A 57,671-nucleotide genomic window follows, 5' to 3' on the forward strand; every position below is an offset into this window, starting at 1 on the left:
GAGGATCTCTGTTAAATTTTGATATGGAGAGTTTGATTCTGGCTCAGAATGAACGCTGGCGGCGTGCTTAACACATGCAAGTCGAACGCGAAAGTCCTTCGGGATGAGTAAAGTGGCGAACGGGTGCATAACGCGTAGGAATCTACCCTTGGGTGAAGGATACCCTAGAGAAATTTAGGCTAATACTGCATAAGCCGGGAAACCGGGAAAGGTGGCCTCTTGCTACCGCACAAGGATGAGCCTGCGTACTATTAGTTAGTTGGTGAGGTAAAGGCTCACCAAGACGAAGATGGTTAGCTGGCCTGAGAGGGTGTACAGCCACAATGGGACTGAGATACGGCCCATACTCCTACGGGAGGCAGCAGTGGGGAATATTGCACAATGGGCGAAAGCCTGATGCAGCGACGCCGCGTGGAGGATGAAGGTTTTCGGATTGTAAACTCCTGTTAAGTGGGAAGAAAGAACACGGGTTAATACCCCGTGGAGATGACGGTACCACTAGAGAAAGCACCGGCTAACTTCGTGCCAGCAGCCGCGGTAATACGAGGGGTGCAAGCGTTATTCGGAATAACTGGGCGTAAAGAGCGCGTAGGCGGCTTGTTAAGTCTGTTGTTAAATTACCTAGCTTAACTGGGAAGAGGCAATAGAAACTGGCGAGCTAGAGGACAAGAGAGAGAAGTGGAATTCTCGGAGTAGCGGTAAAATGCGTAGATCTCGAGAGGAACACCGATGGCGAAGGCAGCTTCTTGGCTTGTATCTGACGCTCAAGTGCGAAAGCGTGGGGAGCAAACAGGATTAGATACCCTGGTAGTCCACGCTGTAAACGATGATCACTGGATATGGGATTTGCAAAGCAGATTCTGTGTCGAAGCTAACGCGTTAAGTGATCCGCCTGGGGAGTACGGTCGCAAGATTAAAACTCAAAGAAATTGACGGGGGTCCGCACAAGCGGTGGAACATGTGGTTTAATTCGACACTACGCGAGGAACCTTACCTGGGCTTGACATGTAATTGTTACTGATGGAAACATCGGGTTTCACGGGAAACCGTGAACTGTTACACAGGTGCTGCATGGCTGTCGTCAGCTCGTGTCGTGAGATGTTGGGTTAAGTCCTTTAACGAGCGCAACCCTTGCCGTTAGTTGCTATTGCGAAAGCAAGCACTCTAGCGGGACTGCCTGGGAAACCAGGAGGAAGGTGGGGATGACGTCAAGTCCGCATGGCCCTTATGTCCAGGGCTACACACGTGTTACAATGGTGAGTACAAACGGAAGCAAGACCGCGAGGTGGAGCAAACCTGATAAAACTCATCTAAGTTCGGATTGAAGTCTGCAACTCGACTTCATGAAGTTGAAATCGCTAGTAATCGCGCATCAGAACGGCGCGGTGAATACGTTCTCGGACCTTGTACACACCGCCCGTCACACCATGGGAGCTGTCTACACCCGAAATTATTTTAGCTAACCTTTACCGGAGGCGGGTAATGAAGGTGAGGAGAGTGACTGGGGTGAAGTCGTAACAAGGTAGCTGTAGGAGAACCTGCGGCTGGATCACCTCCTTTCGAGGGAGATTAATGCCTAACTAGTTTAGGCGCCTATACAGGTGTAATAAAAATTTAGAGATTCTCATCAATTCAGGGATTCATACGAGTGTTAGCTTAGAGGACCCGCTCGTCCTGAGTGTTTTGCGTAAGCAAAACGTATCGAAGGATTTGAGTGAGTCTTGTAATAAGCGTAACATTTTGGACTGGGCCCATAGCTCAGTTGGTTAGAGCACCCCGCTGATAACGGGGAGGTCAGTCGTTCGAGTCGACTTGGGCCCACCATATTACAATGTTTAATATTTCAAACAAATAAATTATCTGTAATGTATTAAAAATTACTTCATGTAACAATAACTGTTATAGTAAAATATTTCTTGACAATTAAGCAGTTGTAGTAAAAAATATATCGTATATCTGCATAAAATAAGATTCCCAAATTCTGGGGGTGTAGCTCAGTTGGTAGAGCGTCTGATTTGCACTCAGAAGGTCAGCGGTTCGACTCCGCTCACCTCCACCAGATTTAAGCCCTGCAAGGTAAAACTTGTGGGGCTTTTTTATTTCCCTTCAGGTTATGTTATAATTCATATAGATAATTATTCAATCTGTTTTTTCTAAAAATGCTTAAGGTTTTTAATGATTTTAAAAAAATATGCAATCAAAGTCATTGCTGTTGTCGTGCTTGCGTTTGGAGCATTTGCATGTTCAACACGTTTTGTATCTGCAAGTAAAGCACAAAAATTTTTTAGGAATCACTGCGTTCAAGGACAAAATATTTTTGAAGACAAAAATGATGCACAGCGAGCCTATGATACGCTTTTGAAATTTTCTGGTGACCAAGAAAAGTTAGATCAAGTGAGTGATATCAAAAAACTTGCTGGTGGCTTCTCGGGTGCAATAATTTTTTCTTTTATACTCGAAGAGCATTCATATGTTGGAAGGCTTTTTGCTTCTGATCATAGTCAGCAAGAAATGCTCGAAGAAGTAACTGCACAATCTGCAGGAGCAGAGCTTGGCTATGCACCAAAAATTTATGTGTACGATTTGCAAAAACGTTCTGTAATTATGGACCTTGTGCAAGGCAAAAGCCTTAACGACCCTAGTCTTACGCATAATGATTCTCTGCTTAAAGAATGCGCGTGCGCTCTGCGTGCAATGCACGGTGTTACTCGCTCGGCAAATCCAGATTTGCAAATACATGAGTATACAAAAAATCGAATTGGCCTTGATGCTCAGGCACTAATAAAAAGCTGTATTCAAATGTTTCCTGAAAGTGTTGTGATACCAGAGCTTCGAAATTATGCGCAACAATTAAGTGATGTTGCAAGTAGCATGCCGCACGCGGTTGCTCTTACGCATAATGACATTCATTGTGGGAATATTTTGGTTGATGATGTTGGTTCTGTAAAAATAATCGATTGGACGGACTCAGGGTATGACAATCCTTTAAATGATTGTGCGATATTTTTGAATCAGTATGTTAATGAGCATGCCCCTGTTCTTGAAAACCGAGAGAAATTTCTTAAATATTATTTTGGGCGGGATCCATCGGCTCAAGAACTTGCTTGGTTGCGTATTCTTCTGAACCTTTATCGTATTGAAGTAATAGGCCACATTATTACCACTCCAAGCGTTATTGCACATCCAAGTAGCTCGTTTCAGGAAGCTCTTAAAAAAAGCATTGAGCTGTATGTACGAGATGGAATTTATGATGAAACCCTGGCCAAAAATTCAGGCTATATTGTTTATGCTATTAGAGCATGGATTGAGGAAATGAAGTTATATATTTCTCAAGAGTTCGATGAAGATAAAAGGCTTTTGCAGAGTTAACTCTGTTCATTTTTCGTCCCAATTAAGCTTTAACATTGAAGATTTTTGCAGGTACGGAAACTCTTTGTGAATTAAGCCCAGTACATTTTCTAAATCACTTTTACTTTTAATGATAATCAGAACGGTGTCATCACCAGCAATCGTTCCTATGATCCCAGTGCTTATGTTATTTTTTGAAGAATAGTTTCCATATTTTTGATCCCAAAAATAAGCTAAGCCGCTTGCCTGACCAGGGTTGGTATGCAATACAATCAGCCCAAAATCTGAAACTTGCATATTCAAGACCAGAGGTAAGTGTGGCTGATTAAACTCTATCACCTGATAAACTCCAGCAACTTTGGCAATTTTAAGTTTTTTAAGCCGTCGTGATAGTGTTGCCTGTGGAATATCAAACCCTCGACTTTGTAATAAATCTTGTAATTCACTCTGTTCAGAAATTTCATTGTTTTGGATGATATTCAAAATGTGACCATCTAAAACCGTCTCTTGAAGCATATTTACCCTTATTTTTGAATTTATACTCACTGTTATTGATATTATATTCACTTGCGCTTGACAATGCAATGCTTGGTTGTTATATTCAGATTATGAATAAAATATGAATACATATTCACCATGGGCGGATAAAGAATAGGGAGTCGAAGATGAAAAATTATATGAATGTGGTATTGGGTGTTGCATTGTTATTCGCAGTAAGTGGATGCGGTAATCACCATAAATTAGGTAATGTTATAAGTTTTGGGATTTCGGCAGAATATCCACCTTTTGAATATATTCAAAAGGGTGTCTTGAAAGGTTTTGATATTGATCTTGCGCGCTTAGTTGCAAAGCAGCTCAATAAAAAGGCTGTTTTTGAGAATATGCAGTTCAGCACTATTCTTCCCGCAACGCAAAGTGGACATGTTGATGCTGCTATTTCAACGATCACCATTACCCCAGAGCGAGAGAAAAATTTTGATTTTTCAGACAGCTATTACATTGAAAGTTTAGCTATGGTGTATCCAAATGGTGCGCCAATTATTCATGAGTCTCAATTGTCTGGCAAAAAAATTGCGTGCCAATTGGGGACAACCATGGAAGTTTGGCTCAAAGAGCATGCGCCAGATACGCAAATCATTACCTTTGATGGTAATCCACAAGCTATAGAAGCGTTAAAGGCTGGTCATGTTGACGGTGTGTTTATTGATGGCATACAAGCGACGGTTTTTAGCAAAAATAATTTGGGTTTGGCTTATGCGGTGCTTGCTCAGTCCGATACCGGTTATGGTGTTGCGGTTAAAAAAGGTTCGCCTTTAAAAGATGAAATAAATGCAGCACTCAAGGCTTTGGAAAATAGTGGTGAGTTGGCAGCACTGAAGAAGAAGTGTTTTGTGGAGGGGCAATGGACAAGTTAATATCATATATTTTTTTTATTGGCTCGGGAGTTGCTTTTACTCTCGGGCTCCTGATTGGGGGATTGTTGTTAGGGCTTACCCTGGGAATAACCTTGTCGGTATTGAGATACAACAAAGTTTGTGCTGGTCTTATCAATCTCGTTATATCAATTGTGCGAGGAACCCCTTTAATTTTACAGTTGAGCTTAGTTTATTTTTCAGCTCCAAGTCTTATCGGGATCAGGCTCGATATTTTAAGCGCGGGTATTCTTACCTTTGGCTTTAACAGTTCAGCTTATATCGCAGAAATTGTAAGAGCCGGCATTCAGAGCTTGCCTCAAGGGCAGTTTGAAGCGGCAAAAACATTAGAGATTCCAAGCTTTTATATGTGGAAAGATATTATTTTGCCGCAAGTCATCAAGAATATTTTGCCGGCAATGGTAGGTGAAGTTATTGCGTTACTCAAAGAAACTGCACTGATTGCAACCATTGGTGGCATGGACATTATGAGAACGGCTCAGATGCTTGCAGCAGAGCAATTTACCTACTTTATGCCTTTGTGTATTGCGGGTTTCTATTACTATGCATTGGTATTACTCATTGAGTTCATTGGGAAAAAAATTGAAAAGGGGGGCGCACATGCTCACAATTAAAAAAGCGAATAAGGTTTTTAATGGTGTCCCTGTGCTGGACGATATAAACTTGAGTATAAAAAAAACGACTATTGTTGGGCTTGCTGGTCCTTCGGGGAGTGGCAAATCAACCTTGCTCCGATGCATCCAAAAGTTAGAAAAACTTGATTCGGGTATTATCGACAGTAAGGGAAAATGTGGATTTATGTTCCAAGATTTTCAGCTTTTCCCGCATATGACCGTTATGCAGAATCTTGTCTATGCCCCAAAGCTTAAAAATAAGGGCCAAGATTATGATCAGCAAGCAGAAGCAATACTTCAAAATTTGGGAATTGCGCATAAAGCTTATGAGTATCCAGGAAAATTATCGGGTGGGCAGAAACAGCGTGTTGCACTCGCAAGAAGTTTAATGATGCAGCCTGATATTTTGTTGTGCGATGAACCAACTTCAGGATTGGATGTGGCAACAACAATGGATGTTGTTACGTTATTAAAGTCGGTCAAAGACATTGGTACAACCATGGTTATTGCTTCACATGACTTAGATTTTTTAACAAAAATATCCGACAGGATTGTTCTGCTCAAAGCGGGAAAAATTCTTGTGGATGTGGAACTGCAAAATATCGGTGACCCCGTTAATTATTTAAAAAAATATTATTAAACGAGATAAATGTTATGAATAAAACTATTAAAAAAATTGTACTTGCTTACTCTGGTGGGCTTGATACGTCGGTCATGATTCCGTGGCTTAAGGAGCATTATCCTGTTGCTGACATCATTGCTGTTACGGTTAATGTTGGGCAAAACGAAGATTTAAGCGCAATAAAAAGTAAAGCATTAAAAAGTGGAGCTGCTTCTGCTCATGTTATTAATATGCAAGAAGAATTCATTCATGATTATGTGTGGCCGCTTGTTAAATCTGGCGCGTTGTACGAAGAACAGTACATTCTGGGAACCATCTCTCGTCCGTTGATCGCGCAAAAATTAGTTGAAATTGCATTGCAAGAAAATGCCGATGCAATTGCGCATGGAGCAACGGGCAAGGGCAACGATCAGGTGCGATTTGAATATACGATTAAGGCGTTGGCTCCTCATATCAACATTATTGCACCATGGCGATCATGGGAGATTAAATCTCGACAAGATGCGCTGCGTTATGCTCAAAAGCATGGTATTGAAATTTTGAGCACACACAATGGTTTGCACGAAAGTAAACCAAAAAGCCCTTACTCACGAGACCATAATATCTGGTACATTTCTCACGAAGGTGGAAATATTGAAGACCTTACGTCTGGACAGCCTGAAGACGTTCTTCTTATGACATCTTCGCTTGAGCAAGCGTGCAATGATTCTGAAATAATTACTGTTGATTTTGAACAGGGTGTGCCTGTGGCGCTGAACGGTGTGAAGAAGAATTCAGCTATTCTTCTGGCAGAACTCAACGCGATAGGTGGTAAGCACGGTATTGGTGTTGCAGATATTATTGAAAATCGTTTAGTTGGTATGAAGATCAGAGGTATCTACGAAGCACCCGGTGCGGCAATTATTTATAAAGCACATCACATACTTGAAGCATTGTGTTTAGACAAAGATATGTTGCATCTCAAACAATCGCTTAAAGCAAGTTATGCAAATATCGTGTATGAAGGACGTTGGTTTTCTCAGAGTAAAGAGGCTCTGGATGCTTTTTTTGAAGTGGCTCAAAAGCATGTAACAGGATGCGTTACGTTAAAGCTTTATAAAGGCAATATTGTTTTTGCAGGCATCACCTCACCATACAGTCTTCATAGCCCAGCGCTTGCAACATTTGAAGAAGATGAAATATACAACCAGGCCGATGCGCAGGGTTTTATAAATTTATTTGCGCTTTCAGCGCAGGTCTATGGAATGGTTCATAGGGGAAAAAGGGAAGGTAACAATGAGCAATAAAACCTGGGGCGGTCGATTTAAAAAACCTTTAGACCCAAGAGTTTGTGCGTTTAATGCATCGCTCGCTTTTGATCATGTGTTGTATGAATACGACATTATGGGAAGCAAAACGCATGCAAAAATGCTTGGTAAGCAGGGCTTAATTTCTGATCAAGAAGCACAAGATATTTGTGATGCACTCACTCAAATCTGTGCCGAAATTAAAAATGGTTTGCACCCCTTAGATGAAAACAGTGAAGATGTTCATATGTTTATTGAGCAAGTTTTGATCAATAAAATTGGTGATACCGGTAAAAAATTGCATACGGGAAGAAGCAGAAATGATCAGGTCGCGCTTGACCTGAGGCTCTATGCTCGTGATGCTGGTGTAACCATAAAAAAACAAATTACTTGTTTGGTTAATGCGTTAGAACATCTTATGAATAAACACAAAAATGATACTATGCCGGGCTATACGCACCTTCAACAGGCTCAGCCTATTACATTGGGGAACTATTTTGGTGCATATTGCGCAATGTTTAAACGTGACCTGAGTCGTCTGGATGACTGGTGTGTGCGAATGAATTTTTCTCCCTTGGGAGCAGGTGCGCTTGCCGGGAGCAGCTTGCCCTTAGATAGGAAAAGCGTTGCGGATGAATTGATGTTTGATGGCATTATAGAAAACACACTCGATGCGGTGAGTGACCGAGATTATGTTGTAGAGTTTTGCAGTTTTGCATCAATAGTGATGATGCACTTATCACGCATGTGCGAAGATTTGATTCTGTGGGCAACGCAGGAATTTAATTTTTTAACCTTGGATGATTCTTTTTCAACCGGCTCTTCGTTGATGCCCAACAAAAAGAACCCCGATGTTTTAGAGCTTATTCGAGGGAAAAGCGGCCGTGTTTTTGGACATCTTATGGCAATTTTAACGATCATGAAGGGTTTGCCATTAGCTTACAATAAAGATATGCAAGAGGATAAAGAGGGTTTTTTTGATACCGTGAATACCCTTTCTCAATGCCTAGAAATTATTACCCCATTTTTAGAGGCAACGCATTTTAATATCGATGTCATGAGCAAACGCGCAAAGTCTGGGTATTTAGATGCAACTCAAATACTCGAATCCTTAGTTTTACAGGGTGTGCCATTTCGAGATGCGCATCATCAAGTTGGGCTGTGGGTTACTCAGGCTATTCAAAAAAAATGTTCTCTGAAAGAGATACAAGAAGCTGAAAAAATTTAATTTTGTAGATCATAGTAATCATAGTTCCCCTTTGGCGATAATAAAGTTGAAGGGGAATTTATGTGGAAGCAATTACGTTGGTTCATATTTCTTGTATGGGCATGTTGTATTTCTTCTATGCTTCAGGTACTACCGTGCCAACCGCACGAAATTTCATGGCAGAGTAAACTTTCAGATAAAACGTTGCAAGATAGTTGGACTATTTGGGACAGAGATTTTCGGCCACACATAAAGCCAGCAAGTGAACAATGCGAATTTATTGCAGCATGTGAGCAGATGGAATATTGCATCATGACGGTGGACGATTTCCTTAAGCTGCAGGTTGAAAACCACCGCCTTGTGCGTTACGCTCATGCAAAAAGTCCTGAAGAATTTTATCCTACAAACGATAAGCCGCGTCAAAAAAATGAAGATGTTGATAGTGTTTATTATCATATGACAACACAAGATTTGGTAAGCCCTATTTGTGTCATCTGTGTCCATGATCAGAGTGGACGTGCGCGAAAAATTAAGCTTGATGGGAGCCATCGCTTGGTGGCGGCAAAATTATGCGGGTCACGCATTTGTGTTTGTTTTATTAGTTTATAAATTTTGTCGAGTATTTTTCAATACAAGAAATACCAACATAGGCAGCTGAATGCTGCATACCACGTGTATGACTGTAGATCAAATTTATGAACCAGGGTTATACCCCATGTTCTATAGGCATGAGTTGCAATGAACCCAAAATGTAATGTGCGCATTACAATCAATATTACTAAAAATTCAGGTGCAGAGAACAAAAAGTATCTAAAAATAATAAAAAATGCTGTGAGCTCAATTAATTTAATAATGCATAAGTGGTGCGCAGCTTCTTCAAGAATGTACCATTGCTCGTAGAGCATGAAGAAAAATTCAAAAAAAGTGATAATCAAAAAAAGTAGACAGAGCAGAGATATGTGGATTGCAGTGCTTTGTAGGTATCCACTATGTAGCCCTCCAATGCAGAGTGGGAAAAAAAGCATACCAGCAGGGATAACGATGGAAAAAAGCTTTGAGGCTAGCTGTGTAAATACAGCGCATTTAGTTTCAAGATCCTGATTTTTCACCCGTGCAAGCAGGCCATTTCCTGAATAACCAATAGAAAGTTTAACAACTGCAGAGACAATTTTTGCTAACTTACTGGCAAAGAAAAAGAGACCCGCTGTTTTTAAACCGAACTGAAAAGCAAAGAGCGGTGTTAAGAAATGGACAGCAAAAATATTTCTGCTGAGACGAAGGAGATAGTTCGATGCTCGGTTACGTGCCAAGCGCCAGCCAAAGTTTGTGGGAATGTCCAGATCGCTGTCAGGAAGTTGTTGATAGCTTTGCCTGAGAAGCAGATAAAAAATAGTTAGACAAATAAGTGCGCTTGCCAGGTGTGACCACATGATGAGTGAAATAGTGATCTGGTATTGAGTCAAAAAGTGCAATCCCCATATTGATTTAATACGCAGAATGAGCAACCCAAGTTCTGTGGTAATAATGGCTTTTGTTTTAAAAAGAGCATAGAGCAATTGTCGCATGAATGACTGAATCGTTTCAAGAACAATCAACATTAAAATTATGATGAGCAGGATAGGATTGATATTTTGACCAAGTGAACTGTGGAAACAAAAGATCAAAGCGCCGACGCTTGTCAGTACCACAAAGGGTAAGTGGGGCAATAAAGTTCTTTGTATGAGCAAAAAACGCCAATTCTGCTTATTCTGGACAATTATTTGAAGAAACGGGGTGATTGAGTTGGTCATGCCCAGGTCGGCAATGTGAGTGACTATATGGATAATGCCCAGCAGGCTGCCCAGCAGTCCATACGTTTCTAGCCCAAAGATACTCAAAATTGCACTTGAGTGTGCTAAGACGAGAAGCTCGTAAGCCAGGCTTCCCACAACAGTGGTATTGAATTGTGATCTAAATGCTTGATTCATTACGCTTCCTATAATTTCTTTCCTTGAACCGCTCATCCTGAGTGCCCGTTGAAGTTCGAAGGACGTAGGCGGGTGTATCGAAGGGCGCTGGCATTATCCAGATCAGGTTTAAGGGTTAAGCATGCGCTTTCTCAGCCGTTAGGCACCCCTGGTAAGAGTTAAAAAAGTATTAATGTTATGAAGAGTGTATCATTCTCAAGTTATTTTTGAATAATAATTTGAGCTTTTTTATTTTCTATTTGAGTTACGCGGTTGATGGGTTATTTCTTGACAGGGTTTTTTTTCTAAGTAGAATAGGTCGGCCTGTGTTATTTAACACGCTATAAAATTGAAAAACAGCGTTCTGGTTGTAAACGAGATGTTATGCAAAAAAAACTTTTCATAAATATAAAGCTATTTGTACTTGTGCTTTGGTACGCATTTTTTATGAATACCGCACATGGAATGGATAATCAATCAAACATTAATCTGTCAGCTGCTGATAGAGCTGAATTTGATGCGATAGCTCAAGAATGCCAAGACTTCATACAAAATCAGGCAATTGGTGATGATGAAATGGGGCGTCTTAGGCAAGAGATGGAGCGACTGGTTAATGATTTAGCTGCGCAAGACCCTCGACCATTTGCCGATTTTCAAAATAAGGTTCTTCTTGAAGTAGGATTGCCTGAGGTTAATTTAGATGATTTAGACAGGCGTCTTGGAGCTCTTTTGGATGATAGACGTCCTTATCGAGGTTATGAGCATCGCATTGATGATAAAATCATCAATGAAACGTTTCAGATTACTGGCCATAATCTTTTTCAAGTTATGTTTATGACTGCTCGTTGCGGTCTAGATTATGCATTTTTGAAACAGCTTAAGAAATATTATTTTCAAAGCGTCCTTGCTGATTTTGATCATAAAGTTCAACAGATCATTGATACGCTTGTTTGTGTGGAGCAGGATGAAGATGGTGAGCTGCTTTGGAGTAATAACGCACAACAGCTCGTTCAAGAAGCTTTCATAGAAGCTTTCAGCCCAAATGAAGAGACCACTTTCAAAGTCATAATCCTTTTTGGGTTATATTTTCTTGTCTCTGAATGCTATCGAAGTATAAAAAAACAAACTCTGAATAAACCGTGGACGGGTTTTTTTGAGCTTTTCACTGAAAACACACAAGAGCATGCTCAGACTAGTAATCCCCTTTTGACGGGAACTTTGTCTTTAGTTGATGGCTGGGTACTCGGTGGTGAATCTTCAATTATTACAGAAAATTTACCAACGGTGCGCAAATATGCACTCTTATTTACTGGTTATAATTATGCATTTTTAAATAGTTCTTATTTTGAATTACTTAAAAATTCACTGGTTCTTGCTCGTTTTTCTAGGCAGACAAAGTCCTATTTTCAAGGTCAAACGAAAGCATTTATTAATAAAAATAAAGATACACTATGTGCAGTGATAAACTGCTTTGCACGTACAAAAATCGGTAAAAATCAAGAGCAGCAAAAATTGGCAGCAGAACGACTTAAGCAGTTAATTATAGAAAGCTACGATTATCCCTTTATGCAATGGGTTCGGTTCAAAGGAAATTGTTTATTTTGGAGCACAATTTGGATTGAAATGTTGTTGATGTTGCCTGCAGCTATAACGAGTGGAATAGCAGTATATCAGGGTATCCAAGCAATTTATGCAGTTGAATAATAGTGAACAATAGTTGAAAAAGAGTTGCAGAAATATAAGAAAGTTTTTCTATGTTAAGACGAGTGTTGAGATCAAAGTATATTCGTATAATGGTTATAGTAGTTGGCATGCTTTACGTTGCTCAAACGGTGAATGCCATGCGTTATACTGGTGAAAGGGTTGCAGACTGGATTAATGCTCGGGCTGAAGCTGGACGGCGAGATGTAGAACGTAATTTTGTCTCAAACCAAGTTCGGCATCATCAACTTATGCGTGAAATTGATGAGTTAGCAGCAATTAACGTAAATCATCCTGGTATTGCAGTTCGTCAAGCTGAAATAGCAAGAATGCAGGGACAGGAGAATGTACTTAATAACTTTGCCAATACTGTTGGTAATACTTTTGGTCAAGCGGCAACGCTTCTTATCAATGAGCAGGGCGCTGAACATCGACGCGCGGAGATACGCGATCGGGAGATGGTGAGAGGCATTGTTGCTAATAAGCGAAAGCTTGCAGAGCTTGAAGCATGGTTAAAAACACTCAAAGATCCTAAAGTGTTAGCAACATGGGCAGCTGCGCTTGCAGGAACCACCCTTGGTGTTGTTGGGGCTTACTACACCGCAAAAATTGGTTACCAGTATGTTGATGCGCGCATGGGCAAACCGGCGCTCGTTCGTGAATCTTCACGAGTCAGTGTATGGCTTGAGCTTCAGCGTGTTTTTGGATTCAACTTGCCACCTGAAGCAAAATTGACCGACATCGTGCTTGAGCCGGCAATTGAAAAACAAGTTTATGCCCTTGCAGATGATACCAAGCTTGTTCGTGAATATGGCCTCACCTATCAAAATATGCTCTATTACGGTCCCCCAGGAACCGGTAAAACCGAGTTTGCAAAAACGGTTGCGCATTATGCAGACATGGATTATGCAATTATGTCTGGTGCAGACTTTAGCCAGTTTAAAGGTGGCGAAGGCATTACTGAAATGCATAAGCTTTTTGATTGGGCCGAGGCAAGTGAGCGTGGATTGATTATTTTCATCGACGAAGCTGACGCTTGTTTTCGTGACCGCTCAACGCTTGATAAAGATGGTGTGAATTTGGTGAACGCATTCTTGTCCAGAACCGGTGCATCATCAGATAAATTTATGATCATTTTGGCAACAAACTATGAAGACGAACTTGATGGTGCCGTCAGAAGCCGTATTCATAAAAAAATTCCATTTATGCTTCCTGCACTTGAACAGCGTTTCAAGATTATGCAAAAGAAGATTGATAAATACATCATCGATGATATTCGTGAAGTGGTCAGAGAAGATGGTACCCAAGTTACCTACCAGCTTACCTTTGCAGACGATGTTAATGAAAGCTACTTGCGTAATGTTGCGCAACGTATTGATGGATTCTCGGGTCGTGATATAGATCAGTTTATCGCAGAAGTTCGCTTAGCGACCTATCGCTCCGGCAACCTTTTTATAACACGCGAAGTCTTTGACTACGTGATTAATGAAAAGATTAAGCAAATCGAAAAAGATAAGCAGACAACTGAGTATCAACGTGCTCGAGCGCGCAAACAGGGTAATGCTGTTGCTCTGCCAGCCGGCGCTCCTGTCGCTGCAGTTGCGGCATAAGTAATTTGTGATTGATATGAACCTACGAAGAGCCGGATTAAACCCCGGCTCTTTTTGCTGAATATGCAACCTTTTGTGCGCAAAAGTCCTTTGTGCTAGAATAGCGGAGTGCCTGCCATGCCGCAGGATGATTGTCTGACCCAATTACCTAAGGAGTCCTTGATGATGAATCCCGATTATTCACAAAACCGAAGTGTCTCTTCATTCATGTATAAAGTCTATGCCTGGATGACGAGCGGTCTTTTTGTAACTGCTACAACCGCGTATAGTGTGTATGCATATCCACCACTTTTTGCAGCAATCATGAGCAGTAAGCTTATTATTATTGGCTTGTTTGTTGCGCAAATACTTTTGGTTATTGCACTCTCTGCTTTTATTAATAAAATGAGTTTTGCAACGGCTGCAATCACCTTTATTGTCTATTCAGCGCTTCTTGGCCTAACGCTTTCGTCTATTTTCTTTGTTTATCAAATGGGCTCAATTTACATGGTCTTTGGTATTACCGTTGGCATGTTTGGCACCATGGCGCTCTATGGCTATGCAACCGGGGCCGACTTGAGCAGCTTTGGTAATATCATGTTTATGGGTTTAATTGGCTTGCTTATAGGATCGCTGGTTAACATCTTTTTACGAAGCAACATGTTTGGGTATATACTTTCATTTTTAGGCGTTGCCGTTTTTACCGGCCTTGTTGCGTATGATGTACAACGCATAAAATATATGGGGCTTCAGATGCTTGGGCAGGGTGAGTTAGAAAAAAAAGTTGCTTTGCTCGGTGCTTTGACGCTTTACCTTGATTTTATAAATCTTTTCTTGTTCCTCCTTCAATTGCTCGGCAAACGAAGAGATTGATTCAGTTCCGTGTACAAAATGTGTTAGATTAAGGGCCTCTGGATTTTCCAGGGGCTTTTTTTATAGGTCATAAGTCATGAAGGAGAATAATAATGAAGAAAGTTTTATGTGCGATTGTTTCTTTACTGTCTATTGGATCATGTATTCCAGCATCTAATCATGCTGTGCCAAAGCGTAAACTTCCTGTCCAGTGTAAAAAACCAAATCTTTCAGATGATCAAATTATTGGCTATAGTATGGGCATTCGGCCTTGTCGAATATCTGGTGTTAGGTTAGAAACGGAGCATGTAAAAGACAAAATAATTATTCATAACTACGGGCATGGTGGATCTGGGATTACCTTATCCTGGGGTTGCGCAGAGCACGTTCTTGAGCTTCTGGAACAAGAGCGTGTAGAAACACGTTCTATAGCTGATCAGCCTATCGCAGTTGTTGGTGCCGGAATTATCGGCTTAAGCGTTGCTCATGTGCTTCTTGATAAAGGATATAGGGTTAATATCTATGCCAAAGATTTTCCACCTCATATAACAGCAAGTGTGGGCTCAGGAGCCATTCGTCCATTTGGTTTGGGAGAAGGTCAAGATCAAGTATTACTTAAAAAAATGCATGATATTTCACGTGTACGCTTTGAAAAATATGCACATGAAAAAAAGCCAGAGTTTGGTGGGGTTAAATATATTGCTGATTTTAAAATTCGTCCTGGAATCAAAGCTGTAGAAGATAAAACATTGGTTGTACAAACAACTCAGTATCTTGATGATTTATTTGAAAAAGCAAAGCAAAAGGGTGCACAATTTATTTACAAAATTTTTCAGACAAAAGATGAAGTTACTCAGCTTTCAGAATCAATAATCATTAATTGTACCGGATATGGCGCGCGGGATCTTTTTTCAGATCAAGACTTGCTTCCAATTCGTGGTCACACGGTGTTGCTTGCTCCACAAGAAGGGATCAATTACATTGCAGGTGATTTGGATAAAAAAGATGGGATTTTCACCTCTCTAACTCCTCATGATGATAAAATTGTAATAGCGGGAAGCTATGAAGAGAATGTTGATTCCAAAGAGCTTGATGAAGCAATTTGTAAGAAAATTTTGGAACAAGCTCGAGCATTTTTTAATGAGATTGAATTTGAATAAGAGGATAAGTAGTTTATAAGTACAAAATTAAGAACTGGGCCCCGCTTAAATTGAGGGCTCAGTTTTCACTAAGATATTTTGATTGCATGAAAAAAAAATTTTTAAAACAAAAAAGTATATCCCTTATCTTGTTAATAGTTTTCCTTCCTCAATTATTACAGGCTCAATTTTCAGTGCTGACGCATAACCAAGAAGCAGTGATTGCTCCTGAAGTAATTCAGCGCATGCAACAAGAGTATTCGTATCTCAATCAAGAACCAACAGCTCGTTGTTTTTCATCTGATTTTTTACGCAACAAAGAACAACTCTGTGCTGCGTGGGATCAAGAGCCCAACTCGCATGCTGGCCGAGTAACAACGGATGATGGTACATCAATTCCCTATACCTACTTTGATCGATCAAGCGATAAGCTTATTGTGGTTGGTCCGGGATTGCCGGTTCCGCAACAAAAGATGATTTCCTATCTCAAACTTTTTCCAGATTACGATATCATCACCTTTGATTATCGTGGGCAGGGCTTTCATGTGTCGCATCCCTATCCAGTTCAACCAAGTAAATGGTTTGGGACTCTTTTGTATCAACTTTTTATGTTTGATTTGCAAATAACCAAATTAGGGCTTGCGGAAGCACAAGAAGTGTGCGCCGTAGTTGACCAAGCGCGGATTTTTAAAGACTATAAAAAAGTGTTCGGCGTAGCTCAATGCTATTCCGCTCCAATTTTTGTTCAGGCCGCTTATCAACAACCCGGGCTTTTTGACAAACTGATTCTTGATGGCTGTTGGCCTTCACTTACAAGTGTGGTCAGAAAAATTGCGCAGTATCCTTCTCTCACCTGCACAACACACAATCCTCGCTCATGGGTTCCATGGCTTACCCAGCAAGAATGGTTTCAAGACTTTGTGCAAAAATTGACAGGATTTGTTGCTGGTGTTGAGCTTGATAAAGCTCTATCGCTTGAGGAAATGTTGCAAAAGTTAGATACTCCTATTCTTTTCTTTCAAGGGCGTGAAGATGTCTATTGCTCGCTCGAGACCTTTTATGCTATTTTTCAGAAATCTTCTCAATCGAGCATTGCGATTCTGACAGACCTTCCTCACGGGAGAAACTATTTGTGGGGCAAAGAAGTTTTTGCTGCTGTGAGCAACGCATTTTTTGAGTATACTGTCCAAGGGGTTCTTGAGATGGTCAAAGACAAAAATCATTGAAAAGACGTTAATGCAATTTTGTCTCATAGAAAAATAGGTTTATGAAAAAGTTTTTTTTTAAACGAAAACACATTCTTTGTCTCATAGCTCTTACACTGAGTATCTTGTGTGTGAAGTTGTGTATAAATATTCGGTTTGATCAAGCAGTTGAGCAACGTCGAGCATGTTCTTCAGTTGCTGAATTTGTTCAAACGTACCAAGCAAATAAAAAATTTACACTCGATTTTGAGCATGTACTTGATGAAGTCAGGCTGTTTGTTGATACAAAAGCCAAGAGCATGGGTAATACAGATCTTTGGCTTGATAGAACAATGCCAGACCAGTACTGGTTTAACGTTGATACTTTTGTGCTTTCAGATGACTACAAATCTTCAAACCAATTTTTCCCCTACGTTGAAAAGTTTGTTTTTCCAAGCGATGCACATATTGCAGTGTGGGGGGACTTGCATGGAAGTGTCAGTACGGTTGTTGAATCGCTTGTGCAGTTACAACGAGATGGCTATCTTGATGAGCAGTTTACTATTACTCGAAAAGATTTTTACTGTGTTTTCTTGGGTGACTTTGTTGATAAAGAACAGCATGGCACAGAGCTGCTTTATTTACTCATGAAGTTGCACAATCAAAACCCAGGGCATGTTTTTTTACTGCGTGGAAATCATGAAGATGCAGCGGTAAATAAAACGTTTCGAAAAGAGCTTTCCAAAAAATATCCAGATATTGATCCGGTAACCTCCAAAAAAATATTTTGTTTGTATGATCACCTGCCAGTGGCCCTTTTTGGAGGGATACGAAGCACAGATGGTTTGGTGAACGGCATTCAATTTTGTCACGCAGGTTTTGAGCATGGTTATAACGCGAGTACTTTTTTGGATAGCAGTGCGCACTTTGAATTGATCACAAAACTCAAGCGCTCCAGCATACTTGAGCAGTTGCCTGATAGCCAGTCAAAAGAGCAATTGATAAAACTAAAAGATCTTGTGCTGCGAGCATCAAGTGGGCAAGAAAAAAACTTAGAAAACAGTCTTTTGCAAGAAGCAAAAATGGAACAACATGTTATTAATGGCCATAACTGGTTTACCATCCAAATGCTTACGTGGCTTTATAAGCGAGAAATTATCAATGCACTTCCAACATTGTTTCAAGATCTTGATTTGAAATCAACTATGAACCTTGGGGATATTCGTTTAGGTTTCTCATGGAACTCTTTTACCGATCAAGAAAATAATAAACGTCTTGGCGGTCGAGACGACCTGCATGTGCTTTGGAGCTATGCACATTTTAATTGTGGTCCAGAAGCAACAAACTACTTTTTACGTCTCAATAGTACTGATACATGGACGTTGCAAACCGTTATTCGTGGGCATCAGCACCAAGGTAAAATGCTTGAAGATTTGCATCAGAGTGAAGGTCTTGCGCGATGGTTTGATGGCAAACTTGTGACAACGGTTGCCAGCCCGTTGCTCACCGGCTACGCATCATTTTTTATTTTTCATGGTGCACCTGATACAGCAGATTGGTCTATTGATCGTTATGCTGCCGTTTCAAGGTTTCCCTTTAAAAAAGAATCGAGCTCTTTATTTTCATAGTGGTCAGTCGTTAAGCTGAGAACACAAGAAAATTTTTGTATTGAGCAAAAAGGGGGGATTGGAATGGTTGCCACAAGGTATAATCGATTGTTTATGTCGTTGCTTGTATTTTGTGCACTGAGCATAAGTACAGTCTGTTTATCAAAAGAGCCAGCACGACCTTATAATTTTGATAACGGAGATGCATTTGGTTATGGAAACGCATGTTGGTTGACATCATATTTACAGTGTGCTTATCGACTTGAACCATTACGTAATCTTCTGGCAAAATTACCACAACAAAAAGGCAACGACTCTGAAGCTCTTAAGTTTTCTCGTCTTATCAAGAAGACATTTGATGAGATGTCTGTTAAAAAAAACACAAAAAATTTTCCAAAAGAGCTTTATAACACCATTTATGACAAAACAGGCGATCTTTTTCTTTCGCATAAAAAATCGTATTACGGAGTCAGTATTCAAGAAAAACCTGAATTAGATCCTCGCTCCGTAGTTACGTGGGATATTTTCGGTGAATCTGCAAAAGCAGGTGATGCTTCTCATGCAGAGCTTGATCCAATTAAAAAAGCAGAATTAGAGGCACGAAGAGATCGATTATATGTTTATGGAGAGATTTTGCTGGACTACTATCCATCGCAAAAAAGTACAATGAGTGATCATGAACGAGTTAATCAGCTTTTTTTGTATATCATCAAAAAAACTTTTAATCTTAAAAGAGCTCAACTTGCACGATATTTTCAAATTACTGATAAGCCCATTTCCCTGGGCGGGTACGAACTTGTGGCGCACATGGTGTCTCCTTCTCATGATCATGTTGCCGCGCTTGTTCGTTACGGCAACGATTGGTATTTTTATGATTCGCTTTGGAATGTGAATGTAGAGCCGAATAAAGCTGAAAAAGTACTTGATCATGGAACTGAATATTTTCAAGATTCGGTTCTAAAAGATTCTTTTTACAAGGATTATCAAAAGCCCTTTCCTGTTAATCTTTATTTTTACCAAAATTCTGAGCTAGGAATAAAACTTTTTGAACTTAAGGAACAGCTTATCATGCTCAAGGAAAAGCTTGTTGTCTTAAAAAATCAATTAGGTGTTTTGAAAAACAAATTAGCTACACCCATAAAAAAATAATGGTTCACAAAATAGAGTTTGCATATTTCGATGATGAATATCTCATCCAATTTCCCCTATAGCACGAACTATTAATGAAGAAAAGAGACTTTTGTAGCATTGGATAGTGCTTTTTTCAAGTATAAGCTCCAGGAGGTCCTTGAGATGATGAAAAGCAAATTGTAGACAATTGGTAATGTTGAAGTTATCCCGTTATTTTCGCCTCTTTCCGGACAAAAAATTCTTTTGTGCATTCTTGCAACTGCTTATTTATTTCTGGTTTACTCTGATCAGTATTATTTGTTTGTCCCATAACAGAGTAAGGGGAAGTTATGATGGATTCAAAAATGATGTTACTGCTTGGGGTGGTTCTATTGAGTGGATGGGGTTCTGTTTGTGTTGCGGGATTTGGTGATGATCAGGTTCCACTTTTGCATGATTATCATGATGGAAATAGTCTGCAGTTTAATCAGGAGCAGGCGCCATTAGCCTATCAATCGTGCCCAGCATTTGGCGTTTTTCAGCCAGGAGAGCAGCTGTCTCCTGCGGCTTATTTTTCACAGGTGCCAGATTATTTAGAGGGTAATGGACTTTCTGGAAACGAGGCTCCAGGATATGTGCTCGCATCTGATTTTAAAATGAAGCAGCAGGATAGTGTACTTACCCCATTGCAGCAATATTTCATTGGGCAGCCTGCAATTGAGACTGAAAAACTTGTTCTGTGCCCACTGGGTGTTGAGCATGCACAAGCGTTGGCGCCATTGTTTGGGGCTTATACCAAAGAATTTTTTGCTGCTTTAGTTGCTCAGCGTTTAACCGGTTCTGTTGTACCGTGGGTAGTTTACCTCAAGGGAAGTAACGATACGCCTGGCCAAGTGATAGGTTATTGTGGGTTTGATGCTGTTACGGATAGAAATGAGGGTCTTATTGTCTGCGAATTTTTACAGGAGTTTTGTTCAAAAGGGAATTATTTTGAGCAGGCGATGTTCGTTATTTTAAGCGAAGGCTTTTCTTATTTGGGCTTTGATAAAATAATACTTGATAAAAGAAGCAATGTTTCAGGTGCCCAGCGCGTGAGAGATATCGGTTTTACATCAACAATGTTGTACGATCGCTGTGCTGGAAAATATGCTGAAATACGACGCTTTGCCATAACCAGAGACCAATATTATAAGCTTGATGCCCAAAGCCAAGAAATGCTTCGTGTCAGCGCTTATGAGGTAAAGAATAGCGAGAAAATGGTGTGCGATGACCAGACTTCAGTGGGTAAAGAAATTTCATTGTCCGGAGATCAAAAGCAGAATGCTTTTGTAAAATGGATTAAGAACTTATTTGCAAGTAACTTCCGTGAACCTGGTTATGAGAAAATAACGAATCAGTAAATTAAGTCTTAAATAAAAGTACTCAGGCCTCGGGTATAAAAACTCGAGGCTTTTTTGATGTTTGACACTACTGCTTAATAATTCATAATTAGAATTACTGTTGGCTGTTTGATTTGAATAAGGATCTTTTTGTATAAGGAAAAAGCATGGCGATTAGAAAAATAGACTTGGCTTGGATCACTGTTTCCGATTTTGCTCAAGCAAAAAAATTCTTCGTTGATACCCTTGGATTGACCGTATCTGGTGGTAATGAACAGTTTAGCTGGCTTGAATTACGCGGCCAAGATGGTGGTATGCTTTTAGGCGTTGGCGGGAGCAAGCCCAATGATGGCTGTACGATCAAGCCTGGTCAAAACGCTGTTATGACTTTTACTGTTGATGATATGGAGCAGACCAAGGCCGAACTAGAAGCCAAGGGAGTCGTCTTTGCAAGCGAGATCATTGAGATCCCTGGCATTGTAAAAATGGCTCTTTTTGTTGACTCAGATGGCAATAAGTTTCAGTTGGTTGAGAACTTAGAGCAGAACCAATAGCTTTTACTAATTTTTGAATATAATTCTGGAGCCCCTCAATAGGGGCTTTTTTCTTGATTTACACCTAAATTCATCTCGAAACACAGCTTTCTTGCAATTCAGGCAGAAAACAACCCGTTTGATTTTTTTTATTATATATTTTATATTGAAAATAATAGTTAACCAGGTAATGGAGGTTGTATCTATGAATTTTATCAATAGATCGTATGTTTTCCCTGTGTTTTTGACGCTGGGTATGATTGCTGGAACTCTTGGGTTTTCAACCATTTTAGTAAAAAACCGAGTTGGCATTAATGATCAGCAGTTATTTTTACAGCGCCATGCTCTGCCTGCATCATCAAAGCAACTCTTTAAATCATTTTTCAAAACCCATAAGCTTGATCCTTCACTTTTTACCTTGACTGAAAAAGAGCTTGAACAACGTCTTACCGATCTTGGATTTGAGCGTACTGCCACGGGAAGTAACTCTTTGGTTATGCGTTGTCCGGAGCAATTGGGTAACTTTGTTGTCAAAGCGCCTGGCCGATTTCATGAAGTAACACGAGCGGTGGTTGATAAGCCGCTGGAAAATATATCACGAGCTCAAGGTGCCGACCGCATTAATGAATATGCTCATCAAGCGGGAGTTAAAAGTGTTAAAGCCGTTGATGAATATCTCTTTCATGTTCCGGGTGCGCCAAAAGAGCTGAGTGATTACAACTATCTGGTTGTCGAACCGTATCTTGATCTTGATCAAAAAAAATCATTTGATGACTTTTCATATGAGCAGTTTAAAGAAACCGTTGATATCATTGATGCTGTTCAGTACGGAGACACGCATAGTGATAACATTGTGCTTGATCAACAAGGAATCGTTTATTTCTTGGATACGTCACAACGTGATTATTTGGCTGCGTATAAAAATTTACCTTCAGCGCTTTATTTTTCAGATGGATCTGAAAGCGATGATGATCAACTTGAGATTGCTTCTTGTGTAAGCAACGAGGAGCAGCTGATTGAGTCCATGAAAGCGAGTGTCGATCCAATGCATCTGGTTGCAGCTCAAAAAGCCAGCACAAAGCTCGATGTTATTTTTCATGGGCTTATGCCACTTTGCAAAGAAAAAATTGATGTTGCCAAGCGAGCATATTTACAAGAAAAAGTTGATAAGCTCGTTAAAGAAGTTGAATTTCTTGTTGAGCCATTTAAGAGCAGTCAAGCGTTTGAAACAACGGAGCCACATTCAAAAAGCTTACATGAAGCCATACAGGCAACCTTTGCACAATCTAATCTTCACGCGGCTTGATTTTATACAGAGCTGCGTCGTGGCGAATAGATTAAAATATTGTCTGCGGCCGTTTCTTTATCTGGTACCGTAAAGCCCACTTGAAGGCAAGCATGAACAAGTTCTTCTTGTTCGGGTGTGATATGAATAATGCACTTGGTGCATGCAAATTGAGTACTTAAAAATTCAACAAGAAGAGGCAATAATTCTGTATGATCTTGAGTGATTATCATTTCAGAAATCTCGCATATTGAATTTCCGTCATTACATTTTTTAGCACAAACAAGTGAGCCTCGACCAACGCGTCGATCGGTTTCTATGTTTATTTTAAATTCATTTTGAGCATCATCAAGACGATACCTGGCAAAATAATATCCTCTAAAGAGCGTATTACTGATGTAAGTTGTTGTTCGACTCTCTGAAGGGTTGAGTGAAAGCTTCATAGCCTGTATTGGCAAAGCTATCATGAACATTAAAAAAAGAGCCGAAATATTTTTTTTCATGGGTACTCCATTATTATCTGAAATTAAGCATTTTTATTGATCTATTTGCCCCGTTAGATTGTTTTATTTGATAGATTTTCTTCAATAATCGATTTGGTTGCTATTTCATAATTGAGTTCTTTGCAAGCATCATACACCAATTTATTTTTTTCAGAAACGTGCCATATGAGAGTGCTCATCGTAAAATGAATTTTTAAGTAGCTATGAAGTGCACGAATAACATCTTGATGGTCTTGGCTAACTTCCAGATCATGAATATGTGCAGTTGCGTATCCCGCATATGATGGATCAAACATGATTGTTGCTTTGCCTCGGCCAAGACGCGTAGGTGTTTCAAAGCTTATTTCAGCAGTATTTGGGATCTGGTGAAATTGTGGTCCAGATTGTTTTATCAACTTATAATGCGTGAAAATATAATTTTGATGAGTAATGGTCGACTCACGAACCTTTATCACTTGAGGTGCCCGATCGATATTTTGGATAGCTCCTGGTGTGGGTTGTTTGAGCTCCATGATTTCATCTGCACATAGTATTCCAGGCGCACATAAAAGCGTGAATAAAGATATCTTTTGTAACATTGCAATCTCCTTTGATAAATCTATTTTTTTATAGGTGAAATGAGTCTAGCACCAAATAATTTTATTCTGCAATGAGTAAATAGTTCTTTCGAGCAAAAGTCTGTTGTTACTCTTCTGTAAATAATTGACTTTTGGTAATGCGTCATGCCTACACTAGCTTCCAAGTTCTCAGGGGAATTATCTGCTTAACAAGGGGTCGTCATGAATATCGTGCAGCATTTTTATTTATTTATAGTATTTGTGTTCATTGGAGGTTTTCTTAAAACTGCGCAGGCTGTTATTGTGGATGGCTTACCAAATCCGGTGTCTCATGCTTATACAGTAGCAGTTCTTGATCTTGCTGCACGGTACGGAGCTCAAGAGCCCTGCAATTGGGAAGAACATGAAGCAAATATTAATAGTGTTTATGATGAGCACAATATGGCAGCGCCTTTGAGTATGAATGAGTGGGTTGATCAGCTTTGCGTGTTGGCAGAAGAAATGAGTAAGTCTATGACTGATGATCAAGATATTGATACTTCCGGGATTGTCCATGATCACAATTTTGTAAAATTTTGTCGTATGCTTGCGGCTTCAATGCTTTTTCAAATAAATTATGAAAAATATATAGAATCCTGGAAAGAGCATTCTCGGTTAAGTTCATTACTTGAAGAGCACAGACAGGAATCATTTGCCCTCTTAGGGAAAATTCAAGGTCGATTTGAACATCAAGCTTATGCTCAGAGCCTACAAACACATTATTATTCGATTCATGCATTGAACATTCAAACTGCTTCAGCATATTATTTGGGCTATCATCATTTGAGTTGCTACTCAATTAAATTAATACTTCAAGTTTTGGTGAAGGGATATTTTCATTGGAATATCATAGAACAACGCCAGGTGGTTGGTTTAGGCCGAGAAGATTTTTGCCCCGATTCGGACCAACGATTTGAAGAAGATGATGGTGAGCTGCACAGTCAAAATGATGTGCATGAAATAGGTATGAGAAGAGGAAAGTTAAGTTGCTGTTACAAAGTGTGTAAAACATTAAAGATGGTTGCTCAGGATCGCGCATTTGAAGAGGCTCTTTGGGAAGATATCAATAAGAGAATAAGAGAATTTGACGGTGTTGGTTTTGTCTATTCTCCAATAGTCCTTGCAGGCCTTGCCGCATCGTCTGAAGACACCGCAAACTTTTTAGCATCGTGCGTCCTTCAAAATTTTGAAAAGATGCATAGTCACTTTATCTATTTAATTTTTTCAAATCCACTCACGTGTATTAAGCAAGAAGCATTGTTTGCATTTGCGCAGCATTTTTCCGAAGAAGTTGCCAAAGAGCAAGCAAGTGGTTGGGTTCATCAACAAGCAGAGGCGGTTGCTTGGAAAAACATCTTAGGACAATAATAAAAACATTCAAAAAAGTTGATAAAAATTGAAGAGCATTTTATGGTATTTTAAGCTCAAATAAAAGCTCAAGTCGTTGGTAAGTTGGTTTGTGGAGGTTAAAATTCAAGGAGAAGGTGATGAAGAAATTGATGCTTTTTGCTCTGATTGCAATTAATGGCGCTTGGACAACCGATCGGCTGTTTGCCATGGACCAATACGTGGAATATAGCTCTGATGAAGAGGGGGAATTGAGTGATAATTATGGTGATAATTCTGATGCAAGTAATGAATTTTTAGATGTTATACCTGCATCACAAAACCGCCGTACTCCAAAAAAAGAAAAGAAAGAAAAAAAGAGTGATAATAAAAAACCGGGCAAAGGCGGCACCGACGTATTAGGTACTATTGTTGACACCGCAAAAGCTGCGTATGAGTTTGAACAAGCTCATCAAGATCAAATTATTTCGGGTGTCAAAACAGCTGTAGCCATTGGCGGAAAAATTGAGGAAGCTGCTGATAAAGTGATTGGTGATGGTGATGGTGATCTTACATTCGAAGAAGTAAAAGCTTTTTTGAAAAAAATTGGAAAAGGTCTTGGGAAAGTAAAAAACCTTGTTGCTGGCGCATTTAAAAAAGATAAGCCCGTAGATAGTTTATCGAGTGACTCAGCTCCTGTAACACGCAGCACACGTCGTTCGGGTTCAAAGGAAGCTGCTTCAGGAATAGTTGATAAAGCTGCTGCAAAAGCAAAGAAAGCTTTAACTTCATTGAAATATCTTCTAGAGGGTGAGGTTGCGTACAGACTTCTTCAGCTTGAAAATACAAGAGATCAAGCACTTGAGCTGTTTATTCAAAACCATTCCGATTTACAAGCAGCTGTCCAACATTTATTGGATAGATTAAACGGCAAACACATGCGCGGGTTACCAGATCGAGACATTAAGGTGCTTAATGAATTTATCGATGCGCTTACTGCAGCCCAAAACGGCGGTGAAGATTCTGGAGAAGTTGTTGTTGATGAGCACGATGATATTGATGTAATAGTGGATGGTAAAAATCTGCTTGATGTGGCTTACGGTGCGGAAGAATTTATTGACGAACATCAAGAAGAATTGCAAGCTGCAGGTGGATTTTTTGAGCGATTAATTGATTACCAAGATGCAGATGGAAAAATAACGGTTTCCGATATCCCAGAAATTTTGAAAGCATTAATCAAAAAAATTGGTAAAGTTAAAGGCTTGCTTGGAAAGCTTGGGAGCAAGAAAAAAGAAGCACCAAAGCGTTCTTTGAGACCAGACCCCGTTGATGATGCGGCCATGGTTCAGGTTAAGAGTGGTTTACTTGCAATTGGTACACGTCTTCAACAGCTCAGCGTAGCTTTTGGTGTTTCTCCCAAAGAGTTACAACAGGTTATTAAGGGCATGGAAGTTGCCGAGTTACACAAGTATTTGAATGAAGGTGATGAAGAGCAGGATGTTTTATCTCTTAATGCTCAAATCGAAAAATATACAAAAATGTGTGGTAGTCAGCGTACACCAGTTAACCCCCAAGCAATTGCTGAATGTCTCAAGGTTACCTTAGCATTTGCTACTCATTTGCAAGAAGCATGTTCAGTTGTTGAAGTTGTTGCTACAGGAGCACCACAAACCCGCTACGGTCGTTTTGCAAGCAAGATCAATTGCAGACGCGCGGCTGTTGGATTGGGAGTTTTAATTACCGGTGTTACCGCTCTCTTGGCTGGTGGTGAGCAACTTGGCTGGTGGGATATTTATCCAGCATAGTGCTGAGTGCTAAAATTAAGAATGATGTGAAGCCGGCGGAAACGCCGGCTTTTTTCATGTTCGTTGCGGTGTAATCAAAGCAATATCTTGATGAGAAATTCCGGGTTCGAGGCTATACGAAAACCTTTTGCGTCCATTTGGTTTAATGTATGCGGGGAGTTGAAAGTTTTGAAAGCTTTTTGATTGTTCTGCAAGCTGTGTAACGCGTGCAAAATGTGTCGTCATCAAGCTGATGCAGTTCTTGCTTTGTTCAAGCTTGCGTGCAAGCGAGCATGTTGCCTCTTCACCAATTACTGGTGAGCCGGTGCTTAAAACTTTATCAAAGGCAAAAAAGTGAAATATTTCAGGACCTTTTGCTTCCAGACTTTTTATAAAATCGTCAGCCTGCTCATCAGGTGTTCTGAGTTGTGATGCTTCAATTTTTTTATCATTATTTGGGTTCAGGTGTGTGACTATGTTGTGAAATGGTGTGAGCTGCATACTGCTTGCCGGCGCAATACCGCAGCTTTGTGCCATAAGCACAGCAAAGGTGACCTCTTTGAGCACCGTTGATTTGCCCCCGTTGTCTGGGCCGGTGATGACCGCATTGCGTGCAGGTGATCTTCCACCAAGTGTTACCGCGTGGGGGATAACTTTGTCTGTGCTGATAAATGGGTGCCAGACATCAGAGAGTGTTAAGACTGGCTTGGAGTCCTGTATAAATTCAACCAATGAAAAACGAGCTTTTTTATCAGAAGATTCTTTGCATAACTTGGCCAGTGACAAAAATGCATCAAGCTTGCCAACGCAGGTCAGCCCAGGGGCTAGGTCATCTTTTATTTGATTGATGAGGCGATAGGCGCGCAATGTATTGCCATGAAGCCAAAATGTCGATGGTTGGCTTTGCAGCTCATCAGAAGAGAGCAGTTCTATAAATTCCTGAATCGCTGGGGTTTGACGTTTGAGTGTGTCAAAAAACAAACTTAAACATGTAAGTTCCTGGCAGTTGCGGAGGGCAGGATTTTCAGTAATGATGTTTTTGAGTTCGTGCATAACATTAACAACCTGCGCAGCATGTGCCATGAGACCATGTAGACCGTTTTCCAATAGAATGTGAGACCGGAACTTTTTAAAATAATCAAATGAGCAGGTGCCGCATATAATTCCGGTGATAATTGCGGTAAGCCCTCGAATGAGATTGTTGTCATATTTCCATACTTTTCCAACAAGCCATCCTCCCGCCTTCTTGCTTTGGTCAGCTTGTGTCGCAAGTTCGTGAGGAGTGTTGGCGTTGATGAGTTGTAAAATTCCGTAAGAGATCAACACGATAGAGGCAAAACCGGTTTTTGTCCCGACTATCAGTTCCATGCTGCGGTCGTAGACGCTCAGCCCGTCAAGTGCTGGAGTATATTCGTTCAGTGGCTTGCCCAGAAGAGCCTCGTAATAGCAACGTCGTGTCGACTGTTTGAGAGGGTCTTTATTCCACCAGGAAAGCACAACGCTTTCAGATTGTGCAAGTGATCCAAGAAGTCTGTTTAAATTACCGAAAAGATCATCATTATTTAAAATTGTTGAGATAACTTGTTGCCGTTCAAGAAGTGTTTGAACGTGTGAAATTGGATTTGCTAAAAGTTGGAATAGTGAAATTTTGCCCAGTTCGCTGGACGTTCGATCAATAATTGATGCTAAGTAGGTTTCTTTATTTGAATCTCCCTTGAAAAGGCTTAGATCGTGCCACGTGCTCAGGTCATCACCCAGGACATTGGGTACAATATTTTTGGTCTGCTCAGTTTCTTGGAAAAAATCAAACGCAAGAAGACGCTTTCTTTTCGCGCAAGGGTTGATGATGTCAGCCAGTGTGTGCTCTATAAATTTTTCAAACGATGGCTCTTCCCACCATGGCTCTTGCCACGAAAAGGTCTGCATATTAATTGCTGCAAGCTTTTGCAAGGTTGAGTTCGGTACTTGTTGCTCAAGTGACAGGCTTATTTTTTCTTGTATTTCATGGACAGAGGTGTTGGCCTCAGCGTGACTGATAAAAAATGATACAAAAATAACGATGCTGTAAAAAATTGTAATCATAAAAAATACTGAATTTAAAGGTAAAAAGTCATCTATACGAGTGCTAAAAAGTTTAAAGAGAGAATTATGCTTTGTAAATGGGGTTTGTTTGTGATAGCATTTGCCTAATTTCTTTTCAGAACAGGTGTTTTTGAAGGGGTATATTTAAAAAAAATGACGTTATGAAAGGATGTCATGCAAAGATTGCGACCGTTATTGTATTATTTTTTTATCGCCGGAACGCTTTTTACGGGGTCAGCAGGAGCAATGTTGGACGAGTATGCCGAGCCCTCTGTCCCTGCTATCGTTAAAAATTATAAGCCTCTTTCTCCCTTAGAATTGATGCTTTTAACCACACTGCGTGATCAAAATACCGACATGGCACTTTTTTCCGGAACGGTTCGTAACCTGACGCCATTTCTGGTCCAGCGTGTTTTTCAGTGTTTGGAGATGCAAGATGTTATTATTCAAACACCCGTTGCTCAGTCTATTGGTGCTGAACTAAAAAATAATATCGTACTGGTAACCGTCTTGCGTTCTGGTGATGCATTGCTTGAAGGTTTTCGCCGTTATTTACCTGATGCACCTGTTGGAAAAATTTTGGTGCAGCGTGATGAGCAGACATCAGAGCCCAATTACCTTTACCGTAAAGTTCCAAAGGCGTTTAAAAATAATAAGAAAATTGTGATTCTTGAGCCGATGATTGCAACCGGTGGTAGTCTTAGTATGGTTATTGAAATTTTGCTACACAATGGCGTTGCTCAAGAAAATATTATTGTTTCAAGTGTGGTTGCAGCCCCTGAAGGCTTACATAAACTTGCGGAAAAATTTCCTGAAATTTCTGTAACGGTACTGAGTATTGATGAAAAGCTTAACGAGAAAATGTTTATTGTTCCTGGGTTGGGCGATTTTGGTGATCGTTTTTATGGAACCGATGATTATGATGCAGATTCTGAGGACGATTAAAATTTAATTGGGCCCTGAAATATGGGCCCTTAATAGCATGGGGGTTATCACCGTTTGCACGCAAGACCCTTTGGTCCTTTCCATGTTGCATCAGCACAAACCCAGTCACTTTTTCGCTCAAGCTCTTTTATATCAATTTTTCCTGATTTTATAAGTTCAGATGGCAACCTTCGCCATGTCGAGCAATGAGTACACAGAATCCAATTGATAACTCGCGTATTGCTTTTTCGTGGTCGTTTATTCTCTTTTCCCCGCCGTCCTTTTTTTTCAAGCTCAAGCGTGACCTGAGTTGCTGCACAAACAGCAACACCATCAACAAAGAGCTTGTGTTCTTGCCAGTAGATATCATTACAGGTCCAGCGCGGATTGCTTTGAATTAAGCTAAAATCTTCAGTTTCAGGTATTACATGAATGGTTTTGCAGCTTGAGCAGGTCATAAGCCGTTTTCTTTCGGCTCGTATGCGCGCAGATTGTTCACGGCTAAATGCTTTACCTTCAGCCTTTTCTTCAAGTTCATATGGTTTGTGGCGTGCTTGATAGCATTCGTCATCAGTATCTTCATCGCTTGACTCCTCATAGGCAGTTGTCTGACACGTTGTATCATCAAGGTCCTTTGAGTACAAATCTATGAGCAGGCGAAAACCCGGTTTACAGATTTCTGTTTGCATGGCAACTAGATCAGGAGTATGTGATAATCCCAAGAGCGGAACGAGTAAAACAAATAAGAAATAATTCAACAATGGCATGCAGTTCTTTCATGAGTAGATATTGCTACAATTTTCAAACACAAATATTTTTGTTTCATTTTGCGACAGTTTTCTTTGGGCCGGTTCAACTCAATTTATGCTGATTATCGACTTTTATTTATAGATAAAATGCATACTTGATAAATATTTTATTGATCCTGTAGAGTAAAAAAGATTACTTTTCTCAAGAAAATTGCGACGTAATGGGGGAGGAGGATTTTATACATGATAGTCGAAAAAATCAAATATTTTTCTTGCTATCATCATGATTCCTGTTTAATACTTCGAAATAAGTTGTTTGTATAAAATTATTAAAACAGTTGTTGCCAAATAAGCCGGAGATAGGGAGTTTTAGAAAAAGCGAGAAAGAATTCTACGTTGAGTTTTTAGTGAAGTGTGGTTTCTTCAAATAAGGAGTGTAGATTATGAAGAACACAAGAAGCACCATGAAGTTGTTGCTCCTCAGTCTGACATTTGCTGCGATTCATTTTTCAGCAAGTCCAATGCAGTGGATTGTTCAACCAAGCGAGCAAACAATTGAAGTAAGACAGCAAGCAATTTTAACATTACAAGAACAAATATCAGCAAGTTTAATTGAGCAGCGAAAAGTAGAAGCAGGGTGGATTTTTAGTAAACCCAAAGAAAGCGTTGAAGTGTTTTTTGCGGCAAATCCAACTCCTCAAGTACTGAGAGCTCTGTTTAATCTTGGCGAATATGGTCATGCATCAAATCATCTTCAAAACTTTTTAAACAGAAAAAATGATGACGCTGCAAAGCGGCATGCGTACAATTTGGCGACTACGCTTGCAATGGAAGGTTGCGCACCTGCGTTGTATCAATTAACCAGTTATTTAGCACGTTGCGTTGCTGTTGATCGCAGCTTAATGAGCCAAGAGTATATGGATAATGCTCTACATGTAGCGCTTATGGGTTTAGTTGCAACAGAGCACGCATCGCTTTGGTTTGAAAGTAATTTTGCAGAGAATCAAGAGCTTATGGCCCGTGTTGCAAAATCTAAAGCAGCCTTGCAAGCTCAGTATAATGAGTTTATAGAAATAGTACTCGGTCAAGCAAAAGCAGACAAAGAGTATTTGGCAGCTGCTTGCGCCAGCGTTGAAAAAATTATAACAAATGCCTGGGCTGCAAGTGATCCTGTCTGGCTTACTTTGGTAACATTTGATCGCTATCAAAATATTGGATTTGATCAGCTTACACAAGCTCAAGCAGATATTTTCAATGTGGTTGAAGCTCATGATCGCGCCGAACAACTTGTTCAAGCAGTAGAGCACGTTAAGGCAAATATGGGCCTTGTTGCTGAGCTAGAATAAGAAATTTTAGGGTAAATAATAATTGATATTTTCCAGAATTAAAGGAGAACTCATGAAGAAAATAGTTGTTCTTATGAGTGTAGGTTTGCTGACCTTGGGGAGCTATTCGTTTAGCATTGCAATGCAAGAGGATGATGGCTGGAATGATGATGGTTATGGATTTTATGATTCACAGAGCTACGATTATGAAGATGAAGTAGAGGCGCTTGCTGGAAATATTGAACAGCTTTCATTTCAAGACGTAAAGCAAAAGATGCAAGATTCTTTAAAGACCATAGAAACTCTGGGATTGAGTAAAACCATAGTGAATGAAATCATTGAGCAAGGTAAACGTAGGGGCGGCGGTCGAGTTTTGTCTGACGACATAAGGTTGTTAGAGGAAAAACGAGCAGCTGTTTCTGAAGAATTGATCGAGAGTATTAATGAAAGAAGAAGAACTTATCAAGAAGATGTAAATTCTGCAAAGCAAAATTTACTCTATGATCTGAGTCAAAGAGTGGTTAAGCCAGTTGATAAAAAAGCTTTCGAAGCCAAGATGCGTGAAAATGCTCGGATACAAGATGAACTTTTCAGAGCAAAAGATCGAGTGTGTTCTGAAGAAGAAGAGATATTCTTAAATCTTGATAGACAACATGCTGCTTATCAAAAACAATTGATGACAGGAAAGGTTAAGCTTGCTCCGCTTAATCTAGCAAGATCGTGTAAGCATGCAAAATGCTCTCAAATTGAAGTTCAAGACTCAGAAAGAGAAACGCTTGCTCACGCCTTGAATGCAGGAAAACTAGAAAAAGAAGAAATATTGCATGGCTTACAAGCTGAAGTTGCTCGTCGTAGAGCTGCGTTAATGAATCTTGCTTTTTCATCAGGTACTGTTATTAATATGGGTGAGTTTAAATTTAATAAACATTACCAAGTTTTGGCTGATCAATGCTTTAAAAGCCCTGAGGGAATCCAGTATGGATTAGACCTTGCTTTTAAAAGCGGCGATATTCTGGCCTTAATTACTTACAGTGATTACTTAAATCGATATTATGAAAGTAACTTTGTATTTGATTATCTTGCATGGAAAGAGCTTTTATCAACATTGCTTTTAACCGGTATTCGTATCTCTCAAGATGCTCATGCGGTAGCGGCAGTTGATGCGTTTATTGATGCAATGGTGCAAGAACATTTACCAGTTGATACTCGTTTTGTTGCATGGAAGCAAAGCATGAATAAGTGGATCGGAAAAACTGATTTGCAATATGCTCAATTATCACAAGAGGGCGTTTTGGCATACATGTCCAGAATCTGGGTTCCTCGTATGATCAATGCAATGAAGTCTGAAGCGCTTCCTTCTTTTCCAACCGTTCTAGCTCATGTTAAAGAAATTGTAGCTGCTATTGACCCAGCTTCAATGCCAACTCCTGCGGTTGTTTGCTGCTTAAATGGGAATGTCTCTTGGAATGCAAGCAAAGCTTTAGAAGAAGCGTTCAGAATGTTTGATTTTGCGCAGAACAGACAAGAAGGACTTGAGATAGTACTTCATCAGTTTGAATCTTGCAAAAATTGGACCGATTTTATGACCAATGTTTTAGGCGTTGTTGTTCCTAAATAAGAACACATTGAGATAATTAAAGAAATTTAATACCTCAAATTTCTAAAAAAGGCGTCTTCCCTGGGTAAGGGAGGTCGCCTTTTTTTACTTTTTTTCTATCAAACCCTTGATTTTGTATTTACTATTAGTGTTATATTTGAAATAGAAAGTAGTATTTTTGTTAAATATGTAAGTCTAATAGTAAATAAGGAGAGGGGTTTTATGAAGAAGTTTGTTAAAGGATTTAGCCGAGCTTTAGGCCTGTGTATGGTCATGGGCTTGGTTGCCGTTTTTGGATTGCAGGCGATGGATCAAGCGGCGGTAACAGCTGCTCCGGTTGTAGCATCTGCTCCAGCTGTAACACCAGCGCCGGTTGTTGAAGCACCCGCAACCGTTGCAGCTCCTGTTATGGCTTCAACTGTTGCACCTTCAACCGAGCAGGCTAAAGTTGCAGAAATACAGGTTGGGCAAAGTGATATTGCTCGTGTAGAGGCTGAAATTGCCAAAGCAACTCAGGATGCTGAAGTGCTTAAGGTTAAGGCCGAAGAAGCAATGAAAAAAGTTTTGATGCTTGAGCAGACGGGCAAAATCGCCAGCGATGAATATGCTCCAGCGTCAGCAGAAGCGTTACGTCTTCGTGAAGAGTATGAAAATGCTCGTTTAAGGATTACTAAGCTTGTAGGTGAAAAAGCTTCAGTTGTTGCTCAATCACAAGGTGTGAAGTTGAGCTTGATTGAGCAAATGAAGGCTCGAATTGGAGCTGCGGTACAAGTGCTCAAGCAAGAAGCCGCTGTGCATTTGGCAAAAGCTGAAATGGCTCCAGTGACTCAGCTTGCCGCTGAAGTTGCAAAAACTATTCCTGCCGATAAGGCGCTTTCAACGCCAGTAGCGGTGCCATTCACTGCAGAGCTATCACCAGAAACATTGAAGCTTAAAGAGCAAGCAATAAAGGCTCGAGAAGAGTCGAGTAAAGCTGCCCAACGAGCACAGCTTGCAGAAGAGCAGATGAACAAATTGACTGCTGAATATGAAAAGACTAAGCAATCAATTGCACTTGCTCAAGCTCGAGAAGCTGAAGCAAATCAAAAAGCACTTGAGTTGCAAGCAAAAGTTGATGCAGCAGCCGCTGCTGCAAAGCAAGCTGAGCTCAAAGCTGCGCAAGTTGCTCCTATCGTACAACAAGCAGCGGCGGTGCCAGTACCCGGTGCAGCATCTGCACCGGTAGTTGTAACCGCGGTAAACCTTCCTGGCGGCTTTGAAGCTGAAGGACATGGGCTTGTTGACTTGACGGTTGGTGCTCATAACAACGGACTTGAAATGTGGGCTGTAGACAGTAACAAAATGCTTCGTCGTTGGAATGCACAGCTTCCAGCAGGAAGTCGATTTGAAGTTGTTAATGCGGTTGATTCATCAGGTGCTGCATTGTCAGACTTCTCAAGTGTTTCAGTTGCGTCAGATGGAACTCTTGGAGCCATTAGTGGTGGTCGAGCATTCATTTACGACTGGTCAACAAATCAATGGTCAGCTATGAATGTTGGTGCTGAGCAAGAAAGTCTTATGCTTGATAAGATTTCTGTTGGTAACAACGTGAATATTTGGGCGGTTGATAGCAAAAATCAAAAAATTTATCAGTTAACACAAATTGGTTGGGTTGATCGTTTTGATGGAAAAGCGGTAAGTGCTTCGCTTGATAATACAGTACTTGCATTAAACGCTCAAGGCGTTGCTTCTCGTTATGTTCTGAGAACAGCAACTCCTACAGCTGCTAAACGAAAAAAAGCTCAGAAAAAAGCGGCAAAAGGTGTTAAAGGTAAAGCCTCTAAGAAAAAAGCTGTAAAAAAAGCTGCGAAGAAGGCCGCGAAGAAAGCTGCTGTTGTAGCTCAAGCGGGAGTTTCTGCTGAAGCTTCAACAACCGTTCAAGCAACTCCAAGTTCATCCTGGCAAGTAGTTGATCCAAATAATCGTCAAAAGCTTGATGACATTTCTGTAGTAAGTAAGGATCTTGCTCTTGGTGTTGCACAAGGGACCAGAGAGTTGATTCAATTGGTAAGCAATCGTACCCAATGGGCAAGCGCAATGGGTGCTGATGGTAAACCTGCAACAGGTATTGCTCGTATCGCTGCAAACGCTGCAGGGACTATGGCGATTATCGATGCTCAAGGCAATGTAAGTCGCCGTGGAACCGCTGCTGTTTCAGCAACAGCTGCTGCGGTTGCTCGTCAAAAAGCAACAGCAACAGGCAAGCCTGCTCAAAAAGGTGCAGCTCAGAAAGCTGGCAAAAAGGCTGGTAAAAAAGGAGCCAAAAAAGCGGCTAAAAAAGCTGGCAAAAAGGGTGTAGCTAAGAAAGCTGGTAAAAAAGGAGCCGCCAAGAAGGGTGCTAAAAAAGGCGCAGCTAAAAAGGGCGCCGCTGCTCAAGGTAAAGCTGCTGTAGGCAAGAGCGCTCGTAAAGCTACCAAGGGTAAAGGCTCAGCGCGTAAAGGTGCTGCAGCTAAAAAAGGAACCAAAAAATCAGCATCAAAAGCTCCAGCTCGTAAAGGTGCAAAGAAAAGTATGAAGCCTAAACGTGTAGGACAGAAAAAGTCAGCTGCAGTCTAAAAAGTAGATTAAAGTCTTAGTTTTAAAGAAGCGCGTGTTCAAAGCACGCGCTTCTTTTTTAACAAATCTATTTTTGACGTAACTAAATGTGTTAGCTTTTGCACATGTAGTGTTGTCATGAAAATAAAAATAAGCAGATCTTTTCTGATAAGAAGGGGATGGAATGAAGTTGAGAGTAGGAATTTTTTCTTTGCGTAAAATATTATTTCTTGTGGTGGTATTACTTTGTTCTGCCGGTTCACTTATTACAGCGCCTATTCAAGACGACAGGACTCAGCTTAATGAGCTTAATAATTCTATCAGAGCGGATCGAGCTAAATTTGATGCTTTGCTGAATGAAGTTTGGGGAAATGTTCCAAATCCTCAAAATCCAAGCGTAATGATGCGTAAACAGATAAATTTTTCTCGTGATAAAGTGACAGCGCTCAAAGATATGCTCAAATATATGGACGTACAGCTTGCAAAGCAAATCATCTTAGCTAAAAAAATGAATTTATCTGATCAAGAAAAGATTAATTTTCCAGGCGGAATTCATCGATTTACACGTGTTGAAATTGCTAATTCGCAAATTAAAGATGACGCGGGTGCATCATCTCAACCTCAAGCTTCCGTGTCTTCAGCAACTGCAGGTGGGATTTCAGCTCAGAATGATCGGGCGGAGTTTGATCGACTTCTTGAAGAATATAAAAAGGATTACAGCAAGCTGAGAGATCTTTTTTTTGCGGTTCATGGCGGGCCGGGTAACCCTATTAATACAAGTAAAAAGCAATTTAATTTTGATGCCGATAAGGTTAATGCGGTAAAACAATTTAAAAATACTTTTACAACAACATGGGATGAAAAAGCTAAAAAATTTATTGAGCTTGGGACAAAGCTCGGAATGAGTTCCAAAGAAGTGATCAGCCGCACTGGAATTGTTGATCATATGATGTTTGAGCGTATTGATCGTTTAACCATTAAAAGTTTGCCAACACCTATACCGGCCTCAACACCAACTCCAATTTCTACACCTGCTCCTACACCAGCACTAGCACCTACTCCTACACCAACACCAGTGCCTACGCCAGTTGTTGCGCCAGTCGTGGCTCCAACTTCAACACCAGCATCTGTCGTAACTCCAGTACCAGCACCTGTAGAAGCTTCTGGGCCAACGGATGCTGATTTGCAAAGTGTCCGTAATGAATCAAAAAAACTTAAAGAAGAGTGTAAGAGATTGCGTAAAGAAGCGGATAGGTTGACGGTGCTCTTAGCTCAGGAAACCAAAAATAAATCAGTTTCAGATGAAGAGATGGGCAAATTAAAACTTTGTGATCTTGAAAAAGCTGAGCTTATGAAAAAAGTTGTTCATGCAGAAGCTGAGCGTGAGCGTTTACTTACTATGTTGATGCAGGCTGTTGAGCAGTTACGAGCATTGATGAATCGTGTAAAACAAGGCGAAACGCTAACGGTTAAAGCGGTTATGGCAGCAGCACCACTTGCGACAACTCCTGTGGGAGTAATTCCTGGAGTTGTAACTCCTGTAGAACCTGCAGTACCAAAGCCAGCTGCGAAAAAGACTCCAGTGAAAAAGAAAAAAGCTTCAAAGAAAAAAGCCAAGAAAGCGAAAAAATCTGCCAAGAAGAAAACAAAGACGGCATCAAAAAAGACTTTAAATAAAAAAATAAGCAAAAAGAAAAAGCCTGCAAAGCGTGCGGGCGGAGCCAAGCGTAAAAAAGCAACAGGTCCGAAAAAAGCAAGTAAGAAAAAAGCGCCATTACGAAAAAAACAAGCAAAAAATCTAAAATAAATAGTTTTTCCTAAGGACGAAGAAAGGGTTATTGTATGAAATTGAGAATAATTCCAATGTTGCTTATGCTGGTGACCTTATCAACAACATCTTTTATTTTTTCAACAGCGCAAGAGCCTCGATCAGATGAGCAACCGCAAGCAGTACTAGATCAACTTCCTGATGGAGTAGTTGTTGCAATAGGAGCGGCAAATGGTCCAATGGGTCGTGGCTATTTAAAAAATGATGGGGGACTTTTTACCTTCGTTAAAGGTAATAGTTATGAAGATAAGCCTGAGTTTAAGTACCAAATAGTTCGCCAAGGAAATGTGATTGGTGTCAAATCAATAGTGTCAGGCAAGATTTTGCGTTCTTCAAAGAGCATGGGATACGCATTAAAATTTGATGCAGCAGACATGAGTTCTCCAGAAGCACAATTTGTTTTGTGGGCTCCTTCGAATCAAAAAGATCTTTCGCGTATATGGTTGTACAATCGAGCAACACAAGGGTTTATTAGTGTACGCAACAGGCCTGATGAGGTTGTAACCTATGATCATACCAACACAGGTGCACAACATGCTCCATGGGAAGAACTTTTTCTTGAAGTTAAGACTTCAGTGCCAGCTCCAACACCTGCTCCTGTGTCAGTAGATGTTGCAGTACCAACTGTCGCTGATCTAAAGAGTGCGCAGGATGAACTGAAAAAAGTTGAAGAAGAACTTAAAGGTTTGCGTAAAGAAGTTGATCGCTTAACCGCTTTACTCGCTCAAGAAACCAAGAAAAAGTCGGTCTCTGATGAAGAGATGGGTAAATTAAAAGTTTGTGATCTTGAAAAAGCTGAGCTCATGAAAAAAGTTGTTCATGCAGAGGCTGAGCGTGAACGCTTGTTTACTATGTTGATGCAAGCCGTTGAGCAGTTGCGAGCATTGATGAATCGTGTCAAACAAGGAGAAACGCTCACGGTTAAAGCGGTTATGGCTGCAGCACCACTTGCAACAACTCCTGTGGGGGTAGTTCCTGGAGTAGTAACTCCTGTAGAACCTGTAGCACCAAAACCAGCTGTGAAAAAGGCTCCAGTAAAAAAGAAAAAAGCTATAAAGAAAAAAGCTAAGAAAGCAAAGAAATCTGCCAAGAAAAAAACGAAGAAAGCTGGCAAAAAAGCTTCAAACAAAAAAATAAGCAAAAAGAAAAAACCTGCAAAGCGTGCGGGCGCAGCCAAGCGTAAAAAAGCCTCAAAGAAGAAGGCAGCGCTTAAAAAATAAAAATAAAAAGAGAGAACAGAGATTTTGAATTTTGTAGAAAGGGAACATGTGAAGATACTCTCAAATAAGTTTTATTTTCGTATGCTTTTATTAGTGACTGGTGCATTGCATTGTGCAATAGGATCTTCTATTGCGAGCTCCGATCCTCTAGCGATCGAAAAGTTAACAGGAATTTTGAACATCTTGCCGTATGATCAGGCTGATGCTTCAGACCCAACAAATGTTAATCAAAAATATATTCTTGGATTAATTCCAGACAAGCCCGTTGAAGTAAATAAAGTTGCCATTGAGCACAGTTTTTACAGGCCATCATGTAATATATCTCCTGATGGGAAGTACAATCAATTTTTTATTGGATGGGGCCCTCATATTTATTGGACTCCCAATGAAAATAAAGAGATTATCTGGAAGCATCCAGGTGGTCCTCAGTATCCAGAAAAAAGAACGGTTCAGGGAGATCAGTGGAATTTTGAAATAAAATTTGTTGAAGATGATTCTGAGATTTACAAGAAATTTCCACGTGAAATATATGTCGGAACGATTAAGCATGTAGCTACAGGTTTATATCTTACAGCATATCCAAAAGCTGGTTCTCGCCCGCAATTAAAGCCCCAGTCGGGTGGAAAAGAGCAGAAGTTTTATTTTGTTATGACTTACAATCAAAGACCAGATGTAACTTCAAGACCTGTACCAACTCCAACTCCAGCGCCTGCTCCTGTAGTTGTACCAACACCTGCACCAATTGTTCCAGCAAAGCCAGACTACAGTGTTAAAATTCAAAGAATAAAAAACAGAATCAGCAAGCTCAAAGAAGAGTGCGACCGTCTACGCAAAGAAATTGATAATTTGAATCAAGCATTAGCAAATTTGAAATCTGGAAATCAAGATCCAATTCAAGCAAGTATCAGTGTTTGTGAACAATCAAAAGCTCATTTAGTAAAACGACTTGCATTTATTGAGCAAGATCGTGCACAACTTAAAGAACAATTATTGCAAGCGCTTGAGCAGATGCGCGCATTGATGGAGCGCATTAAGCAAGGCAAGCCTGTAACGATTGAAATTATTGAGCAGAAAGCACCAATAGCCGCAGCGCCCGTTGCAGAACTTTATGTACCAGCTGCACAAGCAGCAGCGGTAAAAAAAGCTGAAGCAAAGAAAGTGAAGAAGGCCAAGGCAGCAAAAAAAGGTAAGAAAGCCAAGAAGGGTAAGAAAGCTCAAAAGAAGACTGCCAAAAAAAAGACCTCTAAAAAACCTGCTAAAAAAGGTGCCGCTCAAAAAAAGAGTTCAAGAAAACAAGTAAAGAAAGTTGCTGCAAAAAATAAAACTGCAGTAAAAAAATAGACCTTTGGCCTCAAGAACAGGATGATGCGTGGCGGGATTAACAGTCTCGCCATTTTTCTATTCAAAGCGTTATAGGTATTTCTAAGATCTTGTTTTTATACAAGAGCTCAGGGTAAATTTATTTGGTTATTTTTAGTTTTGATAAATCAAAAAAGTAAGGGTTATAAGTATGATAAAAAATATTTTCAAAGTTACTCTGATATTAGTTATAGCCGTTACAACATTCAGACAGCAAGATCTTTTGTCGAGTTCTTCTGTGACGCTTACCCCTTTTAAGAGCTTTGATTACGGAAGAGTGAATCTCATGAGCGCTGCTTGGAGCCCTAACGGAGAGATGTTAGCGCTTGGTGGTAATGGTCCAATCAGCACAAGTGGTACAATTGACTTTATGAATGATCATGAGTTGCGTGTGTGTCATTATTTGCAGGGTGAGTTCAAAAATTTTGCCAGTAGTCCTTATAAGCCATACATTTTTACAGTTGCTTGGTCACCGAATGGTAAGCATCTTGTGGTGGGCGGAAACACAGGATCTGCTGCAAATGCCAGTGACCTTCAGGTATTTAGTATAACGGGTAAAACTTCAATGGTTATGGTTACAAGTGTTGACTATGGTTATGACAATCATATTTTAAATGCAGCATGGTCTCCTGATGGGAAATTTATTGCATTTGGAGGGGATGGTGCTCAGCAAACTGGTGGATTTAATAATCGAGATGGGCTAAGAATATATGGATTTGATGGAGTAACATTAACTCCTATCACCAGTCAGTCATACGGACCAACAGCTCCAGGTGGATATGGATGTCAAATTTTTCAGGTGGCATGGTCACCAGATGGAAAGACTCTTGCAATTGGAGGATTTGCTCCAGCAGCAGCAGGTGGATTTAATAATACTCATGGTTTAAGGCTGTATAGCTTTGATGGAAAAAATCTGACTCCTTTGACAAGTGAAGATTATGGTGATGTTATTTATGCATTAGCATGGTCTCCTGATGGCTCTAAGCTTGCAGTTGGTGGTATTGGTGTTCGACCAGCTTCTGGTATTTTTGCAAATAACAACTCTTTACGAATTTATAATTTTGCTGGAGGAGCTTTAACTCCTGTGGCAAGCGATTCTTGTGGTCCTGAAGTTCGTTCAATTAAATGGTTTGCAAATGGCAAGTCTTTAATTGTTGCTGGACGATTAGACCCTAATAATAAAGAAGGTTTTGGTAATCAGTATGAAGTGAAAATATATGGTTTTGATAACCAAGCACTTACTCCATTGGCAGGACAAAGTTATGGAAACATCGTTTTCACGGTTGCATTAAGCCCTGATGAAAAAACTTTGGTGGTTGGAGGTAATCCTCCTACCGCCAATACAGGAGGATTTACTGATTACAAAATGGTTAGAGTTTATGCATTGAGTAGTCAAGATAAAAATCCAATACCAGCACCTGTAGTTCCACCAGCACAATTCCCTAAGCCTGCCCCTGTAGCTCTAGCTGTACCAGTTGCAGTGCTCCCAGCAAAACCAGACTACAGTGTTAACATTCAAAGAATAAAAAATAGGATTAGCAAAATAAAAGAAGAGTGCGACCGTTTACGTAAAGAAATTGAGAATCTGAATCAGGCACTAGTAAACTTGAAATCTGGTAATCAAGATCCGATTCAAGCGAGCATGAGTGTTTGTGAACAATCAAAAACTCATTTAGCAAAACGTCTTGCATTTATTGAGCAAGATCGCGCACAACTTAAAGAACAATTATTGCAAGCGCTTGAGCAGATGCGCGCATTGATGGATCGCATTAAGCAAGGCAAGCCTGTAACGATTGAAATTATTGAGCAGAAAGCACCAATAGCCGCAGCGCCCGTTGCGGAGCTTTATGTACCAGCAGCACAAGCAGCAGCTCAAAAGAAAGATGGAGTTAAGAAAGTTAAGAAGCGTAAGAAGGCTGCTAAGAAAAATAAGAAACCAAAGACTAAAAAATCAAAGAAGACTGCTAAGAACGATGCTCGTGGTGGCGTGCAGCGCAAAGGGAGTGCACCCCGAAAAGCTCCAGTAAAAAAATCTGTATCAAAAAAAGCAATACAGCCGGTAAAAAATAAAACTGCAGTAAAAAAATAACGTTATAAAATAGAGAATAAAGTAATGAGCAATGGCGGGATTAACAGTCTCGCCATTTTTCGATTCAAAGCAGTGTCTTATTTCTAAAATCTTGTTTTTGATGGCTATGCGTATGTTAAAATTTTTTAACATACATAACTTTGAATAAGAATAAATAAGGCGTGAAAGGATTGATGGATGAAAAAAATAATTAATTTCTTGGTAATAGTTTTAATAAGTACTTTAAGTACCTGGTCTTTGCTACTGGGAGCCCCTGAGCCTGTTCAAGATGGCAGTACTTTGACGCTTTTAGATAAACTACAAGATGGGACTGTTATTACACTTCCAGTGACTATTAACCCTCCGAATATTTATAGTAATCAATCTGATGTAGGATACTTTGGTGTCCCAAATAATAAATTTTCTTATGTTACTATCCAGAGTTACTTAGATCATAAACGGAATTATCCTGATTCTTTTGCCAAGACGTATAAGTTTATCGTTGTCCGAAAAGGGAATGTTATTGGACTGAAATCTATTGGACTCAATAAGTTTTTGCGTGCTTCACAAGAAGGTTCATTGACTGTTGATGCTCTAGACATGAGTTCACCAGAATCACAGTTTATTCTTTGGGCACCAAAATTAAGGCAAGAGCAGCGGGGAGATAGTACCATAATGAGCTTAGTATGGTTTTATAACAGATTTTCACAGGGTTTTATTACGATATACAATGTCTGGACGGATAACCGGTTTATAGCAGCCACAGGGGTGACTCCTGGTACTGAAAGTAAAGTATTTGGTGATAGTGAAAATCCTTTTGAGTTTGGTATTGAAATTAATAAAAATGATCCGCTTATGCCTTCAATTCAAGCAGCAGCAACTGCTCAACCGGCATCAAGCCCTGCAACAATGCTTGGTCCAGTAGGAGGTTCTACAAGTAGAACTTTTGATCATCGTTCACAAGCTGCATCGCTTGGTTCGATTACAAGTCTTAATATTTCGCATGGTGATGTTCTTAATCGGTTTGATGTTGCCTATGGTAATCAAGCTCTTTCTATGTATCCAGAACCCATGAGTGGTGCTGTAAATGGTACGGCAACATTCTCAGCCAGTGATCCTTTAGTCGAGGTGAGTGGTATTTATGGAAGTTATTTTGGAGGAATGCACCTAGCAAAAGTGTATTTTAAATCACGCAGTGGAAAGAGCTTTGGTCCCTTTGGTAATGGGAACTATTTCCAATCACAAACTCCATTTACGATGAGAGTTCCAGAAGGAAATTCAATTCAAGCATTCTTTGGTGGAAGTTTGAATCATGGTGCAGGAAATGGAGAATTTTTAAGCTCATTGGGTGCCGTTACGCAGGGAAATACTTCCTCGCAAGTAATTTCGAATAATGCTGCGACAGAAGCTGATCTTGCAGCAGCAAAAGCGGCTCACGCAGCAGCCGATATTGATCGTGCAAAGGCGGCAGCAGAACTGGCAGCAGCACAAGCTGCTGATGCGGCGGCAAATAAAATTCTTGCCGATGCAAAAAATCAAAAGGCTTTATCTGACCAAGCATTGCTTAATGCTCAGAATCAACAGACCGCAGCGCAGCAAGCTCTTGATGCGGCAAATGCTGCAAAGGCTGAACAGTTACGCTTGCTTGATGAAGCAGCAAAATTAAAAGCAAGCATGGAGCAGATGGCTGCACGTGCAATTGCACAAGGAACTGCGGATGCCAATGCTGTGGCGCAGGCGGCAAAAGCAAAATATGATGTTGCAAAAGCGGCAGCAGATAAATCGCTCGCAGACGCACAAGCACTCGATGCAAAAGCGCAAGCCATGATGAATGATGCAAAGAAAATGATGGTCGATGCAGAAAAAATGAAAAATGATGCGCTTGCAGCGCTTGATGCAGCAAAACAAAAAGCGGCACAAGATATTACGGCAGCACAACAACAAGTTATGGCAGCAAATGCGGGACGCGACCAAGCAAATGCGCAACTTGCACAAGCTCAAGCAGAGCTTGCAGCATTGCAAGCACGTGCGCAGTCAGGTGATCAATCAGCAGCACAAGCTGCAGAGCAAATGCAAGCGGCAATTGATGCGCTTAAGAAGCGTGCGGTAGATCTTGAAAACCAACTTGCAGTTGTTCGTGCTCAAACGGCTGCACAAGTCTCATCACTTGAAAAAGTACGAAGTAGCCTTCTTGCTCAAATGGAGCAGATGAAGGATGCGTATGAAGCGCAAATGGCGCAGATTAGAGCACAAGCACAGGCTCAGGTAGAGGCTTTATTGGCTCAGGTTAATCAGGCTCAAAAGCAATTAAATCAAGCTCGAGTTGATGCAGCAGAATTGCAAGCACAAGTTGAAGCAGCAGTTACTGCTGCAGCGCAAATGCTGACTGAGCAAGCTGCACAATATCAAGCGCAGTTACAAATGGTAAAAGCATCAGCAGATGCGCGTGTTCGAGCAGCAGAAGCAATAACCGCGCAACTTGCAGATCAGTTTAAGCAGTTACAACAGCTCTTTATGCAAATGCAACAGGATATGCAGCGTAAACTTAATGCTGAGCGAGCAGATAAAGAACAAGTGCAGGCGCAAGCTCTTCAGCAAGTTAATGATCTCAGTAATCAGTTGGCTGCAGCACAGCAGGAAGCTGCAAATGCTCGAGCGCAAGTGCTTGCAACACTTGCTCAAGCCGAGCAAGATATGTCGCAAGAGCGCTTACTTGCAGCAGCAAAGTCAAAAGCAGCTGTTGATTCAGCAAATGCACGTATTGAAATGTTGATGGCGCTGCTCGGCCAAGCTCAAGCCGATTCAGATGCTGCACAAGCACAACTTGCTCGAGTGAGAGCTCAGGCAGCCGAACAAGTAAATCAGGCAAAAGCACAAGCTGCTTCCGATGCTCAACGAGCAAAAAACCAGATGGATGAAGCAAGCAGAAGAGCTGCGCAAGCTCAAGCTGATGCGCAAGCGGCACAACAACGTGCAAATGATGCGCTCGCGGCTGCTCAGCGCGATACCTCACAAGCAATGAAAGATCTTGCAGCACAAGTGCAGGCGCAAGCACAAGCAGCAAATGCTCGACTGGCTCAAGAGCAGGCAGCGCAAGTTCAAGCAAATCAAGCAAATCAAGTAGCTCAACAGCAATTAAAACAAGTAACCGCATGGGCTGAACAGCAAGTTGCTCAAGCGCGTGATGCTGCACAAAAATCGGTTGACGCAGCTCAGCAAAAGACTCAGCAAGCGCAAGCGTTGGCAGCCCAGTCTGAGCAGCGTTTAGCACAAGAGCGTCAGCAAATGGAGCAAGCGCTTGCAGCAGCCCAAGCGCGCTTTAAGGCTGGAGATGCAACAGCGCAATTGCAAATAAATAAGCTTGAAGAGTTGGTGAACGGTTCGAAGGTTTATGCACAGGCGCTCAAAGAGCAGCTTGCGCAGCAACAACGATCAGAACAGAAAACCACAGAGTATGCACAGGCGCTTGAAGCTGAGTATGAGAAAACAAGAGAGCTTGCTCGGGTCGCTGTTGAACGAGCGGTGAGAGAAAAAGAGGCTGCATTTGGGGTGCTTGCACAAGCTCGTAAAGAAGCGGATGAAGCTCGGCGCAAAGCAGAGGCAGCTGTACAAGAAGCTGAGCTTACTAAAACAGCGGCTGCAGTTGAGGCTGCAAAATTTGCGCAACAAGTAGCAGATGAAGCTGTTGCATATGTTGCGGCTGCTGAGCAAAGAGTTGCACAAGCCCAGGTACAAGCTGAGCAAGCAAAAGCCGATGCGCAAAAAGCGAAGGAAGAGGCTCAAGCTGCAATTAACGCTGCACAAGTACGTGTTGACCAAGCGGCGCAAGATGCAGCACAAGCTCGTGCTGAAGCGCAAGCTGCAAAGAAAGAAGCTGAGTTGAGTAAGAATTCAGCTTCGCAAGCGTATGCTCAAATGCTTGAACAAAAAGCAAATGAATTAGATGCAAGAGTAGCTGCTGCAAAAGCCGAGGCAAGTAAAGCTCGTCAAGATGCTGATGCAGCAAAAGATGCAGCGGCCAAAGCTGTTCAAGCAGCAGTTGCAGACGCACAGCGTGTAAAAGATGATGCGGCACAACAAGTTGAACAAGCAAATAAAAAAGCGGCCGATGCTCAAGCGGATGCAGCAAAGGCTCGAGCTGATGCAGATGCTGCTCAAAAAAGAGCTCAAGAGCTTGCAGCTCAAGCACAAATGAGTGGTGATGCAACGGTACAAAAAGCTGCACAAGATGCTCAAAAAGCGCTGGTAGATGCGCAAGCAAGAATAGCGGCGGCAGATCAGCGTGCAGTGCAGATGCAACAAGATGCAGTTGCAAAGCAACAACAAGCAGAAGTTGCTCGGCAAAAAGCTGAACAAGATCTTGCTCAAATGAGAGCTGAAAAACAAGCTGAGGTTGCACAAGCTCAACAGGAAGCTCAGGCTGCAAAAGAATCTGCACAGCAAGCAAAAGCAAATCTTGCTCAACTGCAACAACAAGCGGATGCGGTTATTAAAGCAGCACAAACTGATAAGAGTGAAGCGGTACAAGCTGCTGCGGCGAAAGCTCAAGCTGATGTTCTTGCAGCTCAAGCTGAATATAGTTCTCGTATCGACGAAGCAAATGCAAAGAGCAAAGAAGCTCAAGCCGAATTGCAACGACAAATTGATCAATCAAAGGCTGAAGCAAAAGCTGCACAGGATAATGCTCAGAAGGCACAGGATGCGGCACAGCAAGCGTTACGCGTAACGCAACAGCTTCGTGATGCTACCGAAAAATCAATTGCTGATGCAACCGCAAAAATAGCTCAAGCGGCAGGCTCTAAAACAGCTGAAGCACAAGCCGACGCTGAAAAAGCAAAGGCTGAGGCTCTAGCAATGAGAAAGCAATTTGATGATATGCGTGCACAACTTGAAGGCCAAAGAGTAGTTGCTGCGCAGGCTCAGCAAGATGCAGCAAAAGCAGCAGCGGATCATTTGGCGCAAGTTCAAGCAAAATTAATTCAAGATGCTGCAGCACAACAGCAAAAAGCTCAAGCGACAGCACAAAAGGCACAGGCGCTTGCAGCAATAGATCAGCAAAAGGCTGCAGCAACAATGGTAAAAGCACAAACTCAACAAGCTGGTGCTCAATCGTTGCAAAATCAAATAGCAGCAATACAGGCTCAGCGTCAGCAAGCGCTTGTACAAGCGCAAAAAGCACAGGCTCGTGCTGCGCAGGCAAAACAAAATCAACAAGCGCTTCATGGGGCGCGTCTTGCATTACCAATTCCTGATGGAGCATCTGCAGTGAATGTGCCTGCAGGATTTACAACTGACCAAGCGGTTGGAGTGGTGAATAAGGCGACAGTTGGTTCGGTTGGTGGTCGTCCAGAAGGATGGGCTGTTGGACAAGATGGAATACCGCTTCGCTTAACACAAAATGCACAAGGTAAGACTCAGTGGACAAGGCAGCCAGCATATTCAGTACAGGGAGCGCCACTTAAAATGAATGACTTATCAGCGGCATCAGATGGAACAATCCTTGGATTAAGCAATGGTCGGCCTTATCAATTGAATTGGAAGACAGGGCGTTGGAATGAAATAACAAAAGCACCCGTAGGAGTAAATTTGAACCAGGTGACTGTCGGTAATACAAATAACGTTTGGGCAACCGATTCAAGTAGCAATTTGTATCAGCTCACACCACAAGGCTGGTCAAAGCAACCGGTTCAGGCAGCTGTCGTATCAGCATCGCTTGATAACTCTGTATATGCTGTTGCTCCGAATGGAACTGTTTCAAGCTTAGTTACTGATCCTCAAACGAATGCACCAACATGGCAAAATGTTTCATTAGATAAAAAGCTCTCAAGTATAGCCGTTGGAGACAAAGGGTATGTCTTGGGTGTTGAGCAAGCAACAGGAAACTTAGTGCAGTACGTAGAAGGTAAAGGTTGGCAGAATGTTAAAGGTAAAAACAATAAACCTGCAACCGGTTTTGCCAATGTCGCGGTCAGCTCTTCAGGAATGATGACAGCAGTTGGTAAGGATGGAAAAATTCATCGCTATGGCATGCAAGGAACATCTCCTGCAAAAGTTGCAAAAGCATTGAAACGACGACCTGCTCGAGCTGGCAAGCAAGCATCGACAAAAGCTGTACGTAAGGCTGCGCCGCAAAAGCGTGCACAGGTCAGTAAAAAGCCTCGTGCAAAAAGTGCAAAGCGTGCTCAAGTAAGACAAATGCCTGCTCAGCAAAGTTTACCTGCACGATAAAATTATTTGCATAAAATCCAAAAACAAACAGGGCTTGAGTTTACCTCAGGCTCTGTTTGTTTTTCATCTAAGAAATTCAAAATCTTGAAAAAAAATAAAAACTCTTGCGCTTGCTCTGTATCATCTTGGTATAGTGCTTTCATGTGTAGGACTATATTTTTTATTTAAAGAAGGTGTACGAGCTTATGAAGAAATTTATAACTCGGCTTGCGATGGTTTTATTCGTGAGTCTGTTTATCAGTGGAATGATTGGTGGTCAATTTTTTCAGCTGAATGCTCAGATAGCAGATATTCAGCAATTGAAGCAGCGGTTTCCCGCAGGTTCAAAAGTTATGCTTGTTTCAGCGCACAATGCTCCTGGTCGATGGTATAGAGGTTTTAGAATGACCTATATGGCCAACTCAAGTGGAAGTTGGGTTATCACCGGCGAAGCTGATCTTCCTCTAACTTCAGGAAGCGCATTTGAATTTGAGATCCAATATAATGGAAATTTTATCAAACTTAAAACACCAAATGGAGCTTACTTAACACGTCGTTTTTGGCAACAAAACGTTCCTGAGTGGGATAGAGAATGGGGATATGTTGAAGTAGATGGTGGACCAAATAGCGATTGGATCCCTGATATTGTTGAAGACGCTACTCCATTTTTTAAAAGTATTGCGTATGATACTATCGCAGTTCGCTTACGTCATAATTTGACGGGATTAAATCTTAACTCGCGATATGGTCAAGGCTGGTATGGTTACTTAAGTATGAATCGTATGAGTGCTCGCATGGCCAATCTGCCAGAGTCTGTTTTTGTTTTTTACTTAATTAACTTAGGCAAAGCAAATCCAACCCTTGTAAATGAAAATACTCAGGTAGAACTTAAGGCTGCACAAGATGCACGCATAGCGGCAGAAGCCGATCGTGCAAAAGCTGCAGCAGAGTTAAAGGCTGCGCAGGAAGCAAAAGCTCTTGCAGAGCAGTTGAGAGTTCAAACAGAGCAACAGCAAAAGCTTGCAGCACAAGCGTTAGTCGATGCTCAAGCAAAACAAGCGGCAGCGCAACAAGCTCAAGATCAAGCCAATAAAGCACGAGCTGAACAGCTTCGTTTGCTTGATGAAGCGGCAAAATTAAAAGCAAGCATGGAGCAGATGGCTGCCAATGCAATTGCAAAAGGAACAGCTGATGCCAAAGCTGCTGCAGAGCAGGCTAAGGCGGCATATGAAGCATCTAAGGCTGCGGCTGATAAGGCTCAAGCTGATGCGTCAGCTAAGATGGCACAAGCGCAAGGAATGATGGATCAAGCAAAAGCTATGATGGCAGATGCTGAAAGAGTGAAAAATGAAGCGCTTGCAGCAATCGAAGCAATTAAAAAGCAAGCTGCTCAACAGATTGCTGATTCGCAACAGCAGGTTGCTGCAGCAAATGGCCAGCGAGATGAAGCCCTTGCTCAAGCAGCACAGGCTCTTGGTCAAATGGCAGCATTAAAAGATAGGCTTGCCGCACGTGATGAGCAGGCAGCAGCCCAAGCTATTGCAGCACAAAATCAGATTGATGCATTAACTCAAAAAATTGCTCAGCTTGAAGGTGAGCTTGCACGAGTTAAAGCAGAATCAGCAGCTAAGATTGCAGCGCTTGAAAAAGCAAATGCTGATCTGCAAAATCAAATGCAAAAGATGAAAGCTGATTATGAAGCGCAACTTGCTCAGGTGAGAGCGCAGGCACAGGCTCAGATACAAAATGCCCAAGCACAAACTGATCAAGCACAAAGCCAACTTGCACAGGCTCGTGCTGATGCTGCTGAATTACAAGCACAGCTGGATGCAGCTGTTACAGCAGCAGCACAAATGTTGACCGATCAAGCGGCACAATATCAAGCACAGTTGCAAATGGCTAAAGCATCAGCTGATGCTCGCGTACGTGCAGCTGAGGCTATGACTGCTCAGTTGGCTGATCAGTTTAAACAATTGCAGCAACAATTTATGCAAATGCAACAAGATATGCAAAAGAAGCTTGCTGCAGAAAAAGCAGATAAGGAGAGAATTCAAGCAGAGGCTGCATCAAAAATTGGTAACTTGAATACTCAGTTGGCTCAAGCTCAACAAGAAGCATCAAATGCTCGAGCTCAAGCACTTGCAGCTCTTGCACAAGCAGAAGATGAAAAATCTGATGAGCGTCAACGTGCAGCAGCACAAGCGAAGATGGTTGCCGATGCTGCGCAAGCACGCATTGAGATGGTCATGAGTATGCTGAATCAGGCACAAGCTGATGCCGATGCTGCAAATGCAGAGGTTGCTCGTGTTCGTAATCAAGCAGCGGCGCAGATTAATCAGATTAAGGCACAAGCGCAAGCTGATGCTTTAAGGGCACAGGCTCAAATAGATGCTGCAAATCAGAGAACAGCACAAGCGCAAGCTGAAGTTCAAGCAACACAAAAGCGAGCCGAAGAAGCACTTGCAGCTGCTCAACGTGATGCGTCGCAGGCAATGAATGAGGTTGCAGCACAAGCACAAGCAATGGCTCAAGCAGCGCGTGCTCGTCTTGCACAAGAGCAAGGAGCAACAGCTGCGGCTCAACAAGCAGCGCAACAAGCTCAACAGCAAGCTGCACAAACGACTGCATGGGCACAACAGCAAATAGCTCAAATTCAAGCAGAAGCACAAGCTGCTATAAAGGCTCAACAACAAAAAACACAAGAAGCACAAGCACGTGCTGATGCAACGGCCCAACAGCTGGCACAAGAGCGTCAGCAATTTGCGCAAGCAATGCAAGCTGCGCAAGCAAAAGCAGATGCGGGTGATGCAGCAGCTCAACAGCAGCTTAAGCAGTTAGAAGGTTTGCTTGGTGCAAGCAAGAATCAATCAGAAGCTTTGAAGTTTGCGCTTGAAAAGTCACAAGCAAGTGAAAAAGCTGCAAGTGATTATGCACAAGCGCTTGAAGGTGAAATAACAAAAGTAAAAGAACAGGCAACTCAAGCTATTAATCAAGCTAACAAGGAAAAAGCTGCAGCTTTAGCGGTTGCAAATCAAGCACGCAAAGAAGCTGATGATGCTCGACGTAAGGCCGAGGAAGCTCGTCAAGAAGCTGAACTGACAAAGACTGCAGCTGCAATTGAAGCGGCAAAGTTTGCTCAACAAGTAGCAGACGAAGCGGCTGCTCGAGTAGCAGATGCTGATCAGCGAGTGGCACAGGCAAATGCTCAAGCGGCACAAGCAAAAGCAGAAGCAGAGAAAGCAAAGGTAGATGCTCAAGCGGCAGTTGAAGCAGCGCAAGCAAAAGTAGCGCAAATGGGACAAGAAGCTGCACAAGCACGAGCTGAAGCTCAAGCTGCAAAAGAAGAGGCTGAAAGAAGTAAGTCCGCTACAGCTGATGAGTATGCACGAATGCTTGCTCAAAAAGCTGATGCAATGGACCGTAGTGTCGCAGCTGCAAAATTAGATGTTGAAAAGGCTCGTCAAGAAGCTGATGCAGCAAAAGAGGCTGCAGCGCTTGCTATAAAAGCTGCGGTCGAAGATGCTCAACGGGCAAAAGATGATGCGGCAAAAAAAGTAGAAGATGCAAATAAGCGTACAGCCGATGCTCAAGCAGATGCTGCAAAAGCACGAGCCGATGCAATGGCTGCTCAGCAAAAAGCAGAACAGTTGATTGCTCAAGCGCAAGCAGGTGGTGATGCAGCAGTACAAAAAGCTGCACAAGAAGCTCAAAAAGCTGCGGCAGAAGCACAAGCAAGAATAGCAGCTGCTGACCAACGAGCAGCACAAGCCCAACAAGATGCTGCTGCAAAACAACAGCAGGCAGAGGCTGCACGAGCACAAGCAGAGCAAGAGCTTGCACAAATTAAAGCCCAAAAGCAGGCAGAAGTAGCACAAGCTCAGCAAGAAGCTGCATCTGCAAAAGCATCTGCACAACAAGCAAAAGAGCAAATTGCTCAGTTACAACAAGCGGCTGATGCAGCAATTAAAGCGGCATTGACGGATAAGAGTGAAGCAACTCAGGCTGCCGCTGCAAAAGCAAAAGCCGATGTACTGACAGCTCAAGCAGAGTACAGTGCACGACTTGATGAAGCGAATGCAAAAAATAAAGCAGCGCAAGCTGAATTACAGCGACAACTTGATCTATCAAAAGCTGAAGCAAAAGCGGCTCAAGAGGCAGCACAAAAAGCAAAAGAGTCAGAACAGCGTGCGTTAGCTGAAGCACAAAGTATTCGCGATGCTGCAACAAAATCAATTGAAGAAGCACGAGCAAAAATTGCACAAGCTGAGAGTTTAAAAACTGCAGAAGCTATGAAGGAAGCAGAAAAAGCTCGAGCTGAAGCAGCAGCTATGAAAGCTCAATATGACAAAATGCGTGCGGATCTTGAGAGTCAGCGAGTTGCTTCAGAGAAGGCAAAAGTAGATGCCGCAAAAGCAGCAGCAGATCATTTAGCTCAAGTTCAAGCAAAACTAACCCAAGATGCACTTGCTGCACAGCAAAAGGCTCAAGCAACAGCTCAAAAAGCACAAGCGTTAGCGGCGACAGATCCACAGAAAGCTGCTGCAACAATGGCAAAAGCTCAAGCTCAACAAGCTGGAGCTCAAGCATTGCAAAATCAAGCAGCAGCAGTACAAGTAAACCGTCAACAAGAGTTAGCTAAGGGTCAACAGGCACAAGCAGGCGTTGCACAAGCACAACAAAATCAAAAAACACTCAATGCTGCGCGTCTTGCAGTGCCATCAGCTCAAAAGAAAGCTCCAGCAAAAGCTGCAAAATCTAAAAAGGCAGCTCAAGCTCCTGGAAAAGCCAAAGGTAAAAAAGCTCAAGCTCGTGCAAAAAAACAGGCAAAAGGAGCGGCCGCTCGTGGCAAGCAAGCGGGTAAGCAAGCAGGCAAGCAAGCTCAACGCAAATCAGCCACTCAGCCTGCGCGACGTGCTCAAGGTAAAAAGGCCAGCAAGCAACCAGCAAAGCGTCAGCAAGCTCAACAAAAACAACGCCAACAAAGACAACGTCAAGCAATACCAAGTAACCAGCTCCCTGCAGCATAAGCTTTTTGTATAATAAGGTTATGAAACTTAAGGCGGATGTTTTAATGACATCCGCCTTTTTGCTGGAATGGATATGCTATGGTTGCTGTTTTCTTTCTCAAGCAGAAGAGTCTTTTGTTGGCAAAAATTTGCTATTATTAAAATAACCTTGTTATTATTCATCGCTCATGCTTATAATAAATACAGTTAGAAATGTTATGCCTGTTTTAGATGTATCTAAAAAACTGTATAAAAAATTATAGCATGAGGGGATTATGAAGAATTCTCATCTTAAGCATATTAAGCGGATTGGAATTTTATTATGCCTTCTTCTCGTTTTATGTTCGGCTGAATATTTAATTGGAGTATCAAATCAAGATTGTTCTTTGGCTTTACCTTCAATGCCGAGTAAGGCTCTTCAAAAGAAAATAAAAGCTCGAGCTTATGCTCAGCGAAGAATCATAAGAAAAAAAATGGAGGCAGCCCTTGAGCAAGCTCAAGCTTTGCATCCGCATTTGTATCGGCAATTTGGTCATTTTAAATATTATACCAAGCATCGTCTTGCACTTTGCTTGAGATCTGCTTCTTATCAATATAAAAGAGAGCAGGCTGTACGCTTAAAGAAAGCGTTGTTGAAAAAGAATATGAGTACAAGAAAAAAATTGATTCGAACTATTCAGGGCAATCAATGGTTAGAGCAAGGGTATTTATGTAAAGATATTGAGCTCATCAGCGCTCTTACGCTGCTTTTTGAACAAAAAGATTCTAAGTTGAAAAATAAATTAGAAAAAGTAGATGAAGAAGCACGTTCTATTGCAAAACGCCTTTTAGATGTGCAGACATTAATTTGTAATGCTGAAAAGGAGAGGGAACTCCAGCTTACACGAGCCCAGCGTTTTGCACAAAGACTTGTCACAGGAGATTTAGCATTTTCAACAGAGTTGTTTTCGGTAATTCCACCAGCTCAACCACTTGATGAAATATAGATTCATAGAATCGCTTTATTTTTTTTTAACCTTTATTATCATTTTCTTAGGTCTGAGTTTTTTACACATATTTATGTTCAAAAGGAGAAGATGATATGAAAAGATATTTAAAGCCTGTTGTAGGTGTTGGCACTTTTATGTTGAGCCTCATTATGCTTAATGCTGCAGACCAGGTTGAACAAAAAGCGATAACCGCAAATAAGTCTGCTGTTGCACAGGAATCACAAAAACTTGCAAATACAAAGCCTGTACGCAAGCCGGGGCAAATGGCTGAGCGTTATAAAGCCCGCGCTGCTGGAGCTGCGCAACGACGTGAACGGCTTATGGCTATTCGTGAAAAGCGCAAAAAAGCTCTTGAAAAGCGAAAAGCTGATAAAAAAGCTCAAGCAGGTTCTGGAATAAAAAAAGCCACTTATGCAGGTAATAAGCCAGCTGCGCCACAAAACAATATGCTCAAGCAGAATAATCCTATCGTTCTGAGAAATTCTACAACACAAGTAAAAAAATCATAAAAATTGGGCGAGCATCATGCTCGCCTTTCTTAATTCAAGTTATTTAATGATCAAAGACATTGAAGAATAAGGTTGTTAACCTAATCGTTAACGGAATAAGGTAGCTACACTCTTGATTCTGGTATCAACAAAATTGTTAAACTTAATAAAAAGTTGTTGAGCCATCAGTCATCTTTCAAGAAAGAGTTTAGCTATGAAGAAACTTTATTATCGTTTTTTAATTATAAGCTTTGTAGCTTTTTTGATAGGGAGTTGTTCACTTTTTGCAATAGTTCCTGCTCCGGCTCCCGGGGCCATACAGAGTCTTCCTGGGCTAACACCCTTGCAGCCGTTATTAGCAGTTCCTCCAGCTCCAAAGCCTGTTGCGGCACCAGCACAAGGGCTTCCAGCTTTAACACCAATTCAGCCTGTCCAAGTTGCTCCTCCAGCGCCAGTCATGCAAGGAGCCCCAGCGCTTTCTGCAATTGCTCCATTGGGTGCCTTGCCGGGATTAACAACGCTTCAGTCATCTCCAGCTGCTCTTCCAGCGCCAAAGCCTGTTGCAGTACCAGCACAAAGTCTTTCAGGATTAACGCCTATTCAACCAGCACCGATTGCTGCCCCAGTACAAAGTATTCCTGCACTACAGCCAGCTCTTGGTTTTGCTCCTGTGCCCCAACCAGCCGCTTTTCCAATCCCGGCAGCTCAAGTTCCAGCCCAATATCAACCGGTGCAGCAAGCTTTTGCGCCAAATTTACCAGAAGTTGCGGCTCCTGCTCCTGCTGCGTTACCCGTCCCGGCTCCAGCCCAAGAAGAGGCTGTTAAGGCTGTTGATAGTGTTGCACTTCAAGCGTTTCCCGAAGGGACTCGTGTAGCGATCTCATTTGTTGGTCAAGGTAAGGATGCTCGATTACTTAAAGTTACTCGTGGTATTTATGTAGCGCCCATTGGAAATAATCCCTTTGATCCAAAGTGTCAGTTTATTGTAATGCGCAAAGGCAATTGGATTGGATTCAAATCTGAATTCTTAAAAGATCGAGTATTACAATCGGATTTAAAAAGTTTAATTGTTCATTTTCCAGATACAAATTTTAATGATGATAAATACAAAGCAGCTCACTGGTCAGCCTCTTTTATTAATTCTCGAGATTCATCAAGTATCGTTCGTTTACAAAATCGAGACACGCAAGGGTTTTTGAATTTTCCCTCAGAGAATTGGGCTGAGGGTCTTGCTTGGACTGCGCTTATACCAGCAAAGCCAGCAACCGCTACAACACCTGCGGCCCCTGCATCACCTGCAACAATTGCGGGAGAACTTGCTCGCTTAAGGCTTGTAAAAGTTTCAGGATTGCCAAAAGATGCAGGCAAAGAGACTGGTGGTAAAGACTATGTTTATACACCTCGATTGCATAAGAAATCAGTGCCTGTTTACAATCAAGAAGGATGGAAGTTTCAAACTCCTGGAACAGGGTATGTTGTTTTTGATGCACGAGCAAAAGAGAGTATCGTTGTAAGTTTTGCAACGGTTGCAGATAATCTTACTGACAATATGTATTGCTTTATTATTGGTGATGAAAAAAATACACAAACAACAATTCGAAAGAGTGTTGGCGGATCAATTTTTTACAAGCTTGATACTACTGCTGGAGCATCAAAAAATGTTGTAATTACCACTCAAGCATCAGAGCAAAAAGATCATCAAACATTTGATTCGTATTGGCTGAAAGTTGATAACGGCGTTCTTACCTACGGCAAAGGGCGTTCGGTTGGACAAAATGAGCTTTTGAAATGGACAGACCCAGGCAAACCCCTTAAGGTTCAATTTATCGGCTTTGCAGGTGGTAATTCAAAAGTTGATTTCAAAAATATAGAAATTGGTGGCAAAGAAAAGATCGCTGCTGCAATTAATCTTCCAATTGGGTTTTCTCAAGAATCAGGGTCGCTCAAGCGTATCGCGGTTGGCTCATATAAAGGAGCATTAGCTCTTTGGGGTATTGGGATTGACGGCAGCTTGATGCGTTGGAAGTCTGACACTATGGCATCAAATCCATGGGAGCAACAAAAAGCAATAACCAAAGATGGTTCAGCGATACCATCGTTTCAAGATATTGCTCTTTCATCTGATGGTCATTTAATTGCTTTAAGTACTGATGGTGTTGCCTATTCATATGACTGGGATAGTCAGCGCTTGAATATTATTGATACCGGCAT

38 protein-coding genes, 2 tRNA genes and 1 rRNA gene (1 of these 41 running past the window's edge) are annotated in these 57,671 nt (G+C 41.3%); 35 read left to right on the top strand and 6 right to left on the bottom strand.

What is annotated here, in order from left to right; genetic code table 11:
• The first annotated feature begins 20 nt into the window (after nt 1–20).
• From JST56_07290 to JST56_07305, 4 genes are all read left to right on the top strand, one after another.
• Nucleotides 21–1,560, top strand: a 16S ribosomal RNA gene (locus JST56_07290).
• Nucleotides 1,561–1,747: 187 nt separating this feature from the next.
• A tRNA-Ile gene (locus JST56_07295) sits at nt 1,748–1,824 on the top strand.
• Between the two features lie 159 nt (nt 1,825–1,983).
• Nucleotides 1,984–2,059 (top strand) — tRNA-Ala (locus JST56_07300).
• A 116-nt stretch (nt 2,060–2,175) separates the two neighbouring features.
• Nucleotides 2,176–3,369: an aminoglycoside phosphotransferase family protein gene (locus tag JST56_07305; GenBank protein MBS1988762.1), complete on the top strand. Its 1,194-nt coding sequence runs from the start codon at nt 2,176–2,178 to the stop codon at nt 3,367–3,369.
• 6 nt (nt 3,370–3,375) lie between these two features.
• Here the strand turns inward: JST56_07305 and JST56_07310 are convergent, their stop codons facing one another.
• Nucleotides 3,376–3,864, bottom strand: a complete 489-nt coding sequence (locus JST56_07310; protein ID MBS1988763.1) for an ArgR family transcriptional regulator — start codon at nt 3,862–3,864, stop codon at nt 3,376–3,378.
• Nucleotides 3,865–4,013: 149 nt separating this feature from the next.
• Between JST56_07310 and JST56_07315 the strand changes: the two genes are divergently transcribed.
• From JST56_07315 to JST56_07340, 6 genes are read left to right on the top strand one after another with little or no spacing between them, the layout of a single operon-like run.
• Entirely contained in the window at nt 4,014–4,763 is a 750-nt protein-coding gene (locus JST56_07315) for an amino acid ABC transporter substrate-binding protein (protein MBS1988764.1), read from the top strand.
• Entirely contained in the window at nt 4,751–5,395 is a 645-nt protein-coding gene (locus JST56_07320; GenBank protein MBS1988765.1) for an amino acid ABC transporter permease, read from the top strand. Before JST56_07315 ends, JST56_07320 begins: the two co-directional genes overlap by 13 nt.
• On the top strand, nt 5,382–6,035 hold the full coding sequence (locus JST56_07325; protein MBS1988766.1) for an amino acid ABC transporter ATP-binding protein: 654 nt from the start codon (nt 5,382–5,384) through the stop codon (nt 6,033–6,035). Before JST56_07320 ends, JST56_07325 begins: the two co-directional genes overlap by 14 nt.
• A gap of 14 nt (nt 6,036–6,049) precedes the next feature.
• Nucleotides 6,050–7,303 carry an argininosuccinate synthase gene (locus JST56_07330; protein MBS1988767.1) on the top strand — a complete coding sequence of 418 codons (1,254 nt, stop codon included), beginning with the start codon at nt 6,050–6,052 and terminating at the stop codon, nt 7,301–7,303.
• Complete coding sequence (gene argH, locus JST56_07335; protein ID MBS1988768.1) at nt 7,293–8,531, top strand: argininosuccinate lyase; 1,239 nt, start codon at nt 7,293–7,295, stop codon at nt 8,529–8,531. The genes JST56_07330 and argH overlap by 11 nt, the downstream gene beginning before the upstream one ends.
• A 60-nt stretch (nt 8,532–8,591) precedes the next feature.
• A complete protein-coding gene (locus tag JST56_07340) occupies nt 8,592–9,119 on the top strand; it encodes a hypothetical protein (GenBank protein ID MBS1988769.1) in 528 nt (175 codons plus the stop codon).
• Nucleotides 9,120–9,136: 17 nt separating this feature from the next.
• On the opposite strand, the gene JST56_07345 is transcribed toward JST56_07340, so the two are convergent.
• Complete coding sequence (locus JST56_07345) at nt 9,137–10,477, bottom strand: hypothetical protein (GenBank protein MBS1988770.1); 1,341 nt, start codon at nt 10,475–10,477, stop codon at nt 9,137–9,139.
• A gap of 363 nt (nt 10,478–10,840) precedes the next feature.
• Here JST56_07345 and JST56_07350 point away from each other — a divergent pair, with 363 nt between their 5' ends.
• The 10 genes from JST56_07350 to JST56_07395 all read left to right on the top strand — a co-directional run bounded on the left by JST56_07350 (nt 10,841) and on the right by JST56_07395 (nt 22,856).
• Entirely contained in the window at nt 10,841–12,160 is a 1,320-nt protein-coding gene (locus JST56_07350) for a hypothetical protein (GenBank protein MBS1988771.1), read from the top strand.
• An 89-nt stretch (nt 12,161–12,249) separates the two neighbouring features.
• On the top strand, nt 12,250–13,767 hold the full coding sequence (locus JST56_07355; protein MBS1988772.1) for an AAA family ATPase: 1,518 nt from the start codon (nt 12,250–12,252) through the stop codon (nt 13,765–13,767).
• Nucleotides 13,768–13,929: 162 nt separating this feature from the next.
• Nucleotides 13,930–14,619 carry a Bax inhibitor-1/YccA family protein gene (locus JST56_07360; protein MBS1988773.1) on the top strand — a complete coding sequence of 230 codons (690 nt, stop codon included), beginning with the start codon at nt 13,930–13,932 and terminating at the stop codon, nt 14,617–14,619.
• Nucleotides 14,620–14,711: 92 nt separating this feature from the next.
• Nucleotides 14,712–15,758 (top strand): FAD-dependent oxidoreductase, encoded by a 1,047-nt coding sequence (locus tag JST56_07365; GenBank protein MBS1988774.1) that lies wholly within the window; start codon nt 14,712–14,714, stop codon nt 15,756–15,758.
• A gap of 86 nt (nt 15,759–15,844) precedes the next feature.
• A complete protein-coding gene (locus JST56_07370; GenBank protein MBS1988775.1) occupies nt 15,845–16,963 on the top strand; it encodes a hypothetical protein in 1,119 nt (372 codons plus the stop codon).
• A 110-nt stretch (nt 16,964–17,073) separates the two neighbouring features.
• Nucleotides 17,074–18,549, top strand: a complete 1,476-nt coding sequence (locus JST56_07375) for a metallophosphoesterase (GenBank protein ID MBS1988776.1) — start codon at nt 17,074–17,076, stop codon at nt 18,547–18,549.
• Between the two features lie 63 nt (nt 18,550–18,612).
• The gene (locus JST56_07380; protein ID MBS1988777.1) at nt 18,613–19,677 is read left to right on the top strand and encodes a hypothetical protein; all 1,065 of its coding nucleotides are present in this window, start codon (nt 18,613–18,615) and stop codon (nt 19,675–19,677) included.
• A 311-nt stretch (nt 19,678–19,988) separates the two neighbouring features.
• The gene (locus tag JST56_07385) at nt 19,989–21,038 is read left to right on the top strand and encodes a hypothetical protein (protein MBS1988778.1); all 1,050 of its coding nucleotides are present in this window, start codon (nt 19,989–19,991) and stop codon (nt 21,036–21,038) included.
• Between the two features lie 146 nt (nt 21,039–21,184).
• Entirely contained in the window at nt 21,185–21,571 is a 387-nt protein-coding gene (locus JST56_07390; protein ID MBS1988779.1) for a VOC family protein, read from the top strand.
• A 184-nt stretch (nt 21,572–21,755) separates the two neighbouring features.
• On the top strand, nt 21,756–22,856 hold the full coding sequence (locus JST56_07395) for a hypothetical protein (protein ID MBS1988780.1): 1,101 nt from the start codon (nt 21,756–21,758) through the stop codon (nt 22,854–22,856).
• A 2-nt stretch (nt 22,857–22,858) separates the two neighbouring features.
• Here JST56_07395 and JST56_07400 read toward each other — a convergent pair whose 3' ends face one another.
• Both JST56_07400 and JST56_07405 read right to left on the bottom strand, forming a co-directional pair.
• Nucleotides 22,859–23,338, bottom strand: coding sequence for a hypothetical protein (locus JST56_07400; protein ID MBS1988781.1), 480 nt, complete (start codon nt 23,336–23,338; stop codon nt 22,859–22,861).
• Between the two features lie 53 nt (nt 23,339–23,391).
• Nucleotides 23,392–23,916, bottom strand: a complete 525-nt coding sequence (locus JST56_07405; protein ID MBS1988782.1) for a hypothetical protein — start codon at nt 23,914–23,916, stop codon at nt 23,392–23,394.
• Between the two features lie 201 nt (nt 23,917–24,117).
• On the opposite strand from JST56_07405, the gene JST56_07410 reads away from it, so the two are divergent.
• Together JST56_07410 and JST56_07415 are read left to right on the top strand one after the other, a co-directional pair.
• Entirely contained in the window at nt 24,118–25,302 is a 1,185-nt protein-coding gene (locus JST56_07410; protein ID MBS1988783.1) for a hypothetical protein, read from the top strand.
• A gap of 119 nt (nt 25,303–25,421) precedes the next feature.
• The gene (locus tag JST56_07415; GenBank protein ID MBS1988784.1) at nt 25,422–27,065 is read left to right on the top strand and encodes a hypothetical protein; all 1,644 of its coding nucleotides are present in this window, start codon (nt 25,422–25,424) and stop codon (nt 27,063–27,065) included.
• A gap of 54 nt (nt 27,066–27,119) precedes the next feature.
• Here the strand turns inward: JST56_07415 and JST56_07420 are convergent, their stop codons facing one another.
• Entirely contained in the window at nt 27,120–29,126 is a 2,007-nt protein-coding gene (locus JST56_07420) for a hypothetical protein (protein MBS1988785.1), read from the bottom strand.
• A gap of 174 nt (nt 29,127–29,300) precedes the next feature.
• Here JST56_07420 and upp point away from each other — a divergent pair, with 174 nt between their 5' ends.
• Complete coding sequence (gene upp, locus JST56_07425) at nt 29,301–30,071, top strand: uracil phosphoribosyltransferase (GenBank protein MBS1988786.1); 771 nt, start codon at nt 29,301–29,303, stop codon at nt 30,069–30,071.
• A 47-nt stretch (nt 30,072–30,118) separates the two neighbouring features.
• Here upp and JST56_07430 read toward each other — a convergent pair whose 3' ends face one another.
• On the bottom strand, nt 30,119–30,817 hold the full coding sequence (locus JST56_07430; GenBank protein MBS1988787.1) for a hypothetical protein: 699 nt from the start codon (nt 30,815–30,817) through the stop codon (nt 30,119–30,121).
• A gap of 425 nt (nt 30,818–31,242) precedes the next feature.
• Here JST56_07430 and JST56_07435 point away from each other — a divergent pair, with 425 nt between their 5' ends.
• The 12 genes from JST56_07435 to JST56_07490 form a co-directional block, all read left to right on the top strand.
• Entirely contained in the window at nt 31,243–32,145 is a 903-nt protein-coding gene (locus tag JST56_07435) for a hypothetical protein (GenBank protein MBS1988788.1), read from the top strand.
• A 52-nt stretch (nt 32,146–32,197) separates the two neighbouring features.
• On the top strand, nt 32,198–33,742 hold the full coding sequence (locus JST56_07440; GenBank protein ID MBS1988789.1) for a hypothetical protein: 1,545 nt from the start codon (nt 32,198–32,200) through the stop codon (nt 33,740–33,742).
• 201 nt (nt 33,743–33,943) lie between these two features.
• A complete protein-coding gene (locus JST56_07445) occupies nt 33,944–36,316 on the top strand; it encodes a hypothetical protein (GenBank protein ID MBS1988790.1) in 2,373 nt (790 codons plus the stop codon).
• 163 nt (nt 36,317–36,479) lie between these two features.
• Nucleotides 36,480–38,102, top strand: a complete 1,623-nt coding sequence (locus JST56_07450; protein ID MBS1988791.1) for a hypothetical protein — start codon at nt 36,480–36,482, stop codon at nt 38,100–38,102.
• 35 nt (nt 38,103–38,137) lie between these two features.
• Nucleotides 38,138–39,343: a hypothetical protein gene (locus JST56_07455; protein ID MBS1988792.1), complete on the top strand. Its 1,206-nt coding sequence runs from the start codon at nt 38,138–38,140 to the stop codon at nt 39,341–39,343.
• Between the two features lie 48 nt (nt 39,344–39,391).
• Nucleotides 39,392–40,684 (top strand): hypothetical protein, encoded by a 1,293-nt coding sequence (locus JST56_07460; protein ID MBS1988793.1) that lies wholly within the window; start codon nt 39,392–39,394, stop codon nt 40,682–40,684.
• A gap of 169 nt (nt 40,685–40,853) precedes the next feature.
• Nucleotides 40,854–42,791 (top strand): PD40 domain-containing protein, encoded by a 1,938-nt coding sequence (locus tag JST56_07465; GenBank protein MBS1988794.1) that lies wholly within the window; start codon nt 40,854–40,856, stop codon nt 42,789–42,791.
• Nucleotides 42,792–42,968: 177 nt separating this feature from the next.
• Nucleotides 42,969–48,998, top strand: a complete 6,030-nt coding sequence (locus JST56_07470) for a hypothetical protein (protein ID MBS1988795.1) — start codon at nt 42,969–42,971, stop codon at nt 48,996–48,998.
• A gap of 185 nt (nt 48,999–49,183) precedes the next feature.
• Nucleotides 49,184–54,004: a hypothetical protein gene (locus tag JST56_07475; protein MBS1988796.1), complete on the top strand. Its 4,821-nt coding sequence runs from the start codon at nt 49,184–49,186 to the stop codon at nt 54,002–54,004.
• 254 nt (nt 54,005–54,258) lie between these two features.
• Nucleotides 54,259–54,969, top strand: coding sequence for a hypothetical protein (locus JST56_07480; protein MBS1988797.1), 711 nt, complete (start codon nt 54,259–54,261; stop codon nt 54,967–54,969).
• Nucleotides 54,970–55,064: 95 nt separating this feature from the next.
• On the top strand, nt 55,065–55,481 hold the full coding sequence (locus tag JST56_07485) for a hypothetical protein (protein ID MBS1988798.1): 417 nt from the start codon (nt 55,065–55,067) through the stop codon (nt 55,479–55,481).
• A 193-nt stretch (nt 55,482–55,674) separates the two neighbouring features.
• A protein-coding gene (locus JST56_07490) for a hypothetical protein (protein ID MBS1988799.1) crosses the window boundary here: on the top strand, nt 55,675–57,671 show its 5' portion. Its footprint extends 688 nt past the window's final position; 1,997 of the gene's 2,685 nt are visible here — the first part of the coding sequence; its start codon is at nt 55,675–55,677; its stop codon lies beyond the right edge, outside the window.

The sequence above is a fragment of the Candidatus Dependentiae bacterium genome (assembly GCA_018266175.1).
Taxonomy (GTDB): Bacteria; Babelota; Babeliae; order Babelales; family RVW-14; genus JAFEAY01.

Bases quoted from the DNA above. Each gene is read 5' to 3' on its own strand.
- JST56_07385 (MBS1988778.1), top strand. From the start codon at position 19,989: ATGATGGATTCAAAAATGATGTTACTGCTTGGGGTGGTTCTATTGAGT.
- JST56_07365 (MBS1988774.1), top strand. From the start codon at position 14,712: ATGAAGAAAGTTTTATGTGCGATTGTTTCTTTACTGTCTATTGGATCA.
- argH (MBS1988768.1), top strand. From the start codon at position 7,293: ATGAGCAATAAAACCTGGGGCGGTCGATTTAAAAAACCTTTAGACCCA.
- JST56_07465 (MBS1988794.1), top strand. From the start codon at position 40,854: ATGATAAAAAATATTTTCAAAGTTACTCTGATATTAGTTATAGCCGTT.
- JST56_07410 (MBS1988783.1), top strand. From the start codon at position 24,118: ATGAATATCGTGCAGCATTTTTATTTATTTATAGTATTTGTGTTCATT.
- JST56_07415 (MBS1988784.1), top strand. From the start codon at position 25,422: ATGAAGAAATTGATGCTTTTTGCTCTGATTGCAATTAATGGCGCTTGG.
- JST56_07345 (MBS1988770.1), bottom strand. From the start codon at position 10,477: ATGAATCAAGCATTTAGATCACAATTCAATACCACTGTTGTGGGAAGC.
- JST56_07470 (MBS1988795.1), top strand. From the start codon at position 42,969: ATGAAAAAAATAATTAATTTCTTGGTAATAGTTTTAATAAGTACTTTA.
- JST56_07325 (MBS1988766.1), top strand. From the start codon at position 5,382: ATGCTCACAATTAAAAAAGCGAATAAGGTTTTTAATGGTGTCCCTGTG.
- JST56_07450 (MBS1988791.1), top strand. From the start codon at position 36,480: ATGAAGTTGAGAGTAGGAATTTTTTCTTTGCGTAAAATATTATTTCTT.
- JST56_07395 (MBS1988780.1), top strand. From the start codon at position 21,756: ATGAATTTTATCAATAGATCGTATGTTTTCCCTGTGTTTTTGACGCTG.
- JST56_07405 (MBS1988782.1), bottom strand. From the start codon at position 23,916: ATGTTACAAAAGATATCTTTATTCACGCTTTTATGTGCGCCTGGAATA.
- JST56_07390 (MBS1988779.1), top strand. From the start codon at position 21,185: ATGGCGATTAGAAAAATAGACTTGGCTTGGATCACTGTTTCCGATTTT.
- JST56_07480 (MBS1988797.1), top strand. From the start codon at position 54,259: ATGAAGAATTCTCATCTTAAGCATATTAAGCGGATTGGAATTTTATTA.
- JST56_07485 (MBS1988798.1), top strand. From the start codon at position 55,065: ATGAAAAGATATTTAAAGCCTGTTGTAGGTGTTGGCACTTTTATGTTG.
- JST56_07475 (MBS1988796.1), top strand. From the start codon at position 49,184: ATGAAGAAATTTATAACTCGGCTTGCGATGGTTTTATTCGTGAGTCTG.
- JST56_07340 (MBS1988769.1), top strand. From the start codon at position 8,592: ATGTGGAAGCAATTACGTTGGTTCATATTTCTTGTATGGGCATGTTGT.
- JST56_07315 (MBS1988764.1), top strand. From the start codon at position 4,014: ATGAAAAATTATATGAATGTGGTATTGGGTGTTGCATTGTTATTCGCA.
- JST56_07360 (MBS1988773.1), top strand. From the start codon at position 13,930: ATGATGAATCCCGATTATTCACAAAACCGAAGTGTCTCTTCATTCATG.
- JST56_07305 (MBS1988762.1), top strand. From the start codon at position 2,176: ATGATTTTAAAAAAATATGCAATCAAAGTCATTGCTGTTGTCGTGCTT.
- upp (MBS1988786.1), top strand. From the start codon at position 29,301: ATGCAAAGATTGCGACCGTTATTGTATTATTTTTTTATCGCCGGAACG.
- JST56_07330 (MBS1988767.1), top strand. From the start codon at position 6,050: ATGAATAAAACTATTAAAAAAATTGTACTTGCTTACTCTGGTGGGCTT.
- JST56_07320 (MBS1988765.1), top strand. From the start codon at position 4,751: ATGGACAAGTTAATATCATATATTTTTTTTATTGGCTCGGGAGTTGCT.
- JST56_07355 (MBS1988772.1), top strand. From the start codon at position 12,250: ATGGTTATAGTAGTTGGCATGCTTTACGTTGCTCAAACGGTGAATGCC.
- JST56_07350 (MBS1988771.1), top strand. From the start codon at position 10,841: ATGCAAAAAAAACTTTTCATAAATATAAAGCTATTTGTACTTGTGCTT.
- JST56_07380 (MBS1988777.1), top strand. From the start codon at position 18,613: ATGGTTGCCACAAGGTATAATCGATTGTTTATGTCGTTGCTTGTATTT.
- JST56_07310 (MBS1988763.1), bottom strand. From the start codon at position 3,864: ATGCTTCAAGAGACGGTTTTAGATGGTCACATTTTGAATATCATCCAA.
- JST56_07440 (MBS1988789.1), top strand. From the start codon at position 32,198: ATGAAGAAAATAGTTGTTCTTATGAGTGTAGGTTTGCTGACCTTGGGG.
- JST56_07420 (MBS1988785.1), bottom strand. From the start codon at position 29,126: ATGATTACAATTTTTTACAGCATCGTTATTTTTGTATCATTTTTTATC.
- JST56_07455 (MBS1988792.1), top strand. From the start codon at position 38,138: ATGAAATTGAGAATAATTCCAATGTTGCTTATGCTGGTGACCTTATCA.
- JST56_07430 (MBS1988787.1), bottom strand. From the start codon at position 30,817: ATGCCATTGTTGAATTATTTCTTATTTGTTTTACTCGTTCCGCTCTTG.
- JST56_07370 (MBS1988775.1), top strand. From the start codon at position 15,845: ATGAAAAAAAAATTTTTAAAACAAAAAAGTATATCCCTTATCTTGTTA.
- JST56_07435 (MBS1988788.1), top strand. From the start codon at position 31,243: ATGAAGAACACAAGAAGCACCATGAAGTTGTTGCTCCTCAGTCTGACA.
- JST56_07400 (MBS1988781.1), bottom strand. From the start codon at position 23,338: ATGAAAAAAAATATTTCGGCTCTTTTTTTAATGTTCATGATAGCTTTG.
- JST56_07445 (MBS1988790.1), top strand. From the start codon at position 33,944: ATGAAGAAGTTTGTTAAAGGATTTAGCCGAGCTTTAGGCCTGTGTATG.